Annotated in this window: 46 protein-coding genes, 1 tRNA gene and 1 pseudogene; 19 read left to right on the top strand and 29 right to left on the bottom strand. The window is 41.2% G+C overall.

The window, feature by feature from the left end:
• Nucleotides 1–12 precede the first annotated feature (12 nt).
• The 6 genes and pseudogenes from BV375_RS18795 to BV375_RS18775 form a co-directional block, all read right to left on the bottom strand.
• Nucleotides 13–747 (bottom strand): HpsJ family protein, encoded by a 735-nt coding sequence (locus BV375_RS18795; RefSeq protein ID WP_208099147.1) that lies wholly within the window; start codon nucleotides 745–747, stop codon nucleotides 13–15.
• Between the two features lie 39 nt (nucleotides 748–786).
• Nucleotides 787–1449 (bottom strand): cyanoexosortase A system-associated protein, encoded by a 663-nt coding sequence (locus BV375_RS18790; protein WP_086763076.1) that lies wholly within the window; start codon nucleotides 1447–1449, stop codon nucleotides 787–789.
• A gap of 2 nt (nucleotides 1450–1451) precedes the next feature.
• Complete coding sequence (crtA, locus tag BV375_RS18785; RefSeq protein WP_086763074.1) at nucleotides 1452–2309, bottom strand: cyanoexosortase A; 858 nt, start codon at nucleotides 2307–2309, stop codon at nucleotides 1452–1454.
• Between the two features lie 476 nt (nucleotides 2310–2785).
• Nucleotides 2786–3559 (bottom strand): PEP-CTERM sorting domain-containing protein, encoded by a 774-nt coding sequence (locus BV375_RS18780; RefSeq protein WP_086763072.1) that lies wholly within the window; start codon nucleotides 3557–3559, stop codon nucleotides 2786–2788.
• A 181-nt stretch (nucleotides 3560–3740) separates the two neighbouring features.
• Nucleotides 3741–3845, bottom strand: a pseudogene (locus BV375_RS38200) (DUF6335 family protein); the annotation flags it as partial.
• A gap of 383 nt (nucleotides 3846–4228) precedes the next feature.
• Nucleotides 4229–5857 (bottom strand): phospholipase D-like domain-containing protein, encoded by a 1629-nt coding sequence (locus BV375_RS18775; protein ID WP_086763070.1) that lies wholly within the window; start codon nucleotides 5855–5857, stop codon nucleotides 4229–4231.
• 218 nt (nucleotides 5858–6075) lie between these two features.
• On the opposite strand from BV375_RS18775, the gene BV375_RS18770 reads away from it, so the two are divergent.
• Both BV375_RS18770 and BV375_RS18765 read left to right on the top strand, forming a co-directional pair.
• Entirely contained in the window at nucleotides 6076–7245 is a 1170-nt protein-coding gene (locus BV375_RS18770; RefSeq protein WP_086763068.1) for a cysteine desulfurase family protein, read from the top strand.
• A 378-nt stretch (nucleotides 7246–7623) separates the two neighbouring features.
• Nucleotides 7624–8358 (top strand): DUF1995 family protein, encoded by a 735-nt coding sequence (locus BV375_RS18765; RefSeq protein WP_086763084.1) that lies wholly within the window; start codon nucleotides 7624–7626, stop codon nucleotides 8356–8358.
• A gap of 172 nt (nucleotides 8359–8530) precedes the next feature.
• Here the strand turns inward: BV375_RS18765 and BV375_RS18760 are convergent, their stop codons facing one another.
• Nucleotides 8531–11539 carry a zinc-dependent metalloprotease gene (locus BV375_RS18760; protein WP_086763066.1) on the bottom strand — a complete coding sequence of 1003 codons (3009 nt, stop codon included), beginning with the start codon at nucleotides 11537–11539 and terminating at the stop codon, nucleotides 8531–8533.
• Nucleotides 11540–12043: 504 nt separating this feature from the next.
• On the opposite strand from BV375_RS18760, the gene BV375_RS18755 reads away from it, so the two are divergent.
• Nucleotides 12044–13795 carry a pentapeptide repeat-containing protein gene (locus tag BV375_RS18755; protein ID WP_086763064.1) on the top strand — a complete coding sequence of 584 codons (1752 nt, stop codon included), beginning with the start codon at nucleotides 12044–12046 and terminating at the stop codon, nucleotides 13793–13795.
• Between the two features lie 216 nt (nucleotides 13796–14011).
• On the opposite strand, the gene BV375_RS18750 is transcribed toward BV375_RS18755, so the two are convergent.
• Nucleotides 14012–14605, bottom strand: a complete 594-nt coding sequence (locus BV375_RS18750; protein WP_086763062.1) for an HD domain-containing protein — start codon at nucleotides 14603–14605, stop codon at nucleotides 14012–14014.
• Between the two features lie 439 nt (nucleotides 14606–15044).
• On the opposite strand from BV375_RS18750, the gene BV375_RS36975 reads away from it, so the two are divergent.
• Nucleotides 15045–15251, top strand: a complete 207-nt coding sequence (locus tag BV375_RS36975; protein WP_086763060.1) for a hypothetical protein — start codon at nucleotides 15045–15047, stop codon at nucleotides 15249–15251.
• A 144-nt stretch (nucleotides 15252–15395) separates the two neighbouring features.
• Here BV375_RS36975 and BV375_RS38745 read toward each other — a convergent pair whose 3' ends face one another.
• The 4 genes from BV375_RS38745 to BV375_RS18735 form a co-directional block, all read right to left on the bottom strand.
• Nucleotides 15396–15530: a hypothetical protein gene (locus BV375_RS38745; protein ID WP_279432936.1), complete on the bottom strand. Its 135-nt coding sequence runs from the start codon at nucleotides 15528–15530 to the stop codon at nucleotides 15396–15398.
• A 115-nt stretch (nucleotides 15531–15645) separates the two neighbouring features.
• The gene (locus BV375_RS36970; protein WP_166507477.1) at nucleotides 15646–15816 is read right to left on the bottom strand and encodes a hypothetical protein; all 171 of its coding nucleotides are present in this window, start codon (nucleotides 15814–15816) and stop codon (nucleotides 15646–15648) included.
• Nucleotides 15817–15829: 13 nt separating this feature from the next.
• Nucleotides 15830–16432 carry a helix-turn-helix domain-containing protein gene (locus BV375_RS18740; RefSeq protein WP_086763058.1) on the bottom strand — a complete coding sequence of 201 codons (603 nt, stop codon included), beginning with the start codon at nucleotides 16430–16432 and terminating at the stop codon, nucleotides 15830–15832.
• A gap of 1094 nt (nucleotides 16433–17526) precedes the next feature.
• On the bottom strand, nucleotides 17527–18117 hold the full coding sequence (locus tag BV375_RS18735; protein WP_086763082.1) for a MarC family protein: 591 nt from the start codon (nucleotides 18115–18117) through the stop codon (nucleotides 17527–17529).
• A gap of 213 nt (nucleotides 18118–18330) precedes the next feature.
• Between BV375_RS18735 and BV375_RS18730 the strand changes: the two genes are divergently transcribed.
• Nucleotides 18331–19146 carry a carbon-nitrogen hydrolase family protein gene (locus tag BV375_RS18730; RefSeq protein ID WP_086763056.1) on the top strand — a complete coding sequence of 272 codons (816 nt, stop codon included), beginning with the start codon at nucleotides 18331–18333 and terminating at the stop codon, nucleotides 19144–19146.
• Nucleotides 19147–19332: 186 nt separating this feature from the next.
• Here the strand turns inward: BV375_RS18730 and dhaL are convergent, their stop codons facing one another.
• Entirely contained in the window at nucleotides 19333–19962 is a 630-nt protein-coding gene (gene dhaL / locus BV375_RS18725) for a dihydroxyacetone kinase subunit DhaL (RefSeq protein WP_086763054.1), read from the bottom strand.
• Nucleotides 19963–20094: 132 nt separating this feature from the next.
• Between dhaL and BV375_RS18720 the strand changes: the two genes are divergently transcribed.
• Complete coding sequence (locus tag BV375_RS18720; RefSeq protein ID WP_086763052.1) at nucleotides 20095–22098, top strand: glycosyl hydrolase family 28-related protein; 2004 nt, start codon at nucleotides 20095–20097, stop codon at nucleotides 22096–22098.
• Between the two features lie 52 nt (nucleotides 22099–22150).
• Here the strand turns inward: BV375_RS18720 and dhaK are convergent, their stop codons facing one another.
• Nucleotides 22151–23224 (bottom strand): dihydroxyacetone kinase subunit DhaK, encoded by a 1074-nt coding sequence (gene dhaK, locus BV375_RS18715; protein ID WP_086763051.1) that lies wholly within the window; start codon nucleotides 23222–23224, stop codon nucleotides 22151–22153.
• A gap of 364 nt (nucleotides 23225–23588) precedes the next feature.
• Between dhaK and BV375_RS36965 the strand changes: the two genes are divergently transcribed.
• The 3 genes from BV375_RS36965 (at nucleotide 23589) to BV375_RS18705 (ending at nucleotide 24575) form a co-directional block, all read left to right on the top strand.
• Nucleotides 23589–23726 carry a hypothetical protein gene (locus BV375_RS36965; RefSeq protein WP_166507476.1) on the top strand — a complete coding sequence of 46 codons (138 nt, stop codon included), beginning with the start codon at nucleotides 23589–23591 and terminating at the stop codon, nucleotides 23724–23726.
• An 82-nt stretch (nucleotides 23727–23808) separates the two neighbouring features.
• The gene (locus BV375_RS18710; RefSeq protein WP_086763049.1) at nucleotides 23809–24186 is read left to right on the top strand and encodes a DUF433 domain-containing protein; all 378 of its coding nucleotides are present in this window, start codon (nucleotides 23809–23811) and stop codon (nucleotides 24184–24186) included.
• Nucleotides 24183–24575, top strand: coding sequence for a DUF5615 family PIN-like protein (locus BV375_RS18705; RefSeq protein ID WP_086763047.1), 393 nt, complete (start codon nucleotides 24183–24185; stop codon nucleotides 24573–24575). The genes BV375_RS18710 and BV375_RS18705 overlap by 4 nt, the downstream gene beginning before the upstream one ends.
• Before the next feature lie 41 nt (nucleotides 24576–24616).
• On the opposite strand, the gene BV375_RS18700 is transcribed toward BV375_RS18705, so the two are convergent.
• From BV375_RS18700 to BV375_RS18670, 7 genes are all read right to left on the bottom strand, one after another.
• Entirely contained in the window at nucleotides 24617–25207 is a 591-nt protein-coding gene (locus tag BV375_RS18700; protein ID WP_086763045.1) for an HMA2 domain-containing protein, read from the bottom strand.
• A 149-nt stretch (nucleotides 25208–25356) separates the two neighbouring features.
• Nucleotides 25357–25665, bottom strand: coding sequence for a DUF5132 domain-containing protein (locus BV375_RS18695; protein WP_086689004.1), 309 nt, complete (start codon nucleotides 25663–25665; stop codon nucleotides 25357–25359).
• Between the two features lie 73 nt (nucleotides 25666–25738).
• Nucleotides 25739–28042: a heavy metal translocating P-type ATPase gene (locus BV375_RS18690; RefSeq protein WP_086763043.1), complete on the bottom strand. Its 2304-nt coding sequence runs from the start codon at nucleotides 28040–28042 to the stop codon at nucleotides 25739–25741.
• Nucleotides 28043–28148: 106 nt separating this feature from the next.
• Nucleotides 28149–28844, bottom strand: coding sequence for an HMA2 domain-containing protein (locus BV375_RS18685; protein ID WP_086763041.1), 696 nt, complete (start codon nucleotides 28842–28844; stop codon nucleotides 28149–28151).
• Between the two features lie 14 nt (nucleotides 28845–28858).
• Nucleotides 28859–29944 carry an HMA2 domain-containing protein gene (locus BV375_RS18680; RefSeq protein ID WP_086763039.1) on the bottom strand — a complete coding sequence of 362 codons (1086 nt, stop codon included), beginning with the start codon at nucleotides 29942–29944 and terminating at the stop codon, nucleotides 28859–28861.
• A gap of 94 nt (nucleotides 29945–30038) precedes the next feature.
• Entirely contained in the window at nucleotides 30039–30572 is a 534-nt protein-coding gene (def, locus tag BV375_RS18675) for a peptide deformylase (RefSeq protein ID WP_086763037.1), read from the bottom strand.
• A gap of 321 nt (nucleotides 30573–30893) precedes the next feature.
• Entirely contained in the window at nucleotides 30894–32090 is a 1197-nt protein-coding gene (locus tag BV375_RS18670) for an HhoA/HhoB/HtrA family serine endopeptidase (protein WP_243713985.1), read from the bottom strand.
• A 246-nt stretch (nucleotides 32091–32336) separates the two neighbouring features.
• Between BV375_RS18670 and dnaA the strand changes: the two genes are divergently transcribed.
• From dnaA to dnaN, 4 genes are all read left to right on the top strand, one after another.
• Nucleotides 32337–33707, top strand: coding sequence for a chromosomal replication initiator protein DnaA (gene dnaA, locus BV375_RS18665; protein WP_086763035.1), 1371 nt, complete (start codon nucleotides 32337–32339; stop codon nucleotides 33705–33707).
• Nucleotides 33708–34567: 860 nt separating this feature from the next.
• Nucleotides 34568–35056 (top strand): translation initiation factor IF-3, encoded by a 489-nt coding sequence (infC, locus tag BV375_RS18660; RefSeq protein WP_086763033.1) that lies wholly within the window; start codon nucleotides 34568–34570, stop codon nucleotides 35054–35056.
• Nucleotides 35057–36403: 1347 nt separating this feature from the next.
• Nucleotides 36404–37993, top strand: coding sequence for a B12-binding domain-containing radical SAM protein (locus BV375_RS18655; protein WP_086763031.1), 1590 nt, complete (start codon nucleotides 36404–36406; stop codon nucleotides 37991–37993).
• A 101-nt stretch (nucleotides 37994–38094) separates the two neighbouring features.
• Entirely contained in the window at nucleotides 38095–39252 is a 1158-nt protein-coding gene (dnaN, locus tag BV375_RS18650; RefSeq protein WP_086763029.1) for a DNA polymerase III subunit beta, read from the top strand.
• 6 nt (nucleotides 39253–39258) lie between these two features.
• Here dnaN and BV375_RS18645 read toward each other — a convergent pair whose 3' ends face one another.
• From BV375_RS18645 to BV375_RS18610, 8 genes are all read right to left on the bottom strand, one after another.
• The gene (locus tag BV375_RS18645; protein WP_086763027.1) at nucleotides 39259–42570 is read right to left on the bottom strand and encodes a GAF domain-containing protein; all 3312 of its coding nucleotides are present in this window, start codon (nucleotides 42568–42570) and stop codon (nucleotides 39259–39261) included.
• A 554-nt stretch (nucleotides 42571–43124) separates the two neighbouring features.
• Nucleotides 43125–44297, bottom strand: coding sequence for a TRC40/GET3/ArsA family transport-energizing ATPase (locus BV375_RS18640; protein ID WP_086763025.1), 1173 nt, complete (start codon nucleotides 44295–44297; stop codon nucleotides 43125–43127).
• Between the two features lie 217 nt (nucleotides 44298–44514).
• Nucleotides 44515–45213 (bottom strand): Uma2 family endonuclease, encoded by a 699-nt coding sequence (locus BV375_RS18635; protein ID WP_086763023.1) that lies wholly within the window; start codon nucleotides 45211–45213, stop codon nucleotides 44515–44517.
• A 79-nt stretch (nucleotides 45214–45292) separates the two neighbouring features.
• A complete protein-coding gene (locus BV375_RS18630) occupies nucleotides 45293–45682 on the bottom strand; it encodes a DUF2358 domain-containing protein (protein ID WP_086763078.1) in 390 nt (129 codons plus the stop codon).
• Nucleotides 45683–45728: 46 nt separating this feature from the next.
• A complete protein-coding gene (locus BV375_RS18625) occupies nucleotides 45729–46298 on the bottom strand; it encodes a hypothetical protein (protein ID WP_086763021.1) in 570 nt (189 codons plus the stop codon).
• Between the two features lie 221 nt (nucleotides 46299–46519).
• Nucleotides 46520–47458 (bottom strand): phosphodiester glycosidase family protein, encoded by a 939-nt coding sequence (locus tag BV375_RS18620; RefSeq protein ID WP_086763019.1) that lies wholly within the window; start codon nucleotides 47456–47458, stop codon nucleotides 46520–46522.
• Between the two features lie 97 nt (nucleotides 47459–47555).
• Nucleotides 47556–48806: a DUF4912 domain-containing protein gene (locus tag BV375_RS18615; protein WP_086763017.1), complete on the bottom strand. Its 1251-nt coding sequence runs from the start codon at nucleotides 48804–48806 to the stop codon at nucleotides 47556–47558.
• Between the two features lie 582 nt (nucleotides 48807–49388).
• Nucleotides 49389–51707 (bottom strand): IMS domain-containing protein, encoded by a 2319-nt coding sequence (locus tag BV375_RS18610; RefSeq protein ID WP_086763015.1) that lies wholly within the window; start codon nucleotides 51705–51707, stop codon nucleotides 49389–49391.
• A gap of 1213 nt (nucleotides 51708–52920) precedes the next feature.
• Here BV375_RS18610 and pdhA point away from each other — a divergent pair.
• The 6 genes from pdhA to fba all read left to right on the top strand — a co-directional run bounded on the left by pdhA (nucleotide 52921) and on the right by fba (nucleotide 57474).
• A complete protein-coding gene (gene pdhA, locus BV375_RS18605) occupies nucleotides 52921–53958 on the top strand; it encodes a pyruvate dehydrogenase (acetyl-transferring) E1 component subunit alpha (protein ID WP_086763013.1) in 1038 nt (345 codons plus the stop codon).
• 87 nt (nucleotides 53959–54045) lie between these two features.
• On the top strand, nucleotides 54046–54915 hold the full coding sequence (locus BV375_RS18600; RefSeq protein ID WP_086763011.1) for an aldose epimerase: 870 nt from the start codon (nucleotides 54046–54048) through the stop codon (nucleotides 54913–54915).
• A 62-nt stretch (nucleotides 54916–54977) separates the two neighbouring features.
• A tRNA-Lys gene (locus tag BV375_RS18595) sits at nucleotides 54978–55049 on the top strand.
• 135 nt (nucleotides 55050–55184) lie between these two features.
• Nucleotides 55185–55349 (top strand): hypothetical protein, encoded by a 165-nt coding sequence (locus BV375_RS36960; RefSeq protein ID WP_166507474.1) that lies wholly within the window; start codon nucleotides 55185–55187, stop codon nucleotides 55347–55349.
• A 52-nt stretch (nucleotides 55350–55401) separates the two neighbouring features.
• On the top strand, nucleotides 55402–56088 hold the full coding sequence (locus BV375_RS18590; protein WP_086763009.1) for a Uma2 family endonuclease: 687 nt from the start codon (nucleotides 55402–55404) through the stop codon (nucleotides 56086–56088).
• A 306-nt stretch (nucleotides 56089–56394) separates the two neighbouring features.
• Complete coding sequence (gene fba, locus BV375_RS18585; protein WP_086763007.1) at nucleotides 56395–57474, top strand: class II fructose-bisphosphate aldolase; 1080 nt, start codon at nucleotides 56395–56397, stop codon at nucleotides 57472–57474.
• The last annotated feature ends 197 nt before the right edge of the window (nucleotides 57475–57671 follow it).

Raw genomic sequence — 57671 nt, 5'->3', positions numbered from 1 at the left:
TGTAGATAAATCTTATGAGTATCCCTCACCCCCTCTAGCCCAGACAGTTCCTTTCCAAATAGCAATAAACAAAAATCCAGAAATTAAAGCTCCTAAATTCCATTTCACAGAACTCTTAAGCAACTTCAGATTTACAAAAGACTTTTTGGCTTCTGCTTGTGTCTTTATTTGTTGTTTAGCTTGATTAATTCCTAAGAGGATTTGTTTTTTTACATCTTGAGGATTTTTACCATCTAAAGAGCGGCCTTGGCGCTTGAGAATATTATCTAATTCTGCGGGTGTAGCTTGGGTTAGCTGCTTTTCAACCTGATTAGTCTGAAATACTTGTTGGCTATATTCTTTGTTAAATTGCTCAAGATTGCTATTATACAGACGTATGCTATCACTAACACCTAAAGGAATAAGTAATATATACAATAATCCCACTAACAAAGTTAATCTAGATAATAAACCTAAGATAGGCAATTCCCACCGTAAACGATTTTCTAACTTGCCAGATAATACTAGCACTAATGCAACTAAGGGTATAGCTACTCGTTCTACTAGCGCTCCCATTGTTTGAAATTCCCAAACAGGGTTCATAATTTGTAATGGAAAAAATATATCAATTAAGTCGAAAAATACTAATATTAACAGACTGTAGCCAACCAAACGACAAATGTTAATTATTCCTATTAAGGAATTTACTGATTTGTTCAGTTTTGATACTTCTACATCAATTAGTTTATATATGGTTGATTCTGTCATAATTTTACAGATAATTCCAAGATGTATTTGTACTTAAAGTTAAGATTTAGGAAATCGTGGCTGCCACCACTTATACCAAGAAAACCAAATATTTTCTAGAACTTGGTAGGCAGCTTCAGGTGAAGAATTTTGAACAGGAATTGACATATGTACCCAAAGACAACGCTTATCTAAAAGTGGCTCCTCACCTTTTAATAAAAGCAATAAACGTTCAAAGCGCACGTCGTTCATATATCTGTTATTTCTAAACTGTGCATGAGTGAAGGTACTACCACCTCGTGGATTAATACAAGCACTAAGGTAAGCTCGCTGCTGATCTATTCCTAGACCGTAATAGCCAATTCCTTCTTTTTGACGCAAAGTAGCAGAAGATTTGATGGAAGTATATTGCTCGACAAGGAAATTAACATCTGTATTGTATAAATTCTGTAAATAGCGCATTTCGATATCTACAGGCAAATTATTTTCTATATATCGATAATGCTTTTGGGCAACAAGTTCTGGATGTTCCCCGTCAAGTGTTTTTAAAGGTGCACTTAAACTGAGTTGCCATTGTGGTAAAGGTACTGCTTCTGGAAAAATAAAGGCGTTAATTTTTGGTTTATCTAGGCTGGGAAGTAAAATAACTTTTCCTGTAACTAACAATCCTGTAACAAAAGTTAAAGCTAATAAGGAAATACGGGTTTGATTCCAGAATTTCACTTTTAAGACTCCATAGAATTTTGACTTTTTTGTTGATTCCAACTTAGTAAAACCCAGCAGAAACAGCCAAAAAGTAGTGCACTAATCATTCCAAAGATAAGGGAACCATCTCCAAGATGCCAATATTCAAATGCTTGCTTATCGCCTTGTGCTACTAGGATGGCCATAAGTGCAACTCGTACTCCATTAACAACAAATCCAAAGATTGCAGCTACCATTGATACAAGAAGTTTTTGCTTCCAGTTTATATTAAAAACTAAGATAAAAAGTAATGCTAAACTCAACAAATTAAGGATAACGCTCATCCCGGCACATGCAGGATATACTTTTATACTCCCAGTTGGCAATATAACATTAACTCCAGAACGAGCCACTTTAAACCCTGTATACCAAAGAATAGAAGTAGAGAATTTAGCTGTGAGGAGCGATATATCGCTAGCACTTATAGATAATAATCTGTGTGTACTAAGTCCAAACAATGCTAGCAATTCTGCCTGATATTGTTTTAAGCCATTAAAGCCAGAAGCTAACAGTGCAAGTCCGAAGCCAGAAATCAAAGGATACAACGGGAATAAAAAACCAAAATTTATCTGAATTGTATTACTTAGAAAGACTAAAGCAATGAGTAAGAAACCTAAAAAGCTAGAAATAGCGCCACTTTCTAGATTTAAGCTATGGTATTTCTCTTTGATTAAAAAACATATAAATGCTAAAAATAGAAAATTTATCAATAAAATCTCCGTACTGCTAGTTCTTGAAACTAGACTTAAGTTAATGGTTATTAAACTTACTGCTAATCCTAATAACCAGAAATGAACATTTCTTATTAGAAAAAAAAATTTATATTGATAGGCTTTCATATTAAACGATAAGGCAGGTGTTAAATCATAAATTGAGTGAATAAATACTCCTTAATTCGTAATCTCCTTACTAATTCAAAATTAATCACTTTTTAAGTTTGTTTAAATGGTAAGAGTTCACAGATATGATATTACAGCGTGACATAAATAACTATACAGTTGAAAAGCTTCTTCTCCAAAATAAAATTTTGTAGTTTCCATATAAATGCATAGATAGGTTTTTATAGCTTATTGTTGGCTATTTAAATAGTTAAACTCAAAAAAGTCTATACGTAATAATACGTAAATTGACTATTCTTTATTAAGGATCTCAAAAATAAAGATTATCGATAGACCTTTTACAACGATGATTTCTCTAATATAGTTCAGCACAACATTTCATTTTGGCTAATTTCGATAAATTTAAATATATAAAAATTAATCCATAGATATATCTATGGATTAATCTTACTAAGCTAAGTATTAACTGAGAAAATTTACAGCTTTGATGTATTAAATTTTAATTGTGATTTAAATTTATAAATTAGCTTGGAGAAAAAACCAATTCCTACTAATAGTCCTAACAGATCACTAGGTTCAGGAACAGCAGAAATTTGTATATCATCAAAGCCAAATGCAGTGTTTCTGGTATTTCCGTCAGCAGCCTCAGCTAACTGAAATATCAGGTTGTATGGTGTGTTAGCCGTTAAAAGGCTATTATCTACTACAAAACTTTGAGATGACAAACCATTGGGAGCCAGAGTGGTTATTAGATTGCCAACCGCAATAGTATCCCCATTAACAGAGTCGAAAAAAAGTACTTGCACATTGTCATTTCCAGGGTTTCCTGAAGTTCCACTAAATGCATAGCTAAAAGAGACCTGAATATTATTGCCAGCTAAGTCGGCACTAGTGAAAGCGAATGAATTATTAGACTGAGCGCTAGAAGATCCTTGGGCAAAGGCCGTGCTGTTTGCCAAACCACTGTCAAGCGCCCCCAGTAGTCCATAGTTGGAAGTGAAAAAATTGTTAAAACCAGCATTTCCAGTAGCCTTATTGATGTTACCATTAGCAGTTCCAACTCCAGATCTAGTTGTTGCATCTGCATTAAAGGTAAAGTCCGTTCCCCCATCTAAGTTAAATGTAAGTGCCTGAGCAGCATTCCCAAATAGAACTACGGACGATACAGCATTGAAAAGCAACAAAAGTTTGAGGTTTCTAAGACAATTACTCTCTCTTTTGATTTGAGAAACAGTATATTTTGATATCATGATAACTCAATATTTACACGGAATTCTACACAAAGATGGCATAGAATTAGTGAAACCGCCACCATCTGGCTATAAGAATTTTAAATAATCACCGTAAAATTACCTCTAATGAAAGCACCCCACCGCCGCTATATCAAAACGTGAGGTGGGGTGTATAGATATTAGTTGTACTAAATAATACTTAATCTTGCTCAGGCTCAGATTTTCGGTCTTGATAATCTTCAGAAGACATCGGATCTAACTCCCAACGGCGATCATCACGCTCTTCTAAAATATCATTGGTGCGGAATATTTACTTTAGAAACCATTTATAAAATAAATATTAAGTCAGGTGTGTTACCGCTATGCAAGGATTTGGGAGTTTGAGAGAGTGATTATTTAGCCGTAACGCACCATCTTTCTCGGTGCGTTAAGCGTTGCTATAACGCACCCTACGATTTAAGCTTTACTAAAATATCGTTGTTGCGGAATATTTACTTTATAAATAGGCTCTTATACAAAATTTTATCTGAGTTGTGATAATAATTTAATTTGGAAATAGACCATAGGTAGTAACTATTAAAATCTACATATAGTAGGCAGTGCTTACTATACAGTACTTAAATTTTTTATAAATGATTCAGGTTTTCTATCTGGTTTAATAGCTATTGATTTTTGACATATCATCTGCTACAAAATCACATTATCTTGCAATTTATTTATCATCTTATGACTAATTCCTGGGACTCTTTCTAAGTCTTGTAAAGATATAAATTTTTGCTGCTGACGGGTAATAATAATTCGCTGTGCTAACTTTTTACCTACACCTGGTAGAGTTACTAATTCTTCCAACGTAGCAGTATTAATATTTATCTTTTTAAATACTTGGTTAGGAATTGAGGTAGGAGTTTTTATTTGCGGACATTGTTTAGCTTCAGCAGCAATTTTTTGTTGAATTGCAGTCGGTAAACCAAGTTTGACATTAGTGTAAAGGCGGGCAAACTCACGTATATAATGGGCTGCAACTGTAGGACTTTCAATTACTATTAGGGTTTCGTCATTACCATTATTGGCTGCTTCAGACCAATTGTGCGAACCAGTAATTACTGTTTTTCCATCAATAACAGCAAATTTGTGGTGTAATAAATCACCTTTTGGTAAGGTGGGTACGCCAACGCTAGTAATAGGGTTATGCCAAGGACGGTTATCTACTTCATATTTACATTTATCAGCAAGAGCAAACCCCATCATATCCAAAGCTTCGCTATAAGAACGATAGGCAAATTCTGGTTCAATTAAAGCGCGAATATTTACGCCTTTTTGATGTTGATTGTCTAGGATATTGGCAAGTAACTGATCGGAAAATACAAACAATGCCATATCAACAGAGTTAGTAGCTGATTCTAAAGTATTGGCAATTAAACCATTAGTACTTTGACTCCAAGGTTGAGTTGGGGAAGTAGGAGAAAACTGTACGGTAATTTTAGTTTTACCTAAAGAGATAGTTTTTGGTAACCGCGCTGGTTTTTTCAAACCAAATAAACTATCTGGCTTTCCTCCTGGCCCATCACCCCACATAATATTAAATTCTTCTGTAAATAAAGATGCTAATTCTGGGCTATCAATTTGTAAGAAGTTATTGGCATTGCCTAAACTACTGGGATTACTAAAATCTCCAAAGGTATCACTCAATGTAAAATTCGCAGAAGTTACAATCACAATACGATGATCTACAATCACAAATTTGTGATGCATTAAACTACTACCTGCTGAACCATCGGCTCGATCATCTATCCAAGGAACTTTGGCATTCTGTACAATCGCTAAAGCATCTCTTTGATTAATTTCTTCAGAACTAAGTTTATTATCTTGGTTAAGGTCTACAAATTTACGAAATTCGTTATAGCGTTCGTGTTCTCTTTTTTCTAACTTATTTACTTCATCAGATGTTAAGTTACTCCAAGGACGGCTATAGTTATTTTCTAAAATTAATCTGACTTTTACCCCAGCGTTTTTTCTGTCTGCTAGTGCTTGGGCAACCTGAGGTAAACGTAATTCTTGAACAGCTACATCTACTGTAGACTTAGCTTGAGAAATCGCATTGACAATCTGTTGTTCTAAATTATTGCCCAGACGAGTTTGCTGACGGTAAGGTTCTCTAAATTCTGAGGACTCAGAATGGTTAAAGTAAACTTGAATAAATGGGTCTTGTGGTAAAGGTGCTGGACGTTTATTGTAAGACTGGACTTTTTGGCAAGCAGCAATGGTAAATATCAGAAAAAATATAAAATAATACTTGAGGCTGGGAAAAGGTTGCACAGTAATCTGCTAAAAATGGGTAAAACGTGAACATATTCATTATTCCCAAAAACAAGTATGTCCAAATAAATAGAAAAATAGCTTTACAAGTTGGGCAAAAAATACACCTATAGATGCAGAATTATCGAGAGATGTTCAGGATTAAGTAACTAACTGTATATGCTGAAACTATAGGCAATCTGCTGCAAGCGTGAGTCTTCACTCCTTTATTTGGTGATATGCAAATATATCTAGATTACAGTGCTACAACTCCCACTCGCCCAGAAGCGATCGCAGCTATGCAAAAAGTTCTCGCTCAACAGTGGGGCAATCCTTCGAGTTTACATGAGTGGGGACAACGAGCAGCGACGATTTTAGAACAAGCCAGAATCCAAGTAGCTGGATTAATTAACGCTTCTGCTGCGGAATCTATCATCTTTACCTCTGGTGGGACTGAGGCAGATAATCTAGCGATTATGGGCGTTGCCCGGTTGTACAATGTTCCCCAACACATCATTATTTCTAGCATTGAGCATTCGGCAATTACTGAAACTGCACGGTTGTTGGAAATGTGGGGTTGGGAAGTAACTCGTCTAGCGGTAGATATGAAAGGCAGAGTCAACCCCTTAGATTTACAAGCCGCATTACGTCATAATACAGTCTTGGTATCTGTAATTTACGGTCAAAGTGAAGTAGGCACAGTCCAAGCGATCGCAGATCTGGGAAATATTGCCCGCAAGCATGGGGCATTGTTCCATACAGATGCTGTGCAAGCTGTAGGACGCTTGCCAATTGACGTGCAAACACTGGCCGTAGATTTACTTAGCCTATCTAGTCATAAAATATATGGGCCGCAAGGTGCAGGGGCGTTGTATGTGCGTCCTGGTGTAGAGTTAGTACCCTTATTTGGTGGTGGTGGACAAGAAATGGGGCTACGTTCTGGTACTCAAGCCACACCTGTAATTGCTGGTTTTGGTGTAGCCGCCGAACTAGCAGCCCAAGAAATGCCCATAGAAACACCCCGCTTAATTCAATTACGCGATCGTTTATTTGCTCAATTAGCTGATATTCCTGGTTTAATTTCTACAGGCGATCGCGATCGCCGCTTACCGCACCATCTAAGTTTTTGTTTAGAATCTGCCGATGGAGAAAAACTTAGCGGTAAAACTTTAGTCAGACAATTAAATCTGGCAGGGATTGGGATTAGTGCTGGCGCTGCTTGTCACAGTGGGAAACTTAGCCCTAGTCCAATATTGTTGGCAATGGGTTATTCGGAAAAAGCCGCCTTGGGCGGTATTCGCATGACATTGGGGCGGGAGACTACTGAAGCTGATGTAGATTGGACGGCGATGGTGTTAAAGCAGGTTTTGCAAAGGCTGACGCCAGATTTATCTTTGGTTGGAAAATGACTAATTAACTGCGGATAAATGGTGATGAAAGCTTGTGATGCAAGTGCAAATCGTTAGTTGTCTTTCCCATGCGAAGAAAAAGCGATCTATAGAACTTACGCAAAAAAATTCTCAAACTCTGATTCCTCCGTGTCACGGACACTTTGCGCAAGTGTCCTCCAAGACTGCGACCCCGTCACCACTTCGTGTCTACGTTTTTCTATGACCCGTGCGTAAGTCCCGATCTAAAAATGCCATGCCTAAAGTTACTTTCTCAGATACAGTACTGGGCTATACGAATTGTTGGGTTAGTAGCAAATTGTCTTGGCACCCTTTTCCATACACTTGGAGAGCTAATCCTGAAACAATAAAAGTAGACACCAAAGTATAATGCAAACTATGACTGAACTTCCCAAGAGTCTTGAAGAAGCGATCGCCCAATCTCGCACAGCTACCCAAGCTGCTTTAGCAGATGGCCATACTCGCTTACAAGTTGAGTTTTTGTTCCCAGAACTCAAATTTATGCTAGTGGCGGAAGATTTTCTCCCTGCGTTTGCCGAATACGATTCCCGTCTGAAGGTTTTCTTTGCTGATGCTGGTGCTGCGGCCCTAGCCCGCCGCGAATGGGCAGATGCAAAATTTAAAATTGAGGATATCGGCACAGGTAGGGCTACTGCTATAGAATCAAAAGTTCAGCCAGAAGACGAAATTTTTCTATTTGTTGCACCTAGTTCCGTTGAAGTCACGCAGATGGAAAAACTCTGTCAAGAAATTGGCGATCGCCCTGTAGTTATCTTAAATCCTCGTTTAGAAGATTATGGGGTTGTAGGGCTTGGCTATGCAGCTAGACAAGTTCGCGAACGTTTTATTGGTAGCATCGAATCTTGCTACTATCTACGTCCCGTTGACGATCAAACTGCTGTGTTTCGTTGCTACCCAGGACAATGGGAAATCTGGGTGGAAACAAACGACGAGTATCAAAAAATTGCCGATTTACCGAAAAAACCATCCGGTGATGAATTAGATCTCATTTTGATCAAAGGACAAACCCAAACAACAACCGACGCTACACCAGCGAAAAAGCCTGGTGTATTTAAGAGTTTGCAACGGTTTTTAAAGGCATTGAGTAGTTAAAAAAAAGCAGGCAAGGCAGAGGTAGCAAATGGCTGTCGAGATCCCCGACTTCTGGAAGAAGTCGGGGATCTAAATCCAATTCTCAGCCTGTTTGGGCATTTTAGATATATTTTGCTAGGAACTAGAGAAGGTCGGGACATGGAGAATAATGCTCCCCATGTCCCATACCCAGCTAATTACTTCTTAACGGCGCATTTAAGATTTTTTCAATGCGATCGCGTGTTTCGAGAATGTGTGCTTTTGTATACTCATCGTCAGAATTAACTCCCGCAAGTTTTTCATTTAACTGCCGTATTTTATACCAAGCTAAGGTGCGTGCATCTTCTGGTACGTATTCTTTGCGTAAGACTATATCGCTTAAGATATTCACATATTCCCGCTGTAAGCCTCTTCTCAGGCTGGAAATCTTTAGGGCTTTACTTTGAGGTTTCAGCACTTCTGTCCAAATGCCATTTTGTAATGTATCAAATAGCTCTGGCATACTCAGGGATTTTCCTTGAGGACTCTTGAGTTCGATGTCCTTGAGGCGGGAAAGGCGATCGCCTGAAAGTAAGTCCACCAAAACTGCACTTTGTAAGGTCAAAACTAAGTCATGAATTGGGTAATCTAAGCGCCCAACTAAAGGATAGCTACCCCAATGATACCAACGGGAAGGTGCTAATTTATTCAACAAATCTGGCGAGAAGTTAAAAGCATCTTCTGCAAATACATACTTTTGCAAAGTCTCTAATGCCTGCCGTTGTTGTTCCACTGGTACTGGTTCAAATGGTAATCGCCGTTGGCGAACACCAGACTTGCTAGATGGGGTTTCACTAGCATGAATTCGATAAAAAGATTGCCCACCAATATATTTTGTAGTGTAGAAAATATTTTGAAAATAGTTACCCAGTACAGAGCCAAAGCGATCGCTCAAATCGCTATAACTCTCACCCGCAACTGGGTAACGTCTGGTGAGCCGATCCCACATCAGGCGAGAATTATCTAGCTGCCATTGAGAATAGCGCAGTACATTACCGCTATTGTCCCAAGCATTAGATGTTGGGTCGAGGTCATACCTATCTTCATCTGTAGAGTAGCTCAACTCTGGTTTATCAGATTGCCCAGCAATTTCATCCAAAATCGGCTTTTCGGCTATGGGAGTTGTGGCCTGAGTTGGTATGTAGCCGTACTGAATTGCCCAATCATCATAAGGCCCTACCATACTAGGAAAATAATCTCCCTGCTGTGTACCTTGGGGTGCAATATTTGGGGGAATGTAATCCATCACCGAGGCAGTTAGACCTCTATTAGTGGTAATTTGCTTATTGTTCAGCTCCTCTGGTGGTAATAAGTTACTGCCACGGAAGTTGTGGCGTAACCCTAAGGTATGGCCTACTTCGTGGGCAATAATTAAGCGTAAGTATTGATTAATATACTCTTTCAATTGGTCTTGGGTGGATGTGTTGTCTTGTAAAAGTGTCATAGCCATTGCACCCAAAGCAAACTGGTTAGCGGCTTCCATGCCATAGCATAAATCGGACTCACCAGCAAGTCGAGCTAGACGGCTCAACATCGGCTTTTGCTTTTGCTGTTCTTGATTATCTTGAGATTTTCCTCCTAACTTATTGACGCAAAGCATATTATTTTGCATCAACGCCGTTAAGGAAGTTCGGTTTGGTGTCTGGTTGGGTTGTACTATTTGACGATACTCATTCTTCAGTACACGTACAAAGCTGCCATCTACTATGATATCTGCATCCAAAATTTCCCCAGTCAAAGGGTTAACGCGGGATGGTCCCCTAGCAAAAAATCCATCTATGGTGTTAATCCAGCGAATTGTGTTGTAGCGAATATCTGCTGGGTCCCATGTGGCATTATCTGGCATTTGGCGAGCTTCGATGGCATCTTTAAATCCTGCCTTGAGAAAGGCTTTATTCCACATTAATATCCCTTCTTTAATGGCATCGCGGTACTCATAAGGCACAGCGTTATCAATCCAAAAAACAATCGGTTTTTTGGGTCGAGATATTGGGGCTTTGGGGTCTTCTTTTTCCAAATTCCAGCGATTGATATAGCGCACAAATGGGTCGCCACGATCATCTTTTGATAAGTCTTGGTAGGCAGTGATAAAATAGCCAACGCGGTCGTCAGCCAAGCGCGGTAGGTATTTGTTGTTTGGTAATTGGGAAAGACTGTAGTGAACGCGCAGAGTAAAGCCACGGCTATCAGGTAACGACTCGAAGTTTAGCTCCTCCTTATCGTGACCGCTACTGCCAGCACCAGAAAAATTTAAAATCGACTCAACTTCTAAGTTCTCTGGAAAGACTTTAGCATTACCAAAATAAGATTGGTCTGTACTTCCAGGGATACCCAAACTCAAAGATAAGCCAGCTAAGTCTGTGAGTAAAAGATCGCCTAAGTCGATGAGCAGAGTTTTGCGTTCGGGATGAATGCTTTTAATGGGAATAGTGTAGAGTACAGAGTCACTAAAAGAACGGACAAGCGATCGCGCCTGGGGATCTCCTTCACGGGTACGAAAATTGACATTACGGATAGAAAATTGTAGGTTGTTATCCACCCGTTTAAAATAAAACAAAAAATCTTGCAGAGGCATACCGCTGTAAATGCCTTGTTCGCCAATGCCAGATTCTAAGGTTGATGTAGCTAGATAATTTTTATTCAGCTGATCTGGCTGAATTTCTAAATAAATTTTATTCTTCTCTTTTTGGCGATAAAGGGTGAACAACCCCTGCTGCTTTTGTGTGTCTTTGACGACTTCGTCAAACGGTTCTAAATCATCCTTTTTAGTTGGTTTACTGGTTGAATTAGGCTTTTCACTCGGCTTTTCTGGGGTTTTTCCCGCTTGCAAAAATGGTTGTCGTCCTGCTTGTTTGGGATCTTGAACTATCCACTTAAAACCTTGGTGCTGTGGCTGTTGGTTTTGATTAATTACCCAAACTTGCTTGGAAGTTTTTGCCAAAGAATCACTACCGACTTTCTTTAAGGGTTCGAGTGTTAGCTGGCGGCTATCAGACTGCTCTGTCACTCCTGCTTTCACCGTACTAACAGCAACTCTATCTACTTTTTGTTCGGTAGGTAGCTCAGTATTGAGTCTGTTTGCAGGTGGTGACTTGGCACTAGCGGTTGTTACTCCCAAAAACAAACCATGCAACAAAATTACATAAAAGGTTAATCTATTCATCCAATCTATCCCCGACAACAATCACTAGTTAATTTTTTATTATTTGCAAAGTCAAGCAGCTTTGCTGTCATCTAACTGAGCTAACTTAAAAATACTATTAGCTGGCTGATATGCAGCAGTAAACTTTTCGATTAAGTTATCATTACTATTTTTCAATCCGATCGCACAGTTTTACTGTAGGATTTTTGCTAACAATTGTATCTGTAGCAAACAGTACGTATTATTTTTACCTCAAACTAGTAAACTTGCTGGGAAGAAAGTATAACAATTTAGGCTAAATCAATGAGATTACTGGAAAATGCACAACTTCTCAAGCTACCAATTTCGATTTCTACGGAGAAAAATTGTCAGGCTGCTATAAGTTAACTCCCACTGAGACATGCTCAGACTTTAATAGTTCTAAATTATACAGGCACATCTTTGAGATGAGAAGCATCTGAATCGATAAAAACCTTCAGAGCATCTCTAATAAATCAGTAATTAAATAGTAATACAAGATACAAAATGTCATATTTGTCGCAAATTTGGCAACGTTTAAGCAATTACGTAAAGGGTACAAAGTTACCAGATGCACAGAAAATGTCTCTGGAAATCAAAACTGTTTCCTCGAGGGGAAAAACTACTCAAGATTTAGATAAAAACTTTAAATTTTTTCAAGATAATTTACAAGACTCTTCATTACCCCAACAGCTACAAAAAAAATTAGAGGAATGGGGAAAACCAGGTAATAGCTTGCCAGATATTACAGAACAGATGCTAAACTCGCAACCGCAAGCAGCCGCAAAGTATCGCCAATTTTACGAAGAAGTTTACGATGTACTGGGTCATGCAGCCTTGACACCGGACATAGTTGAACAAGTAATGAACTCACTGATTACTGGGAAAAAATTTCATGCACTGCTTCTGTTCCAACGTCTAGAGGAATTTTATCGCCGCTGGTGTCAGAGTGAATTTCTTGATGCTGCACCTGGTGAGAACTTGCCTCAGAAAAAAATGTTAAGCATGTTAGCACAAAATATAACCATCGGACTGAGACAAGTAGATATATACACAGGGCTGAATGTACTAATTTTACTTTTGGAGTTACACCGCTACGCTCAAGGGCGAGCTGAACTTAAACAGTTAATCACCTTTTATCCATCAAGCCAACCGGATACAGAAAGTTTTTTCACATCTCAACTACTGCGGATCATGAATTATAGCGATGCCATTGAAATTGGTAATTTTAGTAGCATCGTTGGAGAATTCTTGAAAGGTGGCAACTTTCGAGGTGCTTACTTAGGTAACGCCAACTTAGCAGGTGCAAACTTTAGCGGAGCCAATCTCAATGGTGCTTACCTAGGAGATGCCAACCTTACAGGAGCCAACTTTAGTCATGCGGATCTTAGCGGTGCAAACTTTGGAGATGCCAACCTCAGTGGTGCAAACTTCAAAAATGCCAACCTCAGCCGCGCCGACCTCAGCAGTGCTAACCTCTGCGGTGCTAACCTCAACCGCGCCGATCTCAGTCGTGCTAACTTCAGCAGTGCCGACCTCAGCAGCACCAATCTCAAAAATGCCAATCTCAGCAGTGCCGATCTCAGCAACACTAATCTCAAAGATGCTAACCTCAACGGTGCTGACCTCAGCCATGCTATTGTTTTCGGTGCCAACCTCAGTGAAGCCAAACTCAGTGGTATTAACCTCAGCCATGCCGACCTCTGCCGTGCTGACCTCAGTGGTGCCGATCTGAGTCGTGCTATTCTTAACGGCACCAACCTTAGCGACACAATTCTCTTCAGTACTAACCTGAGCGACGCTATTCTTGTCGCTGCCGACCTCAGCTATGCCAAACTCAACGGTGCCAAGCTCAACTATGCCAAACTCAACGGTGCTATGTTTTTAGGAGCTGACCTCAGTGGTGTAGATCTCACTGGCGTGGTTCTCAACGATGCCGACCTCAGTGGAGTCATGCTCAGTGAAGCTGACCTCAGCGGTGCCGACCTCAGCGATACCATGCTTTTTGGCACCGACCTCAGCTATGCCAACCTCAACAAAGCCAACCTCAGTGGTAGTAACCTGAGTGGTGCGCTGCTCAATGGTGCAGATCTCAGCCACACCAACCTCAGCTATGCCATTTTGAGCAATGCCGATGTTACAGAAGCCAACCTAGAACAAATGACTTGGGGTGAAAAGCAGCAATGGGAAACTGTTAGAGGATTAGAGAAAGCTGTAAATGTGCCAGAAGGATTGAAACAGCAGTTAGGACTGAGCTAATAGACACGGAGATGGAGAGACTGAAAAACGCGGAGATCAGGAAAAATAAACTTTTTCGTGCCTTTTTATCACCGTGTCACCTTGATGAACAAATGGCTATACTTCGAGAACGCCTCCGCCTCAAATCAAACGTGCGTTTGGGTTCGTTCTCTTCTTGGCTTCCAACACATGTGTCCTCTGCGTCTTCTCTGCGAGACGCTGCGCGAAGGCGGTTCGTCAAGATTCCTCTTTTGTCTGCTCACCCCAAGGTTGACGAGCAAAGATCCGGTGAACCATCGGCTCAAAGAAAGTCAACGGCAACGTATCATAGTCTGGATCGAAGGATTCTTGATCCCAGTTGTGGCAGAACTCAGCCGTACGCTCAAAGTAAGGATGACCGCGAAACTGCTCCCGTGCATGGCGATCGCCTCCCAGGTGATGCCAAAAGTAATATCCTTGGAAAATCCCATGATGTTCAATCATCCAATGAGTACTGGGACTTACATAAGGTTTGAGGATAGCGGCTGCCAATTCGGCATGATTTACGGGTGCTAGTAAATCCCCAATATCATGCAGTAACGCTGCTACGACAACCTCTTCTTCTGCTCCATCACGAAAAGCTCGCGTTGCTGTTTGTAGGGAATGTTGATAGCGATCGATGAGATTTCCAGGGTAACTTTCTTGCAAGCCGACTAAAAGTGTTAAGGCGCGATCGCCAACCTGATTCAATAATGGCTGAGAGTGCTCCCGTAACAGCAGGTAGTCTTCTCGTGTGCCATCTGCCATGCGGGTATAGCTTGCAACTCGTCTTTTTGTAGGTGAGTCTGACATCAGATTACTCCTTATGTAAACCTCAAAATTCTTCTATTCTCTTTGCAACTGAGCTAAGTGATCGCTTGCCTTTCATACCCTACAGACAAACTCCATCACAGTCAAAAATAACTAGTTCGGTTCGCACTCTTATTTTTACTTAGCTACACAATATCTCTCAAAATACCGTATTAAAAATTAAGACTTTCGCATAGATAGCACTTTCATAGCAAGGGCTGTATTTGTGAAATGTCAGATAAGCCTAAACCCTAGCCCCTAAGCCACAATTCCCAGCCTCTTCAATAGGTTGATCCTGAGATCAACGTAAGTTTCTCATAAGTTTCACGGACAAAATTTTACCAGTATTGTCTATAAAAATTGGATTAAAAACTTGAATTTATGAGTGCGATCGCAAACCATAAGAGTAGTATTTTGCATAAATTGTGGAGGATTGTAGCAAATGGCGAGTGTAACCATTCCAGACATTCATCCTACGGAAAAGCTAAATTTTCTTGATGAGCTAACGCCTAGAGAAATGAGTAATGTAATTGGAGGGATACAGGTTAAACTCAACTGGACTGAGAGGGATATAAAATTACTCCAATTGATACAAGCTCTTCAAGACCCAAACAGAGATCCAGGGAGGGGTAAAATGCTTGTGGGATAAACGATAGAGCTTAAGTTTACACCAATGATGTGTGAACCCGCCCCTACAAGTCTATATCTCATCAATACGGTTCAGTTAAAAAATAAGATGAAAGAATCTGGTTTGTAGTCAGCACTTTAGTGTTGAAATTGCGGACTAAAGTTCTTATACCATTTCACAAAAAATATGATGTGGATGTAGGTTGGGTTGAGGAACGAAACCCAACACTTCAAAGTCTTGTAATTGTTGGGTTTCACTCAGTTCAAACGCCACTTCACTCAAGTCGGGAAACCCGCCCACGTGAGTGGCTCCCCAACCTACGCATCTGTCTCATTTTTTCCTGGAATTGGTATTACTACGAACTTTTTCCTCTTTTACAAGCTTCAGCTTTTAATCTTAACTGGACTGTAATGCCCTATACCTCATTTACTTGAAATAAATCTGTAACTGTTTCTATATTCGCTGTAGCAGCTTCCGGGTTGACGTTTCCGTGTTTCGCGTACCCTGTAGCAGCTTCCGGGTTGACGTTTCCGTGTTTCGCGTACCCTGTAGCAACTTCCGGGTTGACGTTTCCGTGTTTCGTCACCTAAAAGACAGAATTAGTTATTTGTTCCACTTAGATTAAGTGACCATTGGAAACTAGACTCACAGGGTAATTGCAAGTCATCAATGATAATTCCAGAATCCTTGGTTTTATTATCTGCTGATTGAGCAATATGATGTTTTTGTTTCGTAGACAACCCCATTTGTTTGAGTAAGCGATTGATATGGCGATCGCTAATTTCAACTCCAAATTCATTTGCTAAATGTTTGCTTAACCATAGAGCCGTCCAGCAATGAAATGGGTAACCGTAATCGCGTGGGCTATGGTTGACTAATTCCTTCAATCGTTCCAAGTATTCCTCATTAACGCTACGCGGTCTGCCTATTGGTTGCTCATGCCAATTGTGAGCTAAACCTGATTTAGCCATTCCAATCCAATACCTTGCCATATGAGGAGAGCAACCTAAGATATGGCAAATTTGAATTTGAGATTTACCTCTATCTGCAAGTAACATAATTTCAATGCGACGGCGATATTCTGGTTGCAAATCTACTTGCAGATTCTTGATTAAAACTTTTCGTTGAAAAGGTGTAAGAAACTTGCTTTCAACCTTTTCATAGCTATAAAACTCGTAGAGTTCATTGAGATAACTGGACATAATTACTATCAGTTTTTTTAACTGAAAAATCTGGGAATTGTATATACAGCAGAGTATGTGAAATCATGAATACTAAGATTTCACATATACATATATCTGCCAAGAAAAGTAGATATTGATCTACTTTAAGAATGATTACATGCTTTCTAGTTTCCTAGAAAACTAGCCCTGTGGTGCAATACGAATTTGTTTAAGCTAATGTCTATGCTTGCTAGCACTAAATTACTCACTAATGAGAAATTTTTTAGGAAATCCAAATAGTGACTGAAAGTAGAGACATAACGATTACGTTAAAGTTTAATCCCACCTTAACCTTCTATCTAATGACAGAAATAGGGATCACACTAGTTTGTTAGCAAAATCACAATTTTCTTTATCTAAGGCTTAATTACTTACAAGTATGAGTAAAAAAATATTAAATTAGAGTTTTATCACATTAGCGATGATAAACCTGGCAAAATTCGGAGATTAAAACGAAAAATCAAGGATTTTTAACATTTTTTGGATATATGAATAATTAAGAACTTACAAGTTAAATTATAGTCAGATTCTTAGAGTAGAATAACTATTTTGTTGAGCCTGCTGAAATACTTACTATTAAATTTGATACAGTGATGCAAAGATGTGGATAATCTTTGTGATGGCAATTATATTGACATGATATTACACATTTAGATAGCAGGGTATAAAAAATAAGAATTGACACTTTTTATCCAAAGTTAAAAATATAAGAATCCAATTTGATTTTGGAAACAATTCCGTACCCCTGTCCCTACCCTGCGCTCACCCTCTTCTGGGTGCATCCCAGCTTTTATTTCGCAGCCAGGAAAAATTACCTGTCATTGCGTAAAGCCTACGGCATAGCTTCGCTTAGCGCGTAGCGTCTCGTAGAGACGAGGAACGACGTAGGCGGAGCCTTCCCGTTCGACGAAGTCGTTCCCGAAGGGTAGGGTAGCAATCGCATAGACGCGTTCTGAGTTAGTGATTCTGCGATTGCTTCGCTTTACTTCGTTTCGCTTGCAATGACGGTAATTAAAAAAGTGGGATGCTTCCCCCTCTTGTGCTGCAATAGACGCTAACAAGAAATTTTTCTACTAGAAGAACAACTCCCGAATTCCTGCACTACCCACTTCCACCGCCAGCGCCGCCAATAGAAAACCGAAAAGCTGAGTTACAATTACCCCGCCTTCCGCACCAATCCATTTGTCGATGTAAGTTCCCAGACGCAAAATCAACCAGCTAATGAACATTGCCGCCACAATACCCAACACTACACCTATATGTGGGCTGGGAGATCTTGAGGTTAATAACATCACTGTTGTCAAAGTACCTGGCCCTGCTAACAATGGCAAAGCCAAAGGTGTAATTGCGATATCGCGTCCTTCTTCTGTAATTGGTGTATTTAGTTCTCCTCGTAACATTTGCAAAGAAATTAAAAGCAACAGCAGTCCTCCAGCTACTCGCAAAGATGCCATGCTGATTTCCAAATAGGTCAAAATTAATTGTCCCGTAAAGGCAAAAAGCAACAGAACTGCGATCGCAACAATAATAGCTTTATCTATAACTTTGTTTCTGTCTTCTGGTGTCATGCCTTTGGTTAAAATCAGCACTATCGGTATATTACCTATAGCATCCGCTAGGACAAATACAGCAATGAACGTTTGAACGAGAGCAGAGGTATCCACAGCAGATAGCATTTATCAACATTTGATAACAACCTACCTTGAAAGGTGCCCATTTTCCTATCACCTATAGGAAGATTAAGCTTAGACGATAAGGATTACGAGCTTTTTAAACAAAAGCAAGACTAACGTTTGTCTAACTGAGTTCCACAGATCTTTAAGTAACGATATATTTGAGAATCTACCTCACACAATTCATTGTTTGTTGTCGAATCTATGAAGCCTTATTTAGCAGCCGCTATCCAATTAACTAGTGTGCCCGATTTATACAAAAACTTGGCACAGGCAGAAGAATTAATTGAACTTGCCGTGGGTCGAGGTGCTGAATTAGTGGGTTTGCCAGAAAACTTTTCTTTTATGGGAGAAGAAAAAGACAAACTCGCCCAAGCAGAGGCGATCGCCCGTGAAAGCGAAATATTTCTTAAAAAAATGGCCCAGCGCTTTCAAGTTACCATCCTCGGCGGTAGTTTTCCAGTGCTTGTAGAAAACACAGGCAAATTTTATAACACAACTGTACTTATTGACCCTAACGGTCAAGAGGTTTCTCGTTATTACAAAGTACATCTATTTGATGTTAATGTCCCTGACGGGAACACCTATCAAGAATCCAGCACAGTCATGGCTGGTACCCAACTTCCTCCTGTGCATTTCTCAGAAAAACTGGGTAATTTAGGTCTGTCTATTTGCTATGATGTCCGCTTTCCGGAATTGTACCGACATCTAGCAGACAAAGGAGCCGATGTGATCTTTGTTCCAGCTGCCTTTACTGCCTTCACTGGCAAAGACCATTGGCAAACATTACTACAAGCCAGAGCTATTGAAAACACCTGTTACGTGATTGCTCCTGCTCAAACCGGCACTCATTACGCCAGACGCCAAACCCACGGACACGCCATGATTATCGACCCTTGGGGTATGATCTTAGCCGATGCTGGCGAGCAACCAGGAATTGCGATCGCGGAAATCAAACCCACTCGCCTAGAACAAGTCCGCCGTCAAATGCCTTCTTTGCAACACCGGATATTCAATTAATCAACAAGAGACGTTATATCTAACGTCTCCGCAAAATTTGAATTGTTCAGACAAGCAAAGGGAAGGAGGACAAGGGGACGCGGTGAATCAGCGCTGCGGGAGGGTTTCCCTCCGTAGGCGACTGTTGAACCCGAAGGGGGACGCAAAGGCTCAGAGAATGGCAACTGACAAAGGACAAATGACTCTTTAAGCTTGCACTACTGTCAATAAACACTTCAACATCAAATAAGCAGAAGTAGCTCCTGGATCTTGATGTCCGATACTCCTCTCTCCCAAATAGCTGGCTCTTCCCTTCTTTGCTAACATTGGCGTTGTATCTTTCATCCCTTGTTCGGCGGCTATTACTGCTTGCTGCAAAGCTGCTACTATGTCTCTTCCCTCACCTACAGCTTGTTCAAACGCCAGTACAGATGGAGATAAAACATCCACCATTGTCTTATCTCCCAGCTGCGCCTTACCACGTTGAAGCACACCGTTTAAACCAAACTGAAGTAATCTCTGCAAATCCTGCTCAGTCAGTTCTTGTTTGCCAGTTACATCTGCACTAGCTCGCAAAAACCATGTGCCATAAAGAGGACCACTCGCACCCCCAATACTAGAAATCAAGGTCATACTGACTGCTTTTAAAATACTGCCGATATCCTGGTCTGCGAAAGTTGGTAACTGACTAATCACCTTTTTGAAACCGCGATCCATATTAATACCGTGGTCAGCATCACCGATCGCTGCATCTAATTCAGTCAAATATTCTTTATTCTGGGCTATTTCGGTGGCAAATGCTTGCAACCATTGCAAAATCTGCTCTTTACTCACCATATGTAACCTCTTATCCCTAAGTTTGCTAATATTAACCAAGGTATCGTAGCAATATATCCGAATTTTTACGGCTACGTTTGTTTAGCTCGTGTAAGAGTAGGAAGTAGAAATTAGCCAAGAGAATATGCGTTTATGATTCTTCCTCGGGCATTAATCTTAAAACTACTCCCTTTATTATTCTTAATAGCTTTCCTAACTACTACTTGCGTTGACCCTAGCAAAAACAGTGAAAATCAGATTATCGCTCTTGGTGCGGCGATCGCTAAACCAAAAGAGAATATTATTTATCCGCCAAATGCAGGTGTTGTCAATGTAACTTCACCAGAATATGGGGCTATACCTAACGATAGTCAGGATGATACTGAGGCTATCCAAAAAGCACTCAGTCAGTTTCCCAATCAAGGACGAGTTATCTACTTGCCCAATGGTGTGTATAACATATCTAATTCCCTCCATTGGCCAGCAGGCGTGCGTTCTCGCTCCGATTACAAGCGAACTATATTACAAGGGCAAAGTCAAGAAGGGGTCATTATCCAACTCCAGGATAATTCTCCCAATTTTCAAAACTCTAACCAGCCTCGACCAGTAATCTCTACGGGTTTTGACCCTGACTTAAATCCTCAGTCTGAAGATTTTAAAGTAAGCCGTGCGGCTCAACGCTTTGGTAATTCGGTGAGGAACCTGACTATCAATACAGGGAAGAATAATCCGGGTGCAGAAGGACTCAATTTTGTTGCCCATAATCAAGGAGCAGTACGCAGCGTTAAAATCATCTCTGCTGACAGAAAAGGAACAACTGGTTTAGCGCTCACTCATGGAGAAGTCGGCCCATTGCTAGTGGAAGATGTTGAGATTGTCGGATTCGATAACGGGATACTGACAAACAATGGTATTAACAGCGTGACGTTGCAGAACATTACAGTCCGCGATCAAAAACAAGCAGGTATCTACAATGGCGGCCAAGTAATGAGTCTTGAAGGTTTCAGTAGTTTTAATTCTGTGCCAGCAATTATCAATGGCAAAAATCCTAATCGAGGCGTCGATCCGGGAAGTACCTTAACGCTGGTGAATGCCAAACTTATCGGTCGTGGTCAAGCAAAATCTGTTCCAGCAATTTCTTCTGCTGGATTTATCTACGGCAGAAACGTGGTATCTTCTGGTTACAAAAACCTGTTCGCAAGTAATGCGCGCAAGGCAGCCAAGACAATTCAAAAGGCTGCAATGGGTGAATTTACTTCTCATCCGATTCTTTCCGAGTTTCCTTTGCCAAAGCGTACATCAAAGGCATCGCTACAGCCAATTAAGCAATTTCCTAAGCTAGGGTGGGATAACCCGAAAACTTGGGCCAGCGTTGAGAAGTTTGGCGCAATCCCTAATGATAAAAAGGATGATACAGCTGCTTTTCAAGCGGCAATCGATTCTGGTGCAAGCACAGTCTTAGTGCCAAATACTGGAATCTTTACTATTAACGGTTCTCTCAGACTTAGAGGCAAGGTACAAAGATTCCTAGGAACTAGTGGCTCAATTGAAGGTAATGGAGAAATTGTTGCTGATAAGGGCAAAGCTCCAACCTTAATTGTTGAGAACTTCTTTGTTGGATATGGCTCAAAGCTGAAATGGAGAAATGTTGCTAATCGCACCGTTGTTTACCGTAGCATCATGGGGCTTGACCTGGAAAGCAAAGGTACTGGGGATCTTTTTATTGATGATGCTGTTATGAGTACGCTGAAATTCCTGAACCCCAATCAACATATTTGGGGACGCCAACTAAATCCTGAAGGAAGTTCAGAAACTAATGTGGTGAATAGTGGTGCCAAGCTTTGGATTTTGGGTATGAAGACAGAAAGGGCTAAAACAAAAATCGAAACTACCAATGGTGGCTTTACTGAACTTTTAGGTGCGTTAATTTATGCCACTACTAAACAAGACCCAAATGAACCACTTTTTCGCATCGTCAATGCTGGTGCTGCCTTCGCCGGGGTGGCTGATACATTTTTTGATAGAGATACCTATCAAATCTGGGTTGAGGAAATACGTGGTAATACTACCAAAAGGTTGACACGAGACCAGATTCCTGGCAGATCGACTGGAAACGGATGCGTTATGGTATTATACACAGGCTTTAAAGGGAGATAAAGGAAGGGAAATGCTTGACTCTTGACCAATGACAAATGACTAATAACAACTACTAAATTCCCCAACGCAAACTTGGCGTTTTGACTGGAGCATCCCAGAGCCGGAGCATTTCATCATCTAGCTTCAACAGGGTAATTGAACATCCTTGCATTTCCAAAGATGTGATGTAAGGACCAATGAGATTGCGAACAATTTGCAATCCCTGTTGTTCGCAGATTTGGGACAGTTTGCGATAGACAAGATACAGTTCCGAAATAGGAGTCCCACCCATACTGTTAACAAAAGCTAGTAAGCGATCGCCTCTTTTTAATGGTGGATCTATCAGTTCTATATCTACCCATTCCCCTTGATTTTCATCCCACTCCCGCACTGTGCGGCTATAGCCTATATCCTCAATAATTGCTCGCGCCAAACTCTCGGTAATCTCATCTACTGTTTGTAAAGCAATGCGTTCCCTACCAGGTTCACCATGAATCCCAATACCAATTTCTAATTCGCGATCGCCTAATGCAAATGTGGGTGAACCTTTAGCTGGTACTGTGCAAGAACTTAGAGCAATTCCCATACTCCGCCCATGCAAATTTACGCGGCGGCACAAATCTGCTATTTGTGGCAAATCATACCCCGCCTCAGCTGCTGCGCCACAAATTTTTTCTGCTAGTACCGTTGTGCCTACACCTCTTCGTCCCTGAGTATAAAGGCTATCTTTGACTGCCACATCATCATCAATCAAGATATTCAGCACGCGGATACCTTCACTTTGAGCCAATTCTGTTGCCATCTCAAAGTTCATGACATCGCCACTGTAGTTTTTGACAATATAAAGGATACCAGCCCCACCATTGACTTGCTTGGCTGCTGCTAGCATTTGGTCAGGGGTAGGTGAGGTGAAAACCTCCCCCGGACAAGCGGCATCCAGCATTCCTCTGCCAACAAAACCAGCGTGCATCGGCTCATGTCCACTACCACCACCAGAAATAATTGCAACTTTCCCCTGTATAGGTGCATCAGCTCGATAAACAAAGGTGGGATTGTAACTCACCTGAATTAAATCGGCATGAGCCGCCACCATACCTTCTAAACTTTCCCGCACAAAGTCTTCTGGCTTGTTAATCAGTTTTTTCATAGTTCCTTACTGCTGAAGAAGATGCAATAACCCAGCATCAAAAACTATGGTACTCAGATAGATATGTGCTGATAAAGTTCAGTTTAAGAAAATTATTTGTTGCGGCAAGCACGAGAAGCCGCAAATTACTTTTGCTCAAAACTTAAACTTCAATATTGGTAAAGACAGCTTATGTATTGATAAGCAACGCTTCAACAAATTTAAATATTATAGTGATGAGCTACAGACCACTAGAGGCGATCATAGCTATGATGTTGAACTATCGGCATTAAATAAGTAATAACATTGCATTACTGCATATGCATACCTTGGTGGGAAGAAACAAGCAGTTAAACTCTTTGAGCAAAAATTGGAGATTCAAGATGTGGTTGAACCAAGCCTAATGCCAGATGTCATCAATTATATCTACAGCTTTACTTTGTTTCCTAAAGACGTTTTGGAAGTTTCATCATATGGCATAGACAACCAGTTACCTAGAACAATTGAGATTGCCAAGAAATAGTAGGTAGCAGTTAGAGTAAGCAGTTGCTCATCATGCTTTTTGTGCAGGGTAATATAGAGTCAATGTTCCAGGAGGTAAAGGTATGACTCTGGCATCGAATGCACAAACAGGCATCATTCGTACAGAACGTGGACTGACGATCGCAGGTACACGCATCACTATTTATGATGTGATGGATTTTCTGAAAGCTCAGTATCCACCTAAATTAATTCGTGACAAATTTAATCTTACAGATGAACAAATTAACGCTGCTCTGTCTTATATCAAAGCAAATTCTACTCAGGTAGAAGCTGAATATCAAGAAGTGTTGCAAACTAGAGAAGAAATTCGTCAGTATTGGGAAGAGCGTAACCGCGAACATTTTGCTTGCATCGCAACAATGCCACGCAAACCTGGACAAGAAACTCTGTGGGCAAAGCTTGAGGAGCAAAAAGCCAAACATGCTTCGGACAAGCCATGACCTTCTTAGTTGATTACAATCTTGACGGATATGCGCTTATTTTCCTGGGAATTTTGGCAAAGGCGGGTTGGCTTGATTTGATAAATGTCCGTTTCGTTACCTTTCGAGATGCTGGTTTATCAATGGATAGTAGCGATAGCATTGTCTGGCATTATGCTCAAGCCAACCAAATGATGATCCTTACCGCAAATCGGAACATGAAAGGTGAGGAATCCTTAGAACAAGTAATGCGGGAGGAGAATACAACAGATTCGTTTCCTGTAGTTACAATCGGGGATCTTAAACGCTTGGATGAGTTTGAATATCGAGAGCTATGTGTTGAGCGCTTGATCGAGATTATCCTAGATATTGACAACTACATGGGAGTTGGTCGGTTGTTTATTCCTTGAGGCTTGGAAGTATTTATTCTTTAAATATCTGCATAGGCTGGTTAAGATTTCCCATACTCGCTGTTGGTTTGTGGTTGTCTGTTAGTATTCAATTTGATAAAACTATCGAAGGCATACCAGGCCAAAACGTACCAAGGAATAGTTTCAAATTGCAGACCTTTAATGAGCAATTGCCTCACAGACAAGATACTCAGCCCTAAGGGAAACAAAAAGCGCAGATCCATAGCACCGTTTGTTGCTTGTTGTACTCGTTTATTTAAATCAACTACTGCATTTGAGACACCTGCGGATGCTTCAGTACTACCCTCACTAATATCGCCAAAAATAATTCCTATATCCTTGAGTGTACTTAGGACGTTTTCTAAACTGTCATCACCGCGATCATGATTGATGAGAATACTACCGCGATCAATATTGGTTCTTACTTGACTAACGTTAGGTTGTGCTTCTAGTAAATTGGCAATTTTTTGCATTTTCCCAGCTTGGCGATCGCCTGGTGCAATTCTCAGCCTCAATCGCCCTGGAGTATCACTAATTATTTTTGTAGGTATAAGTTTAGATTGAGTATTTATAGCTGTTTGCTCTATTACTTGCGGCATTTGGGTGAGATATCCATAATTATTTGTACTCACAAACTACCCTCCTACGAATTTACCTATAGTTATTATTGGGAACCACAGATAAACACAGATGCACACAGATAACTAATCGGTGTTTATCTGTGTTCATCTATGGTTTAATTTTCATAAAAGGCGCGATCGCCGCGCCTCTACTTACAGATTTAGCCACCATTATCCAAAGTGCGATCGCCCGGAGTGCTAGCAGCTTCAAATGCTGGTGTTTCTCTATCTTCAGCAATTTCTGCTCGTGCTTCAGCTACCATATCTTCCCAGGTTTCACCAAGTTCAGCAAAGGCTCCTTTGCTCTTTTCATAAGCAAGAATTCCGCCTTTAATTAATGATTTGGCTAATGGTTTACCAATTCCTGCTACTACAGGAAGGAGGACGGGTGCCAGCAATACTGCTCCAATACCGGCTATAATTCCGGGAGCGCCAGCGTCTTCAACAAAGTCAGTGATTTTAGGTGCCATAGTTAAATATACCTCTGGTAAAGTGGAAACTTGTAGGAAAGCGTTCTAGCCTAAATTAATCGGCATATTCACTTCATCTTGCCGATGGTAGAGCTTTCTTTGGTGAATGTTTTAAAATTGGGCGCAAACCGTTGATGCCTGCGACTACGGTTGAACCGTTGTTGACTACGGTTGCAGCTAGGGGATTTAAACCAAAAATAACGGCTATGAACAATGCTCCTAAGTTAGGAACAGCGACAATACCTGTATTTTGGTTAATTAATTGCTTGGCTTGACGCGCGATCGCGATCGCTTCTAATAAACCATGCAAATTATTCTCCATCAGCACCACGTCTGCGGTTTCGCGGGCAATTTCCGAACCATTGGCAAAGGATACGGAAACATCAGCGTAGGCTAAAGCTGGCGAATCATTAATCCCATCCCCCACAAATGCCACTGTCTTACCTTGTTCGTGTAGTGCACGCACAACTGCGGCTTTCTGTTCGGGAAAAGCTTCGGCATGAGTATTTGTCGGTGGTATCCCTAGTTCTGCTGCCACTGTATTGGCTGTTTGCCTATTGTCTCCGGTGAGCATATGAACTTCTACACCTTCGACTGTCAATAACTGGCTAATTACTTGCCGACTTTCTTTACGTAGAATGTCACTATATTTGATTTTACCTTGAAGTTGACCGTTGCTAGCTACATAAATCATTGAAGCTGAGCGCTTGGAATGGCCATTTTGCTGTGCCATTTCAATGCCTTGCTGGCGTAAAAAGCGATCGCTACCTACGTAAACCGTCTCGCCGTCAATTTCTGCTTGCACTCCCAAACCGAGTTGATAGTTCCATTTCTGGCGGTTGGGAATTATCACTTTCTTAGCTTCGGCATAGCGAATGATGGCTTCGGCTACTGGGTGCGTCAGTCGTTGTTCTGCTGCTGCTGCTAATTCCAGTACCCGCGTAGTTGATGTTGCTGGATTGAGACTTTCCACACCAATAACAGTCACTTCTCCTTTAGTTAGGGTGCCTGTTTTATCAAACACAATCGTGTCAACTGCGGCTAGCTGTTCTAATGCCCGTCCGCTACGGATGAGAATACCGTGCTTGGCTGCATAGGTAAGTGCTGCTAAAACTGTAGTTGGTACAGATACTCGAATACCTGTAGCAAAGTCTAGAGTCAGTACACTAGCTGCCCGTATTGGGTTACGAGTTGCGGCAAATACTGCTGCTCCTAGTAGCAAAGTTGGCACCACTGCTCTTTCAGCTATTTTTGTCGCATAGTTTTCCATGCGCGTATCATGGACAGGTGCTTCTTGGATTAATTTAATACTCTGTCCAGCACGAGTATCATTGCCTACCCATTCAGCTTGAATATAAATTCGTCCCTCGCGTACTAAGGTAGAAGCAAAAACCGCTTGTCCCTTCTTTTTCAAGACTGGCATGGATTCACCGGTGAGTTTTTGCTCATCCAGCAGAGCCTTACCCCGCAGGATAGTACCATCTACTGGGACTTGCTCGCCAGGATAGACAATAACTGTATCGCCTCGCAGTACATCTTGGATAGGGATTTGTTGTTTCTCGCCATTACGTTCTACCCAAACAAACTGCCCTAGAGAATTGAGTAAATCCAAAGTTTGGAGTTTGGAAGAACGAGCAGTGCGATCGCGAATGTTCTCGCCAATTTCAATTAAACTCAGCATCAGTGATGGCGTAAGAAAATGACCTTGGACGGTAGTAATAGCGATCGCCATTAAATCCAAAAAGTCGATCGTGAGTTTGCGCTGTGTCGTAATTCCTACTAATGCTCTTTGAAAAACTGGTAAGGTTGCTAGAGCAATAGTCCCCGCTACCATAATTGGTGGAATTGATAATCCTAACGGTCCCCCCAGCACCGCTAAACCAGTAGCGACAGCAGAAAGTTGTAAACCAGGCCAAGAATTTTCTGTATCGGTTGGTGGTTGCGTAATCGCTGGTTTATTAACAACTGTAATGACTATTGTCGGATCGCTAGCAGTTAAGATTAGATGAATCAAATGCGATCGCATCTTGGACTCTGACATTTGTCTAGGTTGATAAGTCACAACTAGCGACGCCGCCGCTGGCTTGATCCGCGCACTTATAACTAAGGAATCAGCTTCTAATAATGCTTGGAGACGTTGAGCATAGTCTCGATCGTGACGTAACCGAGGCACGCGAAACCGTATCCTTCCTCGTGTTACATGAACAATGCTGTAAGCAACTTGGGTAATCTGTCTGCGGTTGTGTCCGTTGTTGTCGGTGAACGTAACTTTTCCATTCTGTTCTTTGACTAAAGCAACGTTCTCGTGATGCTTCTCGACAATCTCAGGCACTATTGGCGTAGGCGGTGATGCTAATTGAACCCTTGGTTTTACCATTCCTTGTCTCTCAGATAGAGTTGATGAAACTTGATGACTCTGACTTAAAAGAGCAAAATAGCCCCCAATCTGATGAAATTGGTTGGCTGATGGTTATTTTTCTGTGTCAAATTCTGCTAGAGGCGTGTTTGTTCAACATCGCGCGATCGCTAGCAGATTGAATCAGATTCGCTAAATGGGATACGATTGTTTCCCAGATGTTTTGCATTCGTTTGTGAGAATCCTTGACAGTTTTATAGGTAATCACAATTGATGCCGCATTCCGATTCACTCGCTCACTGGTTACTGCCGGATCTGCTTTGAGTAAAGCTTCTAAAGATTGAGCATATTGGGGATCTGAGGCAATTCGCGGTACATGAAACCGCACCCGTCCGGGAATTGCATGGGCAATGGTATAGGCTACTTTGGGATATTGCTCAGTTGAGTGAGTCTCACTATCAGGCTGAGGCTGGTGGTGGTAATTGGTTTTTTGCTTTGTTACGACTTCTGCATCTGTTGCAGATTGTAGCAGATCGGCCAAATGCGATCGCATTTCCACATCTGACATTACCCCAGGTTTGTAGGTAATGACAATTGACCCAGCAGTGTAATTCACTTGCTGGCTAATTACCCAAGGTTCTGCTTCTATCATCTCTAACAGGCGTTGGAGATAGTTTAAATCTTCAGTAATCCTGGGCACACAAAATCCTACTTGTCCGGGAAGTGCATAAGTAATGCTGTAAAATTCCCTAGCAGCGTGGTTGTGGTTCTCAATAGATTTTTCGCTGGGGTAAGTTCCCATTTGCGATATTGCACCCTTCATTGTTACCTCCCTTCTCATTCTGGAAATGTCCCTAAAGGAAAGTTCGCCATAAAGGCTAAACAATAAGACAAGGCGTTAGGCTTCATATTTGCCCATATTGACATCTCTGGACTTTTGTCCTCAGGAACTTCAGTTGGCTGAATCACTTGTTCTGCAAGCGGTTGCTGTTCTGTTGTCTTGATGGGATTGTTAGGCGGGTGCGTTTGTAAAGCCAATTCCATCAACTTTACCCAATGCGCTAGGCTAATCTCACTCGGCTGATAGGCGATCGCCACCGATGCCGCACTATAATTTATGCGCACGCTGGTCACTTGAGCATCTGTTTTCAGCTGCCTTTCTAGTCGTCTACCATAAGCTTGATTTTTGGCGATTAGAGGCAGATGAAGTCTAATCCGTCCGGGAATTGTATGGACGACACTATAAGCAATTTTGTCAGAGGATGCTGATTTGCTGTCTATTTCTAATGATGAGGCTTGTGTAGATTTGCTGGTGCTTGTTTCTGCTCCCGAAATTTCAGATTCTATAGAGCCAATTACCCAACGAGTTGCATTTGCGGCAATCATATAGACAGGAATTGATGCTACACCGCTGATCCCCAGTCCGCCTGTGACTGCTAACCCTGTCATCAAGGGAATCAAGGAAATTGTTTGCTGTTTCCAAAAATCCACAGATTTCCATTCTGCAAACAGATCTGCCTTAATGTTGGATTCATCAGTAGAGATCAGATTAATGCCAAATTCTTCTAATTTCTCCAATATCTGCGGTAACGGCAACTGATTGGGATCAAACACAATTGCCAAACTACCTGTCTGCTGATTGACGATGGCTTCCTTGACTCCATTCTGTTGCTCTAGGTATTGGGATATAGCCTCTAGTCGAGATTCTAAGCAACTCTCTTGAGCGCGGATGCGCACACGCCCATTGCTAGCATGAACAATTCGCCATCCGCCCAGAGAAACTCTCCCTTTTGACTGTGCCTCTGTTACACTACTGTCAGTATTCAGTTTTCCTTCATCGCTCTCACTCTGAGCAGAGATTAAGCCAAAACTTTCTTGCGGCTGCGGACTTAACCTGTCGCGACTACTAATAGTATTGGTCATTTACCCGATAGCTGAACTAAGCCAAAGGTTAACAATAGGTTAAATATAACCTGAAGCTTTGGCTTACAGCTTCATTCTTGAGAACTATTTTCGGTTAAGTATTGTTAACTATACGCTCTTGGTATTCCTGCTCTGTAATCATGTCGTGGGTGCTCTCCAAGCGATCTACAAACACGATGCCATCGAGGTGGTCATATTCGTGTTGAAAAATCCGCGCGACAAAATCAGTTAATTCTTGTTGTTGTAATTTACCATTGCGATCAGTATATTCAACTTCAATTGCTTGATACCTGGGAACGAATCCCCTAATACCGGGAACGCTCAAACAACCTTCCCAACCTTTAACTACTTCAGTGGAATGGGCAATAATTTTGGGATTAATCATGGCTGTAGGCGCCATTTCTGGCGCGTTGGGATACCTAGGATTAGGACGAGATGCCACAATAAATAAACGATAGGATTCTGCGATTTGTGGTGCAGCAATACCCACCCCATTAGCTTGAGCAACAGTTGCCAATAAATCGTCAATCAGGTTTTGGATACCCTGGTCTTGAATATTATCAATCAAGGTAGCTTGTTGGCGCAGTATGGGATTACCTAATTGAATAATTGGCAATAATTGAGCCATCAGATAAACTCCTTTGGAAATGAACAATAATTAGTTGCCAGTAATGATGAGACAGCTTGCGAACATCTAATTTTTTATTTTAAACGCCAAATAAACATACATACTTTATCGGTGTTTATCTGTGGTTCTATTTTCTTAAAATTCACCTTTGCAGCAGACGCATGAACTAAAATGAGCGCAAAGCGTAAGCTAAGTGAGCACAACAAAAAATGAAGACTTTTTCCTTATCTCTGTTTTCTGCTTTATTTTCCAGCTAGATTTATTTCTCAGTAATTAGCCATCGCTAATTACATATTATCAATTCCTAACTTAAATGTGGAATTAGCTTTCACTCCGCACTGGTAAAGGTGCAGGCTTAACTGCTACTTGAGTAATTTGACCATTGCGTTCTACTTGCATTTGCAAAGGATTACCGATTTTGCTATTTTCCACCAGTTTTTGCACTTCTTCTATTTTGTTAACAGGCTGATTATTAATACTCCGAATCACATCACCAGTTTTTAGTCCAGCAGCAAATGCAGGAGAGCGAGGCACAATATTAACTAATAAAACGCCCTTATCGGTTGTGAGATTAATGCGATCGCCTAATTCATTATTAATTCTTTCTTTAATTTCTGGTGTCAGCGTCACCATTTGAATGCCCAAATAAGGATGATCGACTTTGCCATTAGCAATTAAATCTTGGGCGATTCTTTGCACTGTGTTAACAGGAATCGCAAATCCCAAACCTTGAGCACCGCGGATAATAGCTGTGTTCATCCCTATCACTTGACCACGAACATTCAAAAGTGGACCACCAGAGTTACCGGGGTTAATTGCGGCGTCAGTTTGAATATAATCAACGCGCTTATCACTAGCGCCAATATCACTGCTAGAGCGGCCTGTGGCACTGATAATTCCAGATGTGACAGTATTGTTCAAACCTAAAGGATTACCAATAGCAATTACTGCTTCTCCTGGTTGCAAAGCATCGGAGTTTCCGACAGAGAGGGTTGGCAGATTATTAGCATCAATCTTAATCACAGCCACATCTGTTACCGGATCTTCTCCTAGGACTTTGCCGTTAAAAGTCCGACCATCTTTCAGGGTGACAGTTACAGTGTCAGCACCGTCTACCACGTGCGAATTAGTCAAAATTTGACCAGAGGAGTTAATAATAAAACCGGAACCACTTCCCCGTTCTACCCTTTGCCTGGGCTGCGATGGTACTGTATCGCCAAAAAATCGCCGGAAAAATGGATCTTCAAATTCTTCTGGTGTCTGGGAAGATACGGTTCTGGAAGAATCAATGCGAACCACAGCTGGTCCTACCTTTTGAACCACTCCTACCACAAAGTTAGGATCGCTAGAGGATGAAAGCATCGGCGGTGGAGCAATTGCTACTTTGGGAGTAGTTGTGTTTTGAGGTTCTACCTGAGACTGCGCATCATTTTTGGGCGTCTCAAAAGTCTTGGCGGGTAAAAGAGCACAACCACCAAGGCATACCACTGCACTTACCTTAAATAGCATCGACATCATACTAGTTTTTTCCTGCCTCTGAGGTAAACCTTTAGTAACAATATCTTGGGCTGCACAAATACAGTTGTTTATCTTCATGTGTCTTTGCTACTCCGTGTTAGTCAGTGAGTGGTAGGATGTTGCCTACCGGGTATGCCCCAAAATGATTACAACTTAAAAGCTTGTTCCAGGTCTAGAGCATGTGAATGCTAAATTGGTGCTTGCTTATATCTTCTATTGTGACGATTAGCAGCAAAGGTGGTAAAAATGGAAATTCACATAGACAATTTGTGGAGTCAGGTACTAGAGCGATTGCAGCTAGAACTATCCCGTCCTACCTTTGAAACTTGGATTAAAACTGCTAGTGCAGAGCGATTAGAAAATAATTGCTTAGTGATATGCACTCCTAATCCTTTTGCACGTAATTGGTTACAGAAATATTACATCAACACCATTGCTAATGTTGTGCAAGATATTCTAGGCCATCCTGTAGAAATTTACATTACTGTTGCTAAAGGTGAGGAAGCTTCTCATTTGCATGAACGAGAAGTTGCTCTGGGGATACCAGCCCAAAGTAGTGTTTCTGAAAGTATTGCTAAAACAAAACAAAAAACTACTGAATTAAACGTAAAGTATGTATTCTCAAGATTCGTAGTTGGTGCGAACAATCGTATGGCTCACGCTGCCTCGTTAGCAGTTGCCGAATCTCCAGGTAGAGAGTTTAATCCTTTATTTTTATGCGGTGGTGTCGGTTTAGGTAAAACTCACCTCATGCAGGCTATTGGACATTATCGCTGGGAAATTTGTCCTGATTCTAAAATATTCTATGTTTCAACTGAGCAGTTTACTAATGATTTAATTACAGCAATCCGTAAAGATAGTATGCAAAGTTTCCGAGAGCATTATCGGGCTGCTGATGTGTTGTTAGTAGATGACATTCAATTTCTTGAAGGTAAAGAGTATACCCAAGAAGAATTTTTTCATACTTTTAATACTTTACATGAAGCTGGCAAGCAAGTTGTTATAGCTTCAGATCGCCCTCCTAACCAAATTCCCCGCCTCCAAGACAGACTTTGTTCGCGGTTTTCTATGGGTTTGATTGCCGATATTCAAACCCCCGATTTAGAAACTAGGATGGCAATTCTCCAGAAAAAAGCCGAATACGAACAAATAAGGCTTTCTAAAGATGTGATTGAGTATATTGCTTCTAACTTCACTTCTAATATTCGAGAGTTGGAAGGCGCTTTAATTCGGGCGCTCGCTTACATTTCTATTTGGGGTTTGCCAATGACAGTAGAAAGTATTGCCCCAGTTTTAGAAACCCCAAGCGAGAAAGTGGCAGCTACTCCAGAGGTCATTTTAAAGGTGATTGCTGATACATTTGCTCTTTCAATTGAAGACATCAAGAGCAATTCACGACGCAGAGAAATTAGCTGGGCACGTCAAATAGGAATGTATCTCATGCGGCAACATACTGATTTGAGTTTGCCTAGAATAGGAGAAGAGTTTGGTGGTAAAGATCATACAACGGTAATTTACAGTTGTGACAAAATTGCCCAATTGCGAGAAAGCGATCGCACTTTAGCAACTACTCTCCGTCAACTGAGCGATCGCATCAACATCAATAGCCGCTCCTAACAGTTAACTTAATAATTGACTTTCCGTTTTCCACAGCCTTCCTTATTGCCATTCGCCTTTATAGTCGAGTAATTTATCGAGAATATTAAGCCAAGTATAAAAATATATTAAAATTTAATTAGCTTTTGCAAGAAAATTATTGTTTGTGGAAAATTTTGGGTAAAAATTGATAGTTTTTAGAAAAAAATAAAATTAAGTATAATTACCCTGTGGAAAACTTAGGGGTTTTTTCCACAAGTTTTCCACAGAGAGTAAGTGACGAAACTACCCAAAAAATAAATTAGGTACAAGTTATCCACAATTTCCACAAGTACTAGCTTGGAAATAAATGCGGGTACACGGAGACAAGAAGATGCGGTGAATAGATTTTCTCGTGAATGCCTGACTTGAAAAGCAAATAAAGCAGAGAAGTATGATCGCCAACAGCTAGCGCTCATGACTTCGGGAAGATAAGGAAAAAATAACTAATAACAAATAACCGTAAGTCTTCCACACTGTAATGCAAAATATTAGTTCGCTTCACTTTAAAATCCCCTTGGAATCAAAATTTTAAAGTATTCACGAGCAAATTTTAGATAATATTGCTTGTAAACCTTATCAGCAGGGAGTCTTAGCTATTCTTGTTGCAAATTCGCTGCTGAAAATGTTGGGGATGGTTAATAGAGTTTTGAGTTCTTAAATTACGTTGTGCCAAAGGATAGCTTTATCTTAACTGCGAAAAATTCTACACTAATGATATATGCGTTTGTCTAACCAAATTAAGAGAGTATTGTTTTAACACATCATAATTCATAGTTAGGTTGTGTTACATTGGCATTACTTGCACTCGCGAAGTATTGAAAAATTGAGAGGAAACCGTTATCGTAGTCCAAAAGCAACTAATTAACTCGCAAATCAAGTCACCTCAAGTCTTCTTGATTGATCATGAAAATAACAATCGTGGTCTGACTGATACCTATGAGGCTCTACAACTAGCGGAGAGCTTAGAGCTTGACCTAGTTCTAGTCTCAGAAGGCAAAGAAGCCCCAGTTGCAAAGATCCTCAACTATGGCAAGCTTCAGTATCAAAAGAAAAAGCGTCAGGGACAGAGTGCTAGACCCACAGTGAAAGAAGTCCGGCTCCGTCCAAACGTCGGTGTGGCTGATTACAACTTACGCATCGAGCAAGCGCTTGGGTGGTTGAGTAAAGGCGATTCAGTGAAGTTTGCCATCCGGTTACGAGGTCGAGAACATCAATATCGTGAAAAAGCTGGAGAACTACTAGACCGCATTGTCAGCGATCTCAGTCAAGTAGGCAAAGTTCAATCACTCGATAAACGCTCACTGATTGCACAAGTTATTCCTGCCTAAATTAATTTTTCTAGGATCATATCTTGATAACCCAAGCTCTAATAAGAACTACCCAAAGTCATCTACTGGCTACTAGGATGCTAGTTATTGCTGCAACTGAATGCCAAAGCGCACAAGGTATTTTGGGAGAACTGATGTCAGAGTATGGGTTTTACAAATTATGGATATGTGATGGGCTTTGAATACCTTGCCATACATCATACGTGTCAACTTAACGTGAAACCCTTGTTAAAACGTGATTTTGTATTCACTCACCTACCATTACGATCCTCGTCACCCCACCCCAGTTTTGTCTAAAGCCAAAACTTCCCCTCCCCGCAGGCGGAGAGAAGTTGCGTGCGGGGGTTCCCCCCCGTTGAGCAAACTTCGGGGGAGGGGATTAAGGGGTGGGGTAAAACGTATGTGGGATAAGCGTTTGAGCTTAAGTTGACACCAATGGCCATACATTCACGCCAACCCCAAAGTAGCCTAAGTACAGCAGGGGTTATTGTACTTATATTAAGCTACTTTTGACTGCTAAGACCCCACGATTCAGCAATCAAAATCACTTAGAAATCCTCATCCTTTTGTGGGTGAGGATTTTGTCATTGGTTAGCAACAAAGATATTTTTAGATCGCCTACAAACAGACGGGGTATTAAACCAGATAAAAAACCACTGACAACTGACACGTGCAGCGCAGTAAAAAAAGCAGGCAAAAGCAGATAACTGAGCAGTGTGCTACTCAATCCTGATTGTTGAATTAGTGTTCTGTTTGATTGGAACGGGTAGCTTTTAGTCCATTAATGGGGCAAAAATAATGCTTGTCTAAGTGAGTATCAATTACTCAATCAACACTCTGTAAAAGTCTTGCTATAAAGTTTCCAACTTTATAGCAAGCTTTGTTAGATTATGGTTTTTGGTACAAAAAACCATCAATGATTTGATATTGGTTTTTGAGCAAGATGTTGAATGAAGATAAAGCAATATTAGATAGTAATCTTATATGATACCGTTTCACTTTAAAGTTGATACAAATAAGCAGCAGGTGAGGAGATGAAAAATTATTTGTATCTTTATTTTAGTTACATGGGATGAGTTGTAAGAATTTACGAAAAGCAAAAAATTAACTGTGCAATCCTTACAACCTTAATTTCTTCTCATGAATGAGTACGGATTTTTTCAACAATCCAACTGGATTCTTATAGTTAAGTAGCTAAACATAATTAATTACACTATAAAATGCTGGATTTGAAGTAAAAAAATTGATTTTTCCATTGCCAAATCTAACTGTTGCCAGACGCTTTATGCATCCGCTTGTGCAAAAATCACCGAAGCTGCGCTAAGGATCTTAAAGAGAAGGATAGTTATGAAAACACTGTTGCTCTACCCCCAGTTTCCTCAGTCTTTTTGGTCTTACGATCGCGCGATGGAAATGGCAGGACTCAAAGCAGCGATTCCACCTCTGGGAATTATTACTGTTGCAGCACTCTTACCTGAAGATTGGGAAGTAAGATTTTATGACCGCAATGTCAGCCTTGAGACAGAGGCAGATTGGGAGTGGTGTGACTTAGTTATTATCTCTGCCATGCTGGTGCAGAAACCAGATTTCCACGCCTTAATTCAAAAAGCCGTGCGGTTAGGCAAAAAATTAGCGGTGGGCGGACCCTATCCTACATCAGTTCCTCAAGATGCCCAAGCTTCGGGAGCAGATTATCTGATACTCGATGAGGGAGAGATGACAGTTCCGCTGTTCCTAGAAGCGATCGCTCAAGGGCAAACCCAAGGAATTTTCCGTTCTGCTGAGAAGCCGGATGTCACTCAAAGCCCCATGCCCCGTTTTGACTTGCTGAAACGGGATGCCTACTTCATGATGGCGATTCAGTTTTCTCGCGGTTGTCCCTTCAATTGCGAATTTTGTGACATCATCTCCCTTTACGGACGTAAACCGCGCACTAAAGAACCTTCTCAGACCTTAGCAGAATTGCAATTCCTCTATGATTTAGGCTGGCGGGGGTCACTCTTCATTGTCGATGACAACTTTATTGGCAATCAGCGTAATGTCAAACGCTTTTTAAGAGAATTGATTCCTTGGATGCAGCAGCATAACTATCCTTTCACCTTCATGACCGAAGCCTCTGTGAATTTAGCAGAAGATGATGAATTGCTAGAGCTGATGGTAGAAGCAGGATTCTATGCTGTCTTTCTCGGCATTGAAACTCCCGATCAAGACAGCCTCGTCGTGACGCGCAAAATGCAAAATACGCGCAACCCGTTAGTAGAAGCCTGTCGCAAGATCAACGAAGCGGGACTGCTAATCTATGCAGGGTTTATTCTCGGTTTTGATGGAGAACGCTCTGGTGCAGGTGAACGGATTCAGGCGTTTGTTGAACAAACTAGTATTCCTCAACCGATGTTGGGCATCCTCCAAGCATTGCCCAACACTGCCCTGTGGAACCGACTTCAGGAAGAACAGCGTTTAATAGAGGGCGTCGGCGTCACGGCGACGGGAGACCAGAATACCTTGATGAATTTCGTTCCTACCCGCCCCATTGCTGAAATTGCTAGAGAGTATGTGGAAGGCTTCTGGAAGTTGTACGAACCCGCGAACTATCTTAGGAGATGTTTTCAGCAGTGTCTTAATATTGTTCCTCCAGCAAGAGGAAAACAAACTATGCAAGTTCCTTTAAGTAGGCAGTTGCGGCTTGTTGCTCAATTAATCTGGCATCAGGGCTTACGACGACCTGAAATTAGAGAGCAATTTTGGGGACAACTATGGACAGTGCTACTGAAAAAGCCCCAAGTATTGAATATGTACTTGTCGCTCTGCGCTGTGGGAGAGCATTTTTGGGAGTACCGAGTTTTAGCTAGGGAACGGATTACTCAACAGCTAGGCTACGACCCACTAGAAGTTTCTGTGCTATCTAAGCTTGAACCAACGCTTGTCAAGAACATTTGACTGCCAATTTTAGCCATGTTTGAGAATCGTTCAGCTTGGCAATAATAACTTAAAAATATTTCTAGAGTGGTACTATAGACACTCACAAGGTGAATCTAACTATGAAATTAGTTTGCGCCCAAAGCGATCTCAGTACGAACCTCTCTCTTGTCAGCCGTGCTGTACCATCACGACCGACACATCCAGTACTTGCCAATGTGCTGCTACAAGCAGATGCACAAACTAACCAAGTAAGCTTAACCGCCTTCGATCTCAGCTTGGGTATCCGCACTAGCTTTAACGCTGAGGTATGGCAAGGAGGAGCGATCGCACTTCCTGCTAAATTACTTTTAGACATCACCTCTCGTCTACCAGAGGGAGAAATCACCCTAGACGATGAATCAGCAACTGAGACATCTACAGGAGAGGGTTTAATTGTTACCCTGACACCCAAGAGCGGACATTATCAAGTGCGTGCAATGGGGGCGGAAGAGTTTCCCGAACTACCCGTGATTGAAAATTCTGAAGTAATTCATTTAACGGCTGCTGCCTTAATTGAGGGATTAAGAGGATCATTGTTTGCTACCAGTGGAGATGAAACTAAGCAGGTACTCACTGGTGTTCATTTAACAGTTAAACAAGATACCCTAGAATTTGCTGCTACTGATGGGCATCGTTTAGCAGTAGTAGAAACTACTAATGAGCGTCCCATTGAAGATAGTAGCCAGCTAGAAGTGACAGTACCAGCTAGAGCACTGCGCGAACTACAGCGAATGTTAGCTCATAGTTCTTCTGATGAAGAGCCTGTAGCCTTATATTTAGATCAAGGTCAAGTTGTGTTTGCCTGGAAAAATCAACGCTTGACTAGTCGCACTTTAGAAGGGCAATATCCAGCTTATCGGCAACTCATCCCGCGTCAATTTGAGCGCCAAGTTACTATCGATCGCAAACAATTCTTAAGCACTTTGGAGCGAATTGCGGTACTAGCCGATCAAAAGAATAATATTGTGAAGCTCAGCATTGATAGCGGTAACCAAGAAATTACTTTATCTTGTGAAGCTCAAGATGTAGGTAGCGGTAGAGAATCAATGCCAGCGCAGATATCTGGGGAAGATATAGATATTGCTTTTAATATTAAGTATCTTATGGAAGGCTTGAAAGAATTACCAGCTTCGGAAATTCAAATGCATCTCAATCAAAGCCTAACTCCAGTGATTTTTACACCACTGGGTGGGTTGAAGATGACTTATTTAGCTATGCCCGTGCAACTGAGAAATTAAAGAAGATTAATTATAAGTATTTTGATGAATGGGAATTTCAATCCAAAATTCTGTACCTAAACCTGGCTGGGAATCACATTTAAATATACCACCGTGTTTATCAACCACAATTTTGTAAGTAATTGATAATCCTAAGCCAGTACCCTTACCCACTGGCTTAGTGGTAAAAAATGGGTCATATATTCTTGTCCTCAAAGCTTCTGGGATGCCAGGACCATTATCTATAATACGAATCACTGCACTCTTGACATTGGCTTTCATCTCTCCAATAGAAGTGTAGATAGTAATTTGACTGTGATGAGGTTCAGATGAAGATTCTTTATAATCTTCTAGAGCATCGATCGCATTGCTCAAGACATTCATAAACACTTGATTTAACTGTCCGGCGTAGCACTCTACTAAGGGAAGCTCGTCGTAATTCTTTACTATATTAATCATTGGGCTTTCTGGCTTTGCTTTCAAGCGATGTTGCAAAATCAGTAGGCTATTATCAATACCTTCGTGTATATCTACCGCTTTCATTTCTGCCTCATCGAGACGAGAGAAATTTCTTAAACCTAAGACAATTTGACGGATGCGATCAATCCCTACTTTCATCGAAGTTAGAGTTTTGGGTAAATCTTCGATGATAAATTCTAAGTCAATTTCTTCTGCTCGCTTCCAAATCTCAGAGCTAGTATTTGGCACTTCCTGCTGATAAAGTTCCAGCATACTGAGTAAATCATCAGCATAGTCACTGACATGAGCCAGGTTACCGTAAATAAAGTTTACAGGGTTATTAATTTCATGGGCAATACCCGCCACCAGCTGACCTAATGAGGACATTTTTTCAGTTTGGATGAGTTGGGTTTGGGTCTCTTGTAGATCGTGTATAGCTTGAGTTAGCTGTTCTGTCTGCTGCTGAGTTTGTAAGAGTAAGTTAACTTGCTGGAGTGCTACCCCAAGCTGATTGGCAATCTGAGCTAAAAACTGAATTTCTGAGGCTTCCCAGTGGCGGGGTGTAGAGTTTTGATAAGCTGCTAGTAATCCCCAGAGCTTTTGCCCAATAAAAATTGGCGCGATCGCATATGCTTTGATCTGGCATTTCTCGAGAAGCTCAATATGACAATCAGAGTAACCAGCCTGATAGATATCATCTACTGCACAGGTTTCATTGTTGCCATATCGCCCACCTTGAGTTTCCTGCAAGTAACTATCCTGCCATATCGTCTTGGTCTGGGGACTTACCAGCTTGATCCAGCCCTCATCAACAAATTCAGCAATAAACTCACCACTCCAATCTGGGTGAAACTGGTAAACAGCCACGCGATCAGCTTGCAGTGCTTTACAGATTTCTTGAGTAGTTGTCTGAAAAATTGCATCTAAGTCAAGTGATTCACGAATTTTGGCTACAACTTCAAACAATACCCGTTGTTGCTCGGCTGCTTGTTGTAAATCTAACGCTTGCTGCTGTGTTTGCCTCAGTAATTCAGCTTGCTGAAGTGCTACCCCAAGTTGAGCCGCAATCTGACTGATAAAGTTAACTTCCGAGTCTTGCCATTGGCGGGTGGCAGAATGTTGATAACTACATAGCAAACCCCAAAGTTTTTGACCGACAAAGATTGGAGCAAGTACAAAAGCATAAATGTGATACTCCTCTAAATTGTCGATATGACACTGAGTAAAGCCCATCTTGTAAATGTCATCTACCGCAAATGTTTCGTTGTAGCGGTAGCGTCCTCCCTGAGTGTCTTGTAAGTAAGTATCATTCCAGACCGTATTTACTCCCAGCTTAGACTCATTTGACCAGTGCGGACTAGCAACCTCAAAATCACCGACAAATTCACCACCCCACTCAGAATCAAAGCGATAAATTGAAACGCGGTCGGCTTTGATTAATTGACAAACTTCTTTAGTAGTAATTTGAAAAATAGTTTTAGTATCAAGTGACTCGCGAATTTTAGCAATAACTCCAAACACAGCCTGTTGTTGTTCGGCTGTTCGTTGCATATCCAGCGTGCGCTTTTTGATTTGTTTTTCTAAATTGCTATTAAAGGCTTGTACCTGTTGGTAAAGTTCATACTGTTGAATTGCGGATGCAAAATGTTTACCAATTTCTCTGGCCATTTCTATCTCTTCGTCTGTCCATTTTTGAACTTGTGCTGTTTTAGTTTCGCGCCATAGCTCAAATGATTGACGAGGATAGAGTTGCCTTTGATCGGGAGCGAATCGACCTGCCCACAAAGTTTCCGTGTCGATTTCATTACGGAAAATACTTAAATAGCCCACCAACTCCTGGCGGTATTCAAGTGGAATCATCAAAATGCTGCGAATCTTAGTTGGTTGAAATGCAACTTGCACAGTTCGCATATTAGGAGTTTGATAGATGTCTGAAATTGCCCAAACATCATATTCACCAGATTGATAATGTTCTTGCCAAACATTAGATTGCTCTATTAGTGGATAGATAGTTTTTTCTGCTACCGCAGGTTGCTGCCCGCAAATATAAAGCCTGACATAATCACTTCCAGGAATTAAACATTCTGCTAAGGTTTTAAATTTACTATTTTGGAAATTAAAAGCATTATGTCTGATACAAAGTCTACCGCCCGAACCACCGAAAGCAGCTACAGTTGCTTCTAAAGCTGGCTGTAGTACAATTGTGGGCAACGCATGGAGTAGAGTAGCAACGCGATTAATGGTAGCTTCCCGTTCAGCTTTTTTATGGGCTTGAGTGAGCAGATTACTTTGAGCGATCGCTACTGATAATTGATCTACTACCATCTGCACTGCTTCTATTTCATCCTCTAAAATCGAATGAGTTTCAGAGTGATGAGACACCAAAAGACCCCAGAGTTCTTTTTGGTATAAAATTGGTGCTACCAAAGAAGATTTAACTCCCATTGCCGTTAGATATTTTACATGGCAGGGATCAACAGTACGATAATGGATTTCCTCTAATATGAGTTCTCCTGTTTCCCAGTCACGTAGAAGACTTTGACCAATCTGCTGTGTTTCAACATCGACTAATGAACGTACTTGTGACTTGATAAATAATTCTCGCGCAGAGAGTGGAATGTCATCAGCAGGAAAATTTAGCCCCAAAAGTGATGGCAATCTATCGTTATAAATCGATTCAGCAATGACCTGACCGCTACCATCAGCATGAAACTTGTAAATCATGACTCGGTCAGTTTTAAGTAGCGATCGCACTTCTGTTGTTGTCGTTGTAATAATCTCTTCTAGATCCAACGTTTGACGGATACTATTTGTAATGCGGCGTAATATGCCTTCTTGTTCAAGGTTTAACCGCAAGTCTGTTTTTGCGATCGGGGTCATTGCTTGTAGTTATATAAATTTTTATCAGAAAGAAATAAAAAAATTCTATATCTAAAAATATTATGAAATTGAATTTTTATGACTGTCTTCAGTAAAACTACGGTATAGTAACTATTGAGAAACTTTATTTATTTTTTAAACAAAAATCATTATTTCTAACAGAATAATTATTCAATATATTAGTAATATTACTAAATCTACTCCTTGAGAAGTATTGACATTACTATGTAAGTCTATTAACAGTTTATCAAAGTAGTAAGTCTTAATATTTTAAGTAAAAAGTAAAAAGAAAATTTTTTAAGTAAGAGTGTTAGATCTTCTAGTATATTATGTTGCAAATTTTCTAATTGGTTGCGAGTTGAGTTGTAAAAGAGAGCCTAAACATTTTCAGTTTTAAATTAAAAAGATTTCTCACAAATATGTTTCCCTAATCTCCAATAGTAATAGCGATTATAATCGGGGATCAAAACAAAAAAGTACAGACGCAATGGGGTCTGTACAAACAGCAAAGCTTAATGCTGCTGGGTTTGGCAGCAAAATTAAACTGTTACATATTAAGCAAAACGGATTTTAAGATAGTCTTCATCCATTTTTGCACCTGCGGGTTGCAGTGCTGCTAGAGCTTGTGGCAATACCAAATTGCGACGGTGATTGCCAATAGTAATATTTAACTCATCACCAGTTTTACTCAATTGAACTTGATTTTTGGGAATACCAGGTAAATACAGTTCTAAGCTGTATTGGTTATTATCTTGTACAACCTTAATAGTTGTTTCTTTGTAATAAACTTGTGTGGGGTCTTCATCTTTATAGAGGGTTTCCTTCAGCCTTTCTAAGGCTGCTAAACCACACATTTCTTCAGAAAAAAGTGGAACTTCTTTTACAGGTAGAGGATGAAAGTCATCATGAATTTCCTGACGATATTGCTGTTGATTTTGTTTCCAACGTTGGAAAAATGGATCTTGGACTTCGGCAGGAATGATGCGGTTAGCTACCACTAAATCTGTGGCAACATTATATAAACTCAAATAGGCATGAGCACGCAGAGATTCTTTAATCACCATCTTTTCTGGATTAGTGACCAGGCGAACTGAAGTTTGAGTATTGTCTGTCAATACTTTTTCCAAAGCTTCTATTTGTTCGTAAAACTCGTAAGGCGCATCCATCACCTCTTTGTCTGGCAGCGAAAAACCAGCGATTGGTCGAAAAAGCGGTTCAACTAGAGGCCGAAGTGCCACGGAAATATTTTGAAATGGTTTGTAAAAACGGCGCATATACCAGCCACCAACTTCGGGTAAACTCAGCAGTCGCAATGCTGTACCTGTAGGCGCTGAATCGATAATCAATACCTCAAACTCGCCTTCATCATAATGGCGTTTCATTCTTACCAAGCCAAAAATTTCATCCATACCTGGTAAGATGGCTAATTCTTCCGCCTGTACTCCTTCTAAACCCCTAGCTTGAAGAACTTGGGTAATGTAGCGCTTTACAGCACCCCAGTTTCCTTCTAGTTCTTGTAGTGCATCTAGTTCCGCACCCCATAAATTTGGGCGAATCTCCCGAGGTGCGTGTCCTAGTTCCAGGTCAAAACTGTCTGCTAAAGAGTGAGCGGGGTCTGTACTCAACACCAGTGTGCGATAGCCTAGTTCTGCACAACGGAGTCCAGTAGCAGCGGCTACAGAAGTTTTGCCAACACCGCCCTTGCCTGTCATTAAAATTACACGCATGGATGATTCTGTCCTGCCTGAGAATTGTTTACATTTATTTACGCTATCTCTATTATCAACTGTCTAAAGAGAATAAATGCAGTTGCAGCACATCTGAGGGCGAAGCGTACCCAATATATAGATGTGAGAGATAATCAAGCCCTGTTGCTATACTGGCTGCGATTGGCGCAGGCGATCGCTCATTTGTAGATTCAGTTGCTAAATGGAAAAATTAGCACTACTCTGACACATCAATTTCAACTCCTAAGCCCTTCAATCTCGCCTTCAATTCTTCCACTTGCTGTTCTGCTATTGCGGCTCTTTCTTCTGGAGTCAATACTAATTGTTTATCTAAACTAAAAAACCTTAATTTTGACTCATAAATTCCCAAGAATAACTCTAACTGCTGACTCCACAGCCACCCCTCTGTATTTGCTTCCAAAGGTTGATACTTACCACCCATTAAACGAAAACCTTTAAACTCTAAAGTATCGGGATGAAACCAAAAATATTCTGGTGTCCGAAAAGTATCCTGATAAAGTTCAAATTTAGCACCCTTGTCAACTTTGGCAGTACTATCAGAAAGTAATTCAATAATTACATTGGGATATTTACCCTGTTCTGCCCATAATACCCAACTTTTCCGGGGTCGATTTTCACATCCCAGAACCACAAAAAAATCCGGGCCTCTAAAGTCTTTTGTAGTAATTTGCTCTGGGCTAAAATAAATCGTCAAATTTCCAGTTGCATAAAAATCAGTACGGTTACGCCACCACCATTTCAAACAAGCCAGCAACAGTTCAATTTGCTCTCGGTGCAGATCACTTTCCACAGGCGGCTCATCACTCCACAAATCACTAGGTGGAATGATAATATTTTCGGCTTCCGTCTGTATAGTTAATTCATCTTGTGCTTCGGAATTTTTAGCAGCCGTCATAAACGTTGGTGGCGATGTTTGTTAACTCTAGTTTAATAGCTATTAACTACAGCCGATTCTGCTGTTGACAGTAGTTTAACTAACGATTTTTTGAAGAAAATGAATGTTGTTTAAGCACATCCAAGCGCGAACATTTCCAATAATCAATGTGGGAAATAATTAAACCTTCAGAGTTAAGACGTAATTCACTCCAGCCAGGAATAGAAATCCGCGGTTTCCAAGGTAGGGGGCTGTTCCAGCTGAGTGTCCACTCGGTTTTAATTGTATCTCCTAAAGATTGAATATCATGTAAATCCATTTGCGGATTTAAAAAGAAAGTCTTGATGAAATTAATCATCAACTTGTAGAGTTCAACACCACGAAATTTGAAAACAGCGTCTTGAAAATAAACGTCCGGGGCGTAAATGCTATAAGTTTGATTAACTGGAAATCTTTGATAGTCTTCTTTGAGGATGTGAATTATGTCCATAGCATCCGAAATATTTGCCATCATTCAATAAAAGATTATTAATTGTTTACGCTTCTATCTCATTCCACAAGCGTTCTAATTGATGTCGCCACAAAGCTAATACTTGTTCACGTGCCTCAGGAGTTTGCTCAATTTCTCCCAACAATCCTTCTGTATAAAAGCGCTCCAGATTTTGCATTGTGAACTGAAGAGATTGTCCTTGCCGTTTTGCTGCTTGGATAATTTGCCGAATCCGGTTTTCAATCAATCGATTGAAAACATCATTTAAACCAGCATTATGTAAAGATATGAGGCGAGCGATCGCATTAGACAAATCCGCACTCACCAAAGTGCCACTGTTATGCTGAAACACTCCCCAAATCACGCCTTGATACAAAGCGTAGCGTACTTCCTGAGTCTCATCAAAGTTTGCTTCTAGGAACTGTTCTAAAAATGGTTGTGCTGCTTCTATTGGCACAATGGGCAGTAAAACCCGCAACCAAGTATGATCTTCGGCAAGCAGCACTAACAATCGAAAACTCGATGTTTCTACTTGCCACGATCCAGGTGCGATCGCACCAACAGATCCTGTACCAAATAATTCTGTTAGCGTACCAGCGATTTCTTCAGGTGTCATAGGTTATTTTTAGCTATAACCTCTAGGGTAGCGCTTTCAGGTATCAAGACTCCTGTAGTGCTTGCTGAAATACTTCAAACGGTAAATCTAAAAATTGGGGGGTGCCTATCGCGCTCCACGTATTTACGCTGCCAAACTTAACTTATACTCTGCCATAGGTGGTATTGCTTCTAACTTGCCTGTTCCCTCGGAGGTAACAGCCTTGGCAAACAATTATATTTTTAACCTGGATTAGTTGATTTTTTATATATCAAAAATACCGAACCAATTGGTCCAGCATTTTCTACATATATTTTATTGTTGTAATATAATCCTGGCGACATCCCACCATCAAACAAAATTCCTTCTTGAATATTGCCCAAACAATTATTACGAGCGATGCCTTCTAGAACATCATCAAATTTATCTGGCAGTAGTTCTTGATTAATTTGAGAAAATTCAATATTTGAATTAGCTTTAGCATCATTGACTAACAAAATCACATAACCTTGATCAGTGATAGCTGCTAGAGAACGATTAGTTGCTTCTTTACAGGCAAATTCCCCCAGATCTGCACAAATATCTTTAAATTTACCACCACGATAAAATCGACCATTACCTCCTACTAGGTTGTAATTCAAAATTTCATCTTTTCTTCTACCAGCTTGGATAGTAGCTTTTCTACTTTTGAATTTACCTCCTGAGATTCCAAAGGAAGAACGCTGATTTTTAAAAGCTCCTGAATACTCAAACCCGCGAGAAATATTCAAACCTTGTGGTTTGTTATCAGTGCCTATATAGTCGGCATTAATTGCTGCTATTGGTGTTTGTCCGTTTAATTTAGAATTCTCATCAGTGATAATTTCTCGAAATTGCTTTGGTACATATTCCTTACTTAATTTACCTTGCTTATCTTTAGCATAAAGTTTATGAGCAAGTCCCACATTTACTTTAAAATCTAATTGTTCTGATTGAGGATTAAAAATAACCACATGATTAATGCCTCTGTCATATCTTTTTCCTTGATTGTTGGCTTTAAAAAACTCAATGCTAAAATTAGCATTTTTGCCAATACAAGTAGCTTTTGATGGCTCTTGGGCTGCATTGGATTCAATATTTTTACAGCCTGATAATAAATTGAGCACGATTATGAAGATAGATAATAAGAATAATTTAGACATTTGGAGATAGATTTTAAAGATGCAAAAACCCGCTACAGAATTACTATAGCGGGTAAAAAATTTATTATTCAATCTGGAGTTAATTGAGAATGCCTAATTAAGACAGCCACTCTAAAACGGCTTCGTCTTTAGTATTAGTATTTCGGGATGGTGTCTCACGATTAAATTTCATGTGAATCGAGCGGGTTTGCTCACCATCAGCAGCTACAGCCAAGATTGGATAGTCAATTAAACCATCTTGGAAGGACATCTGGAAGCGGAATGTACCATCTGGATTCAGCTTGATCGGACGACCACCAATAGTTACAGTAGCATCTGGTTCGGTTGCACCGTAGACAATCAACTCAGCATCAGCAATTAACCAGAACTTGCGTGGACGTACTGGTACAGCAGAAGCCGAGAAGCCAACTCCTGACATACCTACACCAGACATGGTTAAACCAGATGTGGTGGGAACTGCCCACATACCGACGCCTGATGGGAAAATGTAGGAGCTGATAGCTTGTTCTGGGCTGGCAGAACCAGGTACTTGCTGCATAGAGCCGAATAGAGAACCTGCAACTCTTTGTGCTTCAGCAGATTCAGCCATACCAAAGATTTGGTCATAAATGGGGTTGCCGTTGCTGTTGGCGTAGGCTGTGGATGCTATCTTCTTCGCAGGAGGAACCAATTCGTAGACAGTCTTACCACGCAAATCTTCTTCAAAGTTGACCGTGACAAAGACATCTTCAATCCAGTCAGAAGGATACACAGGAGGAATGTGGACTCGCGCAGAACGAGCGAGAATTAACCAACGTCCATCAACAGAACGATAGCCAATATCGATTACATAGTCGCGATCGCTCACTGGAACTGGTAGATACCATTCTCTAGCCAGTTCATCAGCAGGATATTCTTGCAAGCTGTGAGGGCTTTGGTAATCAATATTGATGTCGGTAACATCATAAATCCGCAGCGCTAGCTGTTGCCCTCCTTGGCGACGCAGTTCTTCTTTATGTTCGTTTGGAACATCCCAATAGGTATAAGCCCACTGAGGATCTCGCGGTAAGAGTACAATACGGCTTTCACCGTAACCAGCAGGTAGATCTCCTAGCTCCTCATCAACATCAGTGAGAGAAGCACCATTACGATCTACTTGACCTAACTCGAATTTTGCTGCTTCCACGGTTTCCTGTGCCTCCAGTGAACGAGATGGACTAAGCGAGAATTTGCTGCGCTGAACGTCTTGAATCGATGCCAGTAATTGTGATTTACGCATTCGGCTATAGCGAGAAATGCCATATTCACTCGCAACCTTGCGTAGTTGCCGCAATGTCATCTCCTCTAGCGGCGGGCGTTCTTTTGCCATTAATTTGGCCTCCAGTAGTTTGAAAGGTAAATGATTTCCCCTGGTTACAGAATGGTATTTAACATCTCATCCACTCCAGATGAATTTCTTATTCCTGACTCCTGGTCTTGCCCAGAGTTTAACTTTCTTAAACTGTTATTAAATTGAGAGTCACTCCCTTTCAATTCCTTGTCATGCCAAAATCAGCATTTTTTTGGGATCAGAGGAGTCTTTGTTTAATAAATATTAAGCCGTAACTCTTTGTTGGGATCAAGGGGTATCAAGACGCTTTTTCGGCTTGTGTACGAATCTATCAGCAGTTTGGGGATCATATTGTTATAATCCCATGACATTAACCTTTGCAATACAATTACAGTAGCAGACAATGTCAAGATTCTCTGACAATACGCTGGGAATGATTCTAAAGACTGCAATCTACAGAGGACGAACGGCAATAAAATTTATGGGTGATACTGTGAAGTACCACCCAATGAAAGAGTTATGAGGTTTGAAGTGGAGTGAAAAGAGTAGGACACTCAGATAAAATTCTGTATTTCCTAAATATAGTGGCTAGCAGAAAACTTCCCTAGGTATAGAATATAACTAAAAGTTCATGCTGATCTTATTGACCACTGACATATTCTGGATATGCCACACACCATCTTGCAGAATCAAAATATACCGAACTCGCAAACTTTCGTCAGAAGACTTCTTAATTTGACCATTTTGATAGAACTGTGTTACTTCCTTCACCGTAGCTTCCACGGATGTACGATTTGAGTCTAAATCGGTTTTCTCTACAGATTCTACCTTCAGGTGATGCTCGTACTTCCGATAACGGTTTTCGGTCTTATCTTGCTGGGCAATTAACCGCCATTGAGATAAAGATGAACCAGTTAAAATTTGTTGCAAACTATCAACATCATGATTCGGTCCTAAAGCAGCAGCTTTGGTAGATAACCAACTGCGAATGATTTCCTCTGCTGTCGCAGTAGTTAAAGCTCCATCTGGTGACTGTGGTTTGCTGTTTAGCTCAGGAATCGGTATTGGTGGTTGATTAATTTCTACTGACAACTGTTCGCCTGGTAAAAGTGGTGGCGGGGAAAAAAGATTTCTGACGAATCCAAAGGTTGTGGAGACTATCAACCAAAACACTACTATGACAACTAAAGAAACAAACACAGTCCACACTAGACGCGTTTTCCCTTCTAAAGAGTTGGCAAAAGTGCGCCGTCTTTGAGGCGAACGATGGCGATTATCTAATGCACGTTCTCGGCTAGCAGATTGACTAGGCTTTCGTCGCCGCCGCTGTTGTGTTTGCGCAGGCGCAGCAACCCTGGCTGAACCATTCATGCTGTGGTGAGGTTCTCTAGCTATGCGTTCAGCAGCGGGAAACTGTGTTATTGGTGTTTCTGGTGGCTTACCTCCAGTAGATGCTTTGTTCCATCTAGATGGAGAGAAGTTTGAATTTTCTGGTTTTTCTCTGAGTGGATCTGGTAAGTCTGGGTCAGGTGTTCTGTTGTGATGGAATTGTCGAGAAACACCAGTGGAATTATTGCGTTGGTAGGTATTGTTTGTTTGTGGAGGAGATAAAGGCTGGCGGTTAATTACCGACCATTCATTAGTAGGTTCTGCATCCGTTGGTAAAACTTCTAAATAGGTTTGTACCTGAGGTTCAGCAAAGTAACTTTTTAGTGAAGCTTGCTGCTTTGTCAAATCTCGAAAGTGGGGAAATACTTCATGTTGTAGCCACTGTTCGCCGTAGAGACAAAGCCCTGGTAATAGATCTGGAGAATCTTGCGATTTTTCTCGAATAAAAGCTAGGGCTTCATATTCTTGACTAAGTTCTAAAACACGGGTAGCTTCTTCGGTTTGCCCTAATAAAAGCGCACATAGCGATTGTTCCAAATGTACATCTTGGCGCTTACCCAAACGCATGAGCATTTGCTTGGCCTGACGTATCAAAGCTGGTTGACGCTGAACAAACCCCCGTGCTATCAAGGCATAGACAGCCAAGTAAGTAGCCACAGCGGAAGGACGCTTGCTTTCTGCTTCAAATAACTTGTGCTGTTCTGCGACTGTTAAGTGGTAGCGCAACTGCTGGATAAATCGCAAAAAGTCATCTATGTTGAGACCAGATTCATCATTGCCAGTGCCATCAATTCCACCACGAGCCTCTAGGATATTCTGCAATAATTCCAAGCCTTGACGACGTTCCGCAGTTTTGGCTTCTGGTAAGGCTAGTAATTCCAGAATCCGATATGGTCGCAATTTATAAAGATCCGCCTGAATTTCAGCCTGCACAATCGGAAATAGCCCTTCGCGAGATAATACTTCTAGACCAGTTTCTAGGGAATTGGCAGCATTTTCGTAATGACCTTGTTGCCATTGCTCCCGACCCAGTTCTAGGCAAGCTAGAGCGATGGTCAGAACAATATCTGGGCGGTCTTCTAGGACTTCTTCGCTTTCTAGATTATTGCCTGTTGTAGCATTTGCTGCATTGTTTTTATGGACCAAGTAGGGGCGACCTAATTTTAGTACGATTTCATACTCACCCAAATCTTGCAGAATCAGTAAAGCACCAACTAGTTCCTCTTGGGAAATTTCAATGCTCAGACTCTGTGTGTCCATCGCGCCATTGTTGTTTACTGGGCGATTTTCAACTGCTACTGTCGCAGAGGCAGTACCATCAGGGTCATAGGCATGGGCAAGATACAGCTGATCGTAACTGCTACGTTCTTTCGGATCTGATAAAACCACGTAAGCTTCTTCTATAAGTTGTTTGCGCGAAGAAATTGCTGCTTGAGAATACTCACGTCGCGGCAATTGTACAATGCGATCGCTGTATGCCTGCCGCAATTGCTCCTGACTTGCCGCTAACGGTAGTCCTAAAATTCGGTAGTAATCTAGCGGAATTCGCACAGCCTACTTCCCCTGCACCGTGATCAACATAATTCACCTAGAGCATTCCAGGCATGTAAAACCGTGCCATAATAATACCGTGTTGACTTTACACCACAAGTGTATATTGCAACAACTTGTTTTGTATCTTCCCGAAATTTGAGTCATATTCTAGTACCTATATTTTGCCTTCGCCTAGAAAGGGTCAGCTTTTTGTTTTAATTCTTAGTATTTTGATTTTTTCTAACCACTATCAGCCTTTGAGACCATAAAATAAAATTTCTGGTTTTATAGGCGATATCAGTTTTGTACTTCTAGAAATATGTGACTCTTCCGTAGATTTAGACAACGGCAAACTTCGGAAGGCAGGTTAACTTGCTATAAGCTACTCAGCAATGGGTGTATTTTACTCATTGCCAAAGCCTGTCGGCTAGTAGAAAGCCAGCTTCAGTAATTAAAGCTGTGCTAACTACTCTGACTCTTTCTGGTTTACACCATTAAGACGAATTTGACGAATTTTATGTGTTTGATTTATTCACAAGAGTTTGAGTATTGCTGTCTTAGCGTTGGGAGTACATTTTAGGTGTACCACCCTAGACGCATCTAACAACGTTTACTACTCCGATATATCAACACATGCGTGTTGATTTTACCAGATACGAGACAGTCACTAAAACAGAGCTACTGCATAGTGTACATTTCCTCACCGTGACAAGTATCTTATTTCATGCCCACGAGGTTTAATGATTAATTCTTTTAGGAATTTCTAAATTAATACCCTATTAATGCCCTTGCATCCGGCGGGATAATCACCGCTTGGTAGATTTCCTGTTGATAACTAGAGAAAAAAATCATATCATTCTTAGTCTTAAATTACAATTGTCTATCTCAGCATTTAACTCGATAAGAAAGTTTCGTCTTGATTTTTGCCAAATTGTTAATGGATATGCAGAAAGCAAGCTATCCTGATTGGTAGCCTATGAAAGGGTGTGGAGTGTGCTAACAGGGCAGGTTTAGCCTTGTGAGTATTATCCTCACAAAAGGTGGGCGAAAAAATTGGTAATCAAAAAATAAAAGTTAAAAATTCACCCATTCCCCAATGTTCATTTTGGTACATCAGTTTTGAGCGTTGACTCCAGCAAACACTAGCTTGTTAAATAGCTAATGCTCTATGAGAGCAAGTTCTTGAAAATGGTAAATTTCAGTTTGATGCGATAGGGATACTAAACAAATAATGGTTCAAGAACGTACATTACCCACCTTTAATACCGCTAACGTCCAGATCACCAAAGAAGAAGGCTTGCGGTTGTATGAGGACATGATCCTCGGGCGCTTTTTTGAAGACAAATGCGCGGAAATGTACTACCGGGGCAAAATGTTTGGTTTTGTCCATTTGTACAACGGTCAAGAAGCCGTTTCTACTGGCGTTATTCAAGGAGCAATGCGACCAGGAGAAGATTTTGTTTCCAGTACCTACCGCGATCACGTCCATGCTTTGAGTGCTGGAGTGCCAGCTAGAGAAGTCATGGCGGAGTTATTTGGTAAAGCTACAGGTTGCAGTAAAGGCCGCGGTGGTTCCATGCATATGTTTTCCGCGGAACATCGCTTATTAGGTGGCTATGCTTTTGTGGCTGAGGGTATTCCTGTAGCAGCTGGTGCAGCTTTTCAAAGCAAATACCGCCGCGAGGTATTGGGAGACAAAAATGCTGACCAAGTTACCGCTTGCTTTTTTGGCGATGGTGCTGCTAACAACGGCCAGTTTTTTGAGACTTTGAACATGGCAGCCTTATGGAAACTGCCAATTCTTTTTGTGGTAGAAAATAACAAGTGGGCAATTGGGATGGCTCACGATCGCGCGACTTCCGACCCAGAAATCTACAAGAAGGCCAGTGTGTTTAACATGGTGGGCGTGGAAGTAGACGGAATGGATGTTTTGGCAGTGCGTGCAGTCGCCCAAGAAGCTGTAGCCCGCGCCCGTGCTGGTGAAGGACCAACAGTAATTGAAGCACTAACCTACCGTTTCCGCGGTCACTCCCTAGCAGATCCAGATGAACTGCGAAGCAAGGCTGAGAAAGAATTCTGGTTTGCTCGTGACCCAATTAAAAAGTTGGCAGCTTATTTAGTTGAGCATAATTTAGCAGATCACGAAGAACTCAAAGCCATCGATCGCAAGATTCAGGCAGTTATCGACGACGCGGTTAAATTCGCTGAAAGCAGCCCTGAACCAGACCCCAGCGAGTTATATCGCTTTGTGTTTGCAGAAGACGAATAAACAAGTGCTGAGTACCTAGCTATGAGTGCTGAGTAGGAATAAAAATACTCAGCACTCACAACTCCCTGCCTTCTGAGGACTAAATTTGTGTTTTCGATAGCAATACAACAACAAAAATACAAAACTTACATTCTTTCTGATGAAATCGCTGGTTCCCAACTGGAAGTTGTTCCAGAACGCGGCGGTATGATTACGCGTTGGCGCATCCAAGGTCAAGAACTTCTGTACCTGGACACAGAACGCTTTGCTCATCCTGATTTGAGTGTTAGAGGCGGGATTCCGATTTTATTTCCGATCTGTGGCAATTTGCCAGAAAATACTTATACTTACAACGGACAAACCTATACACTTAAACAACATGGCTTTGCCCGTGATTTACCTTGGCAAGTAACTGAACAAGTAACACACGAAAAGGCTAGGCTCACTTTAGTTCTCAACAGTAACGAGCAAACACGAGCAGTTTATCCTTTTGAGTTTCAATTGGCTTTCACCTACGAACTGCAAGACAATACCTTAGAAATTCGCCAGAATTATCAGAATTTGTCATCAACACCATTGCCTTTTTCTATGGGGTTCCATCCCTACTTTGTCATTTCTGATAAAAATCACTTAGAGTTTGTCATCCCTTCTAACGAATATCAAGACCAGAGAACCAAGGAAATTTCTCCATTTCATGGTAATTTTGATTTTGGTCTCGATGAAATTGACGTTGCCTTTAAGCAGCTAACCAGTCAATCTGCCTCTGTAGTAGACAACAACAGAAAGTTAAGACTGACCCTAGATTACGGCAAGGAATATCCCATCTTGGTGTTTTGGACAATCAAGGGCAAAGACTTCTATTGTCTAGAGCCTTGGAGTGCGCCCCGTAACGCGCTAAATACTGGCGAACATCTGACTGTGTTAGACCCAGGTACTAGTTACCAAGCATCTGTAAAGTTAACAGCCAATTTTTTCTAAACCCCTTTACAAAACTACAGATGTTAATGCTATAATTGCAAAGTTGCGAAAAACAACTTAACGGGTCGCTAACTCAACGGTAGAGTACTCGGCTTTTAACCGATTAGTTCCGGGTTCGAATCCCGGGCGACCCATATAGAAAATAAAACATGCTCGCTGTTGCTGGAGAAATTAAAGTTAAAGCGAGTTCTTTTAATAACCAAAATTTGCAGATGCATAGACGCAAAGCGGTGTTAGCGTAGCGGTAGCGACGAAGGAGCGTCAGCAGTGTGTTGGGGAGACACTGCGTTGCGTGGGTTCCTCGCGTTGAAGCAACTGCTGTTAGCGCAGCGTTAGCAAGGAACAAGCGTCACCCGAAGGGCTTGTCGATCGACATCGCTTTTAGGGATGGTTATTTAGAGATCAGACAGGCGATCGCACAATACCTACAATAAACTTCCTTCAGTTCGGTAGGATAGGCATAGGCTAAATCCAAATACCATCATCATGGTAAAAACACCTCCACAACATCGGACAATTCCCCTGTTGGAAAATGGCGACAACCTCACCCGCTATGAATTTGAGCGTCGTTACAACGCCATGCCCAATCTTAAAAAAGCCGAATTAATCGAGGGAATTGTCTATATTATGGCTGCGGCTCTACGTTTTAGAAGTCACGGTCAACCTCATGGGTGGATTCTCACATGGCTCGGTACTTATGAAGCCGCTACACTAGGTGTTGCATTGGGAGTAGAGCCAACTGTACGCCTAGACCTGGATAACGTACCTCAACCAGATGCCATTCTTCTCATTGACAAGGAAGCAGGTGGTCAAACACAGCTAAGTGATGATGATTATATAGAAGGCGCGCCAGAGTTAGTTGTCGAAATTGCCGCCAGCAGTGTTGCCATTGACCTTCATGGCAAAAAACAGGCTTATCGCCGCAATGGAGTCAAAGAATATATCGTTTGGCAAGTTCTCGACCAGAAATTAACTTGGTTCTATTTGGAAGAGGGTGAGTATCTAGAGTTAGCCAGTGATAGTAATGGAATTGTGCGAAGTCGGGTTTTTCCAGGGTTGTGGTTAGCGGTAGTAGAATTATTAGCGGGGAATATGCAATTAGTGTTAAATGTTTTACAAACAGGCTTGCAATCTCCTGAACACGCAGTATTTGTCCAAAAATTAGCGTCTTAATTGACTTTAGGAGCTAAAAGTGCGTAGGCTTAGTCCGTCGTAGACATCGCCTTTGATAAATCATCTAGGATACAGGACTACCAAAGCTCCAAACTGTGCGGTAACAGACTGTACAGTAAGCTATTGTGAATGTAAGGCACATTTATGAGCGGTAGCGTAAAGTTTTTCAACATAAACACACATCACTAGTTATAATTTCCTATATGTTGAAAAAACTCTTAAGATTAGCGTAACAATTACATTAATGGTAAATAATTACGCTGCTCTCACACCGACTAGCTGACAACCACATTAGGAGGACTATCTATGGCGCTTGTACCATTAAGGCTGTTGTTGGATCACGCGGCTGAAAACGGTTACGGCATCCCAGCTTTCAACGTTAACAATTTGGAACAAATTCAGGCGATCCTGAAGGCTGCTGCTGAGACAGATAGCCCCGTAATTTTGCAAGCTTCTCGTGGCGCTCGTAACTATGCAGGAGAGAACTTCCTGCGCCATTTGATTTTGGCAGCGGTAGAAACCTATCCTCACATTCCCATTGTCATGCACCAAGATCATGGTAATGCTCCTTCTACCTGCTACTCAGCAATTAAGAACAACTTCACCAGCGTCATGATGGATGGTTCGCTGGAAGCTGATGCTAAGACCCCCGCAAGCTTCGAGTACAACGTCAGTGTTACCCGTGAAGTAGTGAACGTAGCCCATTCCTTGGGTGTCAGCGTTGAAGGTGAACTCGGTTGTTTGGGTTCTCTAGAAACTGGTGCAGGTGAAGCTGAAGATGGTCATGGTTTTGAGGGTACACTCGACCACTCTCAATTGTTGACCGACCCCGACCAAGCCGTTGACTTCGTAGAACAAACTCAAGTAGATGCTTTGGCTGTTGCTATTGGCACAAGCCACGGTGCTTACAAGTTTACCCGCAAGCCAACTGGCGAAATTTTGGCAATCAGCCGGATTGAAGAAATTCACCGCCGTTTGCCTAACACCCACTTGGTAATGCACGGTTCCTCCTCCGTACCGGAAGATTTAATTGCTTTGATTAACCAATATGGTGGTGCAATTCCTGAAACCTACGGTGTACCTGTAGAAGAAATTCAAAAAGGTATCAAGAGCGGTGTACGTAAGGTAAACATTGACACCGACAACCGTCTAGCAATTACTGCTGCGGTACGTGAAGCTTTAGCAAAAAATCCCAAGGAATTTGACCCCCGTCACTTCCTGAAGCCTTCTATTGTCTATATGCAGAAGGTTTGTGCAGAACGCTATCAGCAATTTGGTACTGCTGGTAACGCTAGCAAAATTAAGCAAGTTTCTTTGGAAGATTTTGCTGCTAAGTACGCCAAAGGCGAACTCAAAGTTGTAACCAAGGCAGCAGCCAAAGTCTAATTTGGTTAAACAATAGTTAGGAGCACAGTACTGCTATGCTCCAATCAAGCTGGAAATTGTGATTTTAAGAGATATTAACCGGGTAGTAGTTTTGTGACCCGGTTTTTTCATTTGTCATAAAAAAATGTAGCGATCGCCATTTCTAATACCAATTCACGAAAAGCCTGATACAAATAAAGCGTCAAGAATAAAATCCC

This window comes from Nostoc sp. 106C, from assembly GCF_002154725.1.
Classification (GTDB): domain Bacteria; phylum Cyanobacteriota; class Cyanobacteriia; order Cyanobacteriales; family Nostocaceae; genus Aulosira.
This window is presented reverse-complemented; position numbering and strand designations above follow the sequence as displayed.

Bases quoted from the DNA above. Each gene is read 5' to 3' on its own strand.
- BV375_RS18795 (WP_208099147.1), bottom strand. From the start codon at position 747: ATGACAGAATCAACCATATATAAACTAATTGATGTAGAAGTATCAAAA.
- crtA (WP_086763074.1), bottom strand. From the start codon at position 2,309: ATGAAAGCCTATCAATATAAATTTTTTTTTCTAATAAGAAATGTTCAT.
- BV375_RS18780 (WP_086763072.1), bottom strand. From the start codon at position 3,559: ATGATATCAAAATATACTGTTTCTCAAATCAAAAGAGAGAGTAATTGT.
- BV375_RS18770 (WP_086763068.1), top strand. From the start codon at position 6,076: ATGCAAATATATCTAGATTACAGTGCTACAACTCCCACTCGCCCAGAA.
- BV375_RS18765 (WP_086763084.1), top strand. From the start codon at position 7,624: ATGACTGAACTTCCCAAGAGTCTTGAAGAAGCGATCGCCCAATCTCGC.
- BV375_RS18760 (WP_086763066.1), bottom strand. From the start codon at position 11,539: ATGAATAGATTAACCTTTTATGTAATTTTGTTGCATGGTTTGTTTTTG.
- BV375_RS18755 (WP_086763064.1), top strand. From the start codon at position 12,044: ATGTCATATTTGTCGCAAATTTGGCAACGTTTAAGCAATTACGTAAAG.
- BV375_RS18750 (WP_086763062.1), bottom strand. From the start codon at position 14,605: ATGTCAGACTCACCTACAAAAAGACGAGTTGCAAGCTATACCCGCATG.
- BV375_RS36975 (WP_086763060.1), top strand. From the start codon at position 15,045: ATGGCGAGTGTAACCATTCCAGACATTCATCCTACGGAAAAGCTAAAT.
- BV375_RS18740 (WP_086763058.1), bottom strand. From the start codon at position 16,432: ATGTCCAGTTATCTCAATGAACTCTACGAGTTTTATAGCTATGAAAAG.
- BV375_RS18730 (WP_086763056.1), top strand. From the start codon at position 18,331: ATGAAGCCTTATTTAGCAGCCGCTATCCAATTAACTAGTGTGCCCGAT.
- dhaL (WP_086763054.1), bottom strand. From the start codon at position 19,962: ATGGTGAGTAAAGAGCAGATTTTGCAATGGTTGCAAGCATTTGCCACC.
- BV375_RS18720 (WP_086763052.1), top strand. From the start codon at position 20,095: ATGATTCTTCCTCGGGCATTAATCTTAAAACTACTCCCTTTATTATTC.
- dhaK (WP_086763051.1), bottom strand. From the start codon at position 23,224: ATGAAAAAACTGATTAACAAGCCAGAAGACTTTGTGCGGGAAAGTTTA.
- BV375_RS18710 (WP_086763049.1), top strand. From the start codon at position 23,809: ATGACTCTGGCATCGAATGCACAAACAGGCATCATTCGTACAGAACGT.
- BV375_RS18705 (WP_086763047.1), top strand. From the start codon at position 24,183: ATGACCTTCTTAGTTGATTACAATCTTGACGGATATGCGCTTATTTTC.
- BV375_RS18695 (WP_086689004.1), bottom strand. From the start codon at position 25,665: ATGGCACCTAAAATCACTGACTTTGTTGAAGACGCTGGCGCTCCCGGA.
- BV375_RS18690 (WP_086763043.1), bottom strand. From the start codon at position 28,042: ATGGTAAAACCAAGGGTTCAATTAGCATCACCGCCTACGCCAATAGTG.
- BV375_RS18685 (WP_086763041.1), bottom strand. From the start codon at position 28,844: ATGAAGGGTGCAATATCGCAAATGGGAACTTACCCCAGCGAAAAATCT.
- BV375_RS18680 (WP_086763039.1), bottom strand. From the start codon at position 29,944: ATGACCAATACTATTAGTAGTCGCGACAGGTTAAGTCCGCAGCCGCAA.
- def (WP_086763037.1), bottom strand. From the start codon at position 30,572: ATGGCTCAATTATTGCCAATTATTCAATTAGGTAATCCCATACTGCGC.
- BV375_RS18670 (WP_243713985.1), bottom strand. From the start codon at position 32,090: ATGATGTCGATGCTATTTAAGGTAAGTGCAGTGGTATGCCTTGGTGGT.
- dnaA (WP_086763035.1), top strand. From the start codon at position 32,337: ATGGAAATTCACATAGACAATTTGTGGAGTCAGGTACTAGAGCGATTG.
- BV375_RS18655 (WP_086763031.1), top strand. From the start codon at position 36,404: ATGAAAACACTGTTGCTCTACCCCCAGTTTCCTCAGTCTTTTTGGTCT.
- dnaN (WP_086763029.1), top strand. From the start codon at position 38,095: ATGAAATTAGTTTGCGCCCAAAGCGATCTCAGTACGAACCTCTCTCTT.
- BV375_RS18645 (WP_086763027.1), bottom strand. From the start codon at position 42,570: ATGACCCCGATCGCAAAAACAGACTTGCGGTTAAACCTTGAACAAGAA.
- BV375_RS18640 (WP_086763025.1), bottom strand. From the start codon at position 44,297: ATGCGTGTAATTTTAATGACAGGCAAGGGCGGTGTTGGCAAAACTTCT.
- BV375_RS18635 (WP_086763023.1), bottom strand. From the start codon at position 45,213: ATGACGGCTGCTAAAAATTCCGAAGCACAAGATGAATTAACTATACAG.
- BV375_RS18630 (WP_086763078.1), bottom strand. From the start codon at position 45,682: ATGGACATAATTCACATCCTCAAAGAAGACTATCAAAGATTTCCAGTT.
- BV375_RS18625 (WP_086763021.1), bottom strand. From the start codon at position 46,298: ATGACACCTGAAGAAATCGCTGGTACGCTAACAGAATTATTTGGTACA.
- BV375_RS18620 (WP_086763019.1), bottom strand. From the start codon at position 47,458: ATGTCTAAATTATTCTTATTATCTATCTTCATAATCGTGCTCAATTTA.
- BV375_RS18615 (WP_086763017.1), bottom strand. From the start codon at position 48,806: ATGGCAAAAGAACGCCCGCCGCTAGAGGAGATGACATTGCGGCAACTA.
- pdhA (WP_086763013.1), top strand. From the start codon at position 52,921: ATGGTTCAAGAACGTACATTACCCACCTTTAATACCGCTAACGTCCAG.
- BV375_RS18590 (WP_086763009.1), top strand. From the start codon at position 55,402: ATGGTAAAAACACCTCCACAACATCGGACAATTCCCCTGTTGGAAAAT.
- fba (WP_086763007.1), top strand. From the start codon at position 56,395: ATGGCGCTTGTACCATTAAGGCTGTTGTTGGATCACGCGGCTGAAAAC.